Annotated in this window: 48 protein-coding genes, 21 tRNA genes, 1 rRNA gene and 1 riboswitch; of the genes, 60 read left to right on the forward strand and 10 right to left on the reverse strand. The window is 33.6% G+C overall.

The features are described 5' to 3' along the window. The first annotated feature begins 93 nt into the window (after positions 1-93). From rrf to ABEY15_RS02545, 22 genes are all read left to right on the forward strand, one after another. A 5S ribosomal RNA gene (rrf, locus tag ABEY15_RS02440) occupies positions 94-209 on the forward strand. An 11-nt stretch (positions 210-220) separates the two neighbouring features. Next, positions 221-295, forward strand: a tRNA-Asn gene (locus ABEY15_RS02445). 13 nt (positions 296-308) lie between these two features. Next, positions 309-381: transfer RNA gene (locus ABEY15_RS02450), tRNA-Thr, on the forward strand. 16 nt (positions 382-397) lie between these two features. Then, positions 398-472: transfer RNA gene (locus tag ABEY15_RS02455), tRNA-Glu, on the forward strand. 9 nt (positions 473-481) lie between these two features. Then, a tRNA-Val gene (locus tag ABEY15_RS02460) sits at positions 482-557 on the forward strand. Between the two features lie 18 nt (positions 558-575). Then, positions 576-660 (forward strand) — tRNA-Tyr (locus ABEY15_RS02465). An 8-nt stretch (positions 661-668) separates the two neighbouring features. Continuing rightward, positions 669-743: transfer RNA gene (locus ABEY15_RS02470), tRNA-Gln, on the forward strand. 29 nt (positions 744-772) lie between these two features. Beyond that, a tRNA-Lys gene (locus ABEY15_RS02475) sits at positions 773-845 on the forward strand. Between the two features lie 16 nt (positions 846-861). Then, a tRNA-Gly gene (locus tag ABEY15_RS02480) sits at positions 862-936 on the forward strand. Positions 937-956: 20 nt separating this feature from the next. After that, positions 957-1,032, forward strand: a tRNA-Ala gene (locus ABEY15_RS02485). Positions 1,033-1,272: 240 nt separating this feature from the next. After that, the gene (rocF, locus tag ABEY15_RS02490) at positions 1,273-2,172 is read left to right on the forward strand and encodes an arginase (protein ID WP_088014518.1); all 900 of its coding nucleotides are present in this window, start codon (positions 1,273-1,275) and stop codon (positions 2,170-2,172) included. 443 nt (positions 2,173-2,615) lie between these two features. Further along, positions 2,616-3,434, forward strand: a complete 819-nt coding sequence (cdaA, locus tag ABEY15_RS02495) for a diadenylate cyclase CdaA (protein WP_429888262.1) — start codon at positions 2,616-2,618, stop codon at positions 3,432-3,434. Beyond that, positions 3,427-4,716 carry a CdaR family protein gene (locus tag ABEY15_RS02500; protein ID WP_429888263.1) on the forward strand — a complete coding sequence of 430 codons (1,290 nt, stop codon included), beginning with the start codon at positions 3,427-3,429 and terminating at the stop codon, positions 4,714-4,716. Before cdaA ends, ABEY15_RS02500 begins: the two co-directional genes overlap by 8 nt. A 13-nt stretch (positions 4,717-4,729) precedes the next feature. Next, entirely contained in the window at positions 4,730-6,073 is a 1,344-nt protein-coding gene (gene glmM, locus ABEY15_RS02505) for a phosphoglucosamine mutase (protein ID WP_025671688.1), read from the forward strand. Between the two features lie 533 nt (positions 6,074-6,606). Then, on the forward strand, positions 6,607-8,409 hold the full coding sequence (gene glmS, locus ABEY15_RS02510; protein WP_429888264.1) for a glutamine--fructose-6-phosphate transaminase (isomerizing): 1,803 nt from the start codon (positions 6,607-6,609) through the stop codon (positions 8,407-8,409). A 645-nt stretch (positions 8,410-9,054) separates the two neighbouring features. After that, positions 9,055-9,693 (forward strand): Ger(x)C family spore germination C-terminal domain-containing protein, encoded by a 639-nt coding sequence (locus ABEY15_RS02515; protein WP_429888265.1) that lies wholly within the window; start codon positions 9,055-9,057, stop codon positions 9,691-9,693. Positions 9,694-9,855: 162 nt separating this feature from the next. Further along, a complete protein-coding gene (locus ABEY15_RS02520; protein ID WP_429888267.1) occupies positions 9,856-10,266 on the forward strand; it encodes a hypothetical protein in 411 nt (136 codons plus the stop codon). Position 10,267: 1 nt separating this feature from the next. Continuing rightward, positions 10,268-10,936 (forward strand): PspA/IM30 family protein, encoded by a 669-nt coding sequence (locus ABEY15_RS02525; RefSeq protein ID WP_429888268.1) that lies wholly within the window; start codon positions 10,268-10,270, stop codon positions 10,934-10,936. A 149-nt stretch (positions 10,937-11,085) separates the two neighbouring features. Next, complete coding sequence (locus ABEY15_RS02530) at positions 11,086-11,760, forward strand: response regulator transcription factor (protein WP_429888307.1); 675 nt, start codon at positions 11,086-11,088, stop codon at positions 11,758-11,760. Next, the gene (locus tag ABEY15_RS02535) at positions 11,750-13,177 is read left to right on the forward strand and encodes a sensor histidine kinase (RefSeq protein WP_429888269.1); all 1,428 of its coding nucleotides are present in this window, start codon (positions 11,750-11,752) and stop codon (positions 13,175-13,177) included. Before ABEY15_RS02530 ends, ABEY15_RS02535 begins: the two co-directional genes overlap by 11 nt. Positions 13,178-13,316: 139 nt before the next feature. Next, positions 13,317-13,733, forward strand: a complete 417-nt coding sequence (gene mgsA / locus ABEY15_RS02540; RefSeq protein WP_097978524.1) for a methylglyoxal synthase — start codon at positions 13,317-13,319, stop codon at positions 13,731-13,733. Positions 13,734-13,823: 90 nt separating this feature from the next. Then, positions 13,824-13,988 (forward strand): hypothetical protein, encoded by a 165-nt coding sequence (locus tag ABEY15_RS02545; protein ID WP_165347205.1) that lies wholly within the window; start codon positions 13,824-13,826, stop codon positions 13,986-13,988. Between the two features lie 377 nt (positions 13,989-14,365). Here the strand turns inward: ABEY15_RS02545 and ABEY15_RS02550 are convergent, their stop codons facing one another. Next, entirely contained in the window at positions 14,366-15,448 is a 1,083-nt protein-coding gene (locus tag ABEY15_RS02550; protein ID WP_429888270.1) for a copper resistance D family protein, read from the reverse strand. Further along, on the reverse strand, positions 15,445-15,987 hold the full coding sequence (locus ABEY15_RS02555; RefSeq protein ID WP_429888272.1) for a copper resistance protein CopC: 543 nt from the start codon (positions 15,985-15,987) through the stop codon (positions 15,445-15,447). The genes ABEY15_RS02550 and ABEY15_RS02555 overlap by 4 nt, the downstream gene beginning before the upstream one ends. A 333-nt stretch (positions 15,988-16,320) precedes the next feature. On the opposite strand from ABEY15_RS02555, the gene ABEY15_RS02560 reads away from it, so the two are divergent. Both ABEY15_RS02560 and ABEY15_RS02565 read left to right on the forward strand, forming a co-directional pair. After that, the gene (locus ABEY15_RS02560) at positions 16,321-17,685 is read left to right on the forward strand and encodes an alkaline phosphatase (RefSeq protein ID WP_429888274.1); all 1,365 of its coding nucleotides are present in this window, start codon (positions 16,321-16,323) and stop codon (positions 17,683-17,685) included. A 64-nt stretch (positions 17,686-17,749) separates the two neighbouring features. Continuing rightward, positions 17,750-18,421, forward strand: coding sequence for a DUF4352 domain-containing protein (locus tag ABEY15_RS02565; RefSeq protein ID WP_429888275.1), 672 nt, complete (start codon positions 17,750-17,752; stop codon positions 18,419-18,421). Between the two features lie 46 nt (positions 18,422-18,467). Here ABEY15_RS02565 and ABEY15_RS02570 read toward each other — a convergent pair whose 3' ends face one another. Continuing rightward, a complete protein-coding gene (locus ABEY15_RS02570) occupies positions 18,468-18,833 on the reverse strand; it encodes a winged helix-turn-helix transcriptional regulator (protein ID WP_429888276.1) in 366 nt (121 codons plus the stop codon). Positions 18,834-19,244: 411 nt separating this feature from the next. Between ABEY15_RS02570 and ABEY15_RS02575 the strand changes: the two genes are divergently transcribed. From ABEY15_RS02575 to ABEY15_RS02585, 3 genes are all read left to right on the forward strand, one after another. Next, entirely contained in the window at positions 19,245-20,447 is a 1,203-nt protein-coding gene (locus ABEY15_RS02575) for an MFS transporter (protein WP_429888277.1), read from the forward strand. 40 nt (positions 20,448-20,487) lie between these two features. Next, a complete protein-coding gene (locus ABEY15_RS02580) occupies positions 20,488-21,318 on the forward strand; it encodes an aldo/keto reductase (protein ID WP_429888279.1) in 831 nt (276 codons plus the stop codon). A 693-nt stretch (positions 21,319-22,011) separates the two neighbouring features. Further along, positions 22,012-22,896: a TVP38/TMEM64 family protein gene (locus tag ABEY15_RS02585; protein ID WP_429888281.1), complete on the forward strand. Its 885-nt coding sequence runs from the start codon at positions 22,012-22,014 to the stop codon at positions 22,894-22,896. Between the two features lie 119 nt (positions 22,897-23,015). Here the strand turns inward: ABEY15_RS02585 and ABEY15_RS02590 are convergent, their stop codons facing one another. Both ABEY15_RS02590 and ABEY15_RS02595 read right to left on the reverse strand, forming a co-directional pair. Continuing rightward, positions 23,016-23,324, reverse strand: a complete 309-nt coding sequence (locus tag ABEY15_RS02590) for a DUF4870 domain-containing protein (protein ID WP_429888283.1) — start codon at positions 23,322-23,324, stop codon at positions 23,016-23,018. Between the two features lie 111 nt (positions 23,325-23,435). Next, positions 23,436-24,080 (reverse strand): TVP38/TMEM64 family protein, encoded by a 645-nt coding sequence (locus tag ABEY15_RS02595; protein ID WP_429888285.1) that lies wholly within the window; start codon positions 24,078-24,080, stop codon positions 23,436-23,438. A 175-nt stretch (positions 24,081-24,255) separates the two neighbouring features. On the opposite strand from ABEY15_RS02595, the gene ABEY15_RS02600 reads away from it, so the two are divergent. The 3 genes from ABEY15_RS02600 (at position 24,256) to ABEY15_RS02610 (ending at position 26,115) form a co-directional block, all read left to right on the forward strand. Then, on the forward strand, positions 24,256-24,642 hold the full coding sequence (locus ABEY15_RS02600; protein ID WP_098429672.1) for a DoxX family protein: 387 nt from the start codon (positions 24,256-24,258) through the stop codon (positions 24,640-24,642). Positions 24,643-24,761: 119 nt separating this feature from the next. Beyond that, a complete protein-coding gene (locus tag ABEY15_RS02605; protein WP_429888286.1) occupies positions 24,762-25,229 on the forward strand; it encodes a DinB family protein in 468 nt (155 codons plus the stop codon). Positions 25,230-25,458: 229 nt separating this feature from the next. Continuing rightward, complete coding sequence (locus tag ABEY15_RS02610) at positions 25,459-26,115, forward strand: VC0807 family protein (RefSeq protein ID WP_429888287.1); 657 nt, start codon at positions 25,459-25,461, stop codon at positions 26,113-26,115. 74 nt (positions 26,116-26,189) lie between these two features. Here ABEY15_RS02610 and ABEY15_RS02615 read toward each other — a convergent pair whose 3' ends face one another. Beyond that, positions 26,190-27,128: a cation diffusion facilitator family transporter gene (locus ABEY15_RS02615; RefSeq protein ID WP_429888289.1), complete on the reverse strand. Its 939-nt coding sequence runs from the start codon at positions 27,126-27,128 to the stop codon at positions 26,190-26,192. A gap of 307 nt (positions 27,129-27,435) precedes the next feature. Continuing rightward, a riboswitch (Lysine riboswitch) is annotated at positions 27,436-27,609 on the forward strand. A 133-nt stretch (positions 27,610-27,742) separates the two neighbouring features. On the opposite strand from ABEY15_RS02615, the gene lysA reads away from it, so the two are divergent. Together lysA and ABEY15_RS02625 are read left to right on the forward strand one after the other, a co-directional pair. After that, positions 27,743-29,062: a diaminopimelate decarboxylase gene (gene lysA / locus ABEY15_RS02620; RefSeq protein ID WP_429888290.1), complete on the forward strand. Its 1,320-nt coding sequence runs from the start codon at positions 27,743-27,745 to the stop codon at positions 29,060-29,062. Between the two features lie 212 nt (positions 29,063-29,274). Continuing rightward, positions 29,275-30,471: an NlpC/P60 family protein gene (locus tag ABEY15_RS02625; RefSeq protein ID WP_429888291.1), complete on the forward strand. Its 1,197-nt coding sequence runs from the start codon at positions 29,275-29,277 to the stop codon at positions 30,469-30,471. 269 nt (positions 30,472-30,740) lie between these two features. On the opposite strand, the gene mscL is transcribed toward ABEY15_RS02625, so the two are convergent. Further along, positions 30,741-31,142 carry a large conductance mechanosensitive channel protein MscL gene (gene mscL, locus ABEY15_RS02630; protein WP_429888292.1) on the reverse strand — a complete coding sequence of 134 codons (402 nt, stop codon included), beginning with the start codon at positions 31,140-31,142 and terminating at the stop codon, positions 30,741-30,743. Positions 31,143-31,293: 151 nt separating this feature from the next. Between mscL and msrA the strand changes: the two genes are divergently transcribed. The 13 genes from msrA to ABEY15_RS02695 all read left to right on the forward strand — a co-directional run bounded on the left by msrA (position 31,294) and on the right by ABEY15_RS02695 (position 46,185). Further along, positions 31,294-32,241, forward strand: coding sequence for a peptide-methionine (S)-S-oxide reductase MsrA (msrA, locus tag ABEY15_RS02635; RefSeq protein ID WP_429888294.1), 948 nt, complete (start codon positions 31,294-31,296; stop codon positions 32,239-32,241). A 277-nt stretch (positions 32,242-32,518) separates the two neighbouring features. After that, positions 32,519-32,746 (forward strand): hypothetical protein, encoded by a 228-nt coding sequence (locus tag ABEY15_RS02640; protein WP_098232559.1) that lies wholly within the window; start codon positions 32,519-32,521, stop codon positions 32,744-32,746. A gap of 169 nt (positions 32,747-32,915) precedes the next feature. Next, on the forward strand, positions 32,916-34,187 hold the full coding sequence (locus tag ABEY15_RS02645) for an MDR family MFS transporter (RefSeq protein WP_429888295.1): 1,272 nt from the start codon (positions 32,916-32,918) through the stop codon (positions 34,185-34,187). A gap of 231 nt (positions 34,188-34,418) precedes the next feature. After that, positions 34,419-35,519, forward strand: coding sequence for a D-alanine--D-alanine ligase (locus tag ABEY15_RS02650; RefSeq protein WP_429888308.1), 1,101 nt, complete (start codon positions 34,419-34,421; stop codon positions 35,517-35,519). A gap of 80 nt (positions 35,520-35,599) precedes the next feature. Further along, on the forward strand, positions 35,600-36,985 hold the full coding sequence (locus tag ABEY15_RS02655; protein ID WP_429888297.1) for a UDP-N-acetylmuramoyl-tripeptide--D-alanyl-D-alanine ligase: 1,386 nt from the start codon (positions 35,600-35,602) through the stop codon (positions 36,983-36,985). A 383-nt stretch (positions 36,986-37,368) separates the two neighbouring features. Beyond that, positions 37,369-38,919, forward strand: coding sequence for a DEAD/DEAH box helicase (locus ABEY15_RS02660; protein ID WP_335407850.1), 1,551 nt, complete (start codon positions 37,369-37,371; stop codon positions 38,917-38,919). 125 nt (positions 38,920-39,044) lie between these two features. Further along, a complete protein-coding gene (gene uvsE, locus ABEY15_RS02665) occupies positions 39,045-40,010 on the forward strand; it encodes a UV DNA damage repair endonuclease UvsE (protein WP_429888310.1) in 966 nt (321 codons plus the stop codon). 25 nt (positions 40,011-40,035) lie between these two features. Continuing rightward, on the forward strand, positions 40,036-40,389 hold the full coding sequence (gene acpS / locus ABEY15_RS02670; protein ID WP_429888298.1) for a holo-ACP synthase: 354 nt from the start codon (positions 40,036-40,038) through the stop codon (positions 40,387-40,389). A 344-nt stretch (positions 40,390-40,733) separates the two neighbouring features. Then, positions 40,734-41,753 (forward strand): LolA family protein, encoded by a 1,020-nt coding sequence (locus ABEY15_RS02675; protein ID WP_429888299.1) that lies wholly within the window; start codon positions 40,734-40,736, stop codon positions 41,751-41,753. A 168-nt stretch (positions 41,754-41,921) separates the two neighbouring features. Beyond that, positions 41,922-43,088: an alanine racemase gene (gene alr, locus ABEY15_RS02680; protein WP_429888301.1), complete on the forward strand. Its 1,167-nt coding sequence runs from the start codon at positions 41,922-41,924 to the stop codon at positions 43,086-43,088. 144 nt (positions 43,089-43,232) lie between these two features. Then, positions 43,233-43,514, forward strand: coding sequence for a CopG family ribbon-helix-helix protein (locus tag ABEY15_RS02685; RefSeq protein ID WP_069033898.1), 282 nt, complete (start codon positions 43,233-43,235; stop codon positions 43,512-43,514). A 4-nt stretch (positions 43,515-43,518) separates the two neighbouring features. Then, a complete protein-coding gene (gene ndoA / locus ABEY15_RS02690) occupies positions 43,519-43,869 on the forward strand; it encodes a type II toxin-antitoxin system endoribonuclease NdoA (RefSeq protein WP_056476047.1) in 351 nt (116 codons plus the stop codon). A gap of 117 nt (positions 43,870-43,986) precedes the next feature. Then, a complete protein-coding gene (locus ABEY15_RS02695) occupies positions 43,987-46,185 on the forward strand; it encodes a Tex family protein (RefSeq protein ID WP_429888302.1) in 2,199 nt (732 codons plus the stop codon). Here ABEY15_RS02695 and cmpA read toward each other — a convergent pair. Next, on the reverse strand, positions 46,175-46,285 hold the full coding sequence (gene cmpA / locus ABEY15_RS02700; RefSeq protein ID WP_088014579.1) for a cortex morphogenetic protein CmpA: 111 nt from the start codon (positions 46,283-46,285) through the stop codon (positions 46,175-46,177). The genes ABEY15_RS02695 and cmpA overlap by 11 nt on opposite strands. A gap of 303 nt (positions 46,286-46,588) precedes the next feature. On the opposite strand from cmpA, the gene ABEY15_RS02705 reads away from it, so the two are divergent. From ABEY15_RS02705 to ABEY15_RS02760, 12 genes are all read left to right on the forward strand, one after another. Further along, on the forward strand, positions 46,589-47,041 hold the full coding sequence (locus tag ABEY15_RS02705) for a SprT family protein (protein ID WP_429888303.1): 453 nt from the start codon (positions 46,589-46,591) through the stop codon (positions 47,039-47,041). A gap of 83 nt (positions 47,042-47,124) precedes the next feature. Continuing rightward, a tRNA-Asn gene (locus tag ABEY15_RS02710) sits at positions 47,125-47,199 on the forward strand. 7 nt (positions 47,200-47,206) lie between these two features. Continuing rightward, positions 47,207-47,297, forward strand: a tRNA-Ser gene (locus ABEY15_RS02715). Between the two features lie 7 nt (positions 47,298-47,304). Beyond that, positions 47,305-47,379, forward strand: a tRNA-Glu gene (locus ABEY15_RS02720). 9 nt (positions 47,380-47,388) lie between these two features. Next, positions 47,389-47,464 (forward strand) — tRNA-Val (locus ABEY15_RS02725). Between the two features lie 12 nt (positions 47,465-47,476). After that, positions 47,477-47,552: transfer RNA gene (locus ABEY15_RS02730), tRNA-Asp, on the forward strand. A 212-nt stretch (positions 47,553-47,764) separates the two neighbouring features. After that, positions 47,765-47,839: transfer RNA gene (locus ABEY15_RS02735), tRNA-Gln, on the forward strand. A 161-nt stretch (positions 47,840-48,000) separates the two neighbouring features. Beyond that, positions 48,001-48,075, forward strand: a tRNA-Gln gene (locus ABEY15_RS02740). Positions 48,076-48,215: 140 nt separating this feature from the next. Beyond that, positions 48,216-48,288: transfer RNA gene (locus ABEY15_RS02745), tRNA-Lys, on the forward strand. 13 nt (positions 48,289-48,301) lie between these two features. Beyond that, positions 48,302-48,384: transfer RNA gene (locus ABEY15_RS02750), tRNA-Leu, on the forward strand. A gap of 213 nt (positions 48,385-48,597) precedes the next feature. After that, positions 48,598-48,846: a UTRA domain-containing protein gene (locus tag ABEY15_RS02755; RefSeq protein ID WP_429888304.1), complete on the forward strand. Its 249-nt coding sequence runs from the start codon at positions 48,598-48,600 to the stop codon at positions 48,844-48,846. Beyond that, entirely contained in the window at positions 48,774-49,034 is a 261-nt protein-coding gene (locus tag ABEY15_RS02760; RefSeq protein ID WP_429888305.1) for a UTRA domain-containing protein, read from the forward strand. The genes ABEY15_RS02755 and ABEY15_RS02760 overlap by 73 nt, the downstream gene beginning before the upstream one ends. Before the next feature lie 38 nt (positions 49,035-49,072). Here ABEY15_RS02760 and ABEY15_RS02765 read toward each other — a convergent pair whose 3' ends face one another. Together ABEY15_RS02765 and cls are read right to left on the reverse strand one after the other, a co-directional pair. After that, positions 49,073-49,891 (reverse strand): M15 family metallopeptidase, encoded by an 819-nt coding sequence (locus ABEY15_RS02765; RefSeq protein ID WP_429888312.1) that lies wholly within the window; start codon positions 49,889-49,891, stop codon positions 49,073-49,075. Positions 49,892-50,021: 130 nt separating this feature from the next. Then, positions 50,022-51,467: a cardiolipin synthase gene (cls, locus tag ABEY15_RS02770; protein WP_429888306.1), complete on the reverse strand. Its 1,446-nt coding sequence runs from the start codon at positions 51,465-51,467 to the stop codon at positions 50,022-50,024. A 576-nt stretch (positions 51,468-52,043) separates the two neighbouring features. Between cls and ABEY15_RS02775 the strand changes: the two genes are divergently transcribed. The 3 genes from ABEY15_RS02775 to ABEY15_RS02785 all read left to right on the forward strand — a co-directional run bounded on the left by ABEY15_RS02775 (position 52,044) and on the right by ABEY15_RS02785 (position 52,280). Next, positions 52,044-52,120 (forward strand) — tRNA-Arg (locus ABEY15_RS02775). Between the two features lie 5 nt (positions 52,121-52,125). Next, a tRNA-Pro gene (locus ABEY15_RS02780) sits at positions 52,126-52,202 on the forward strand. A gap of 4 nt (positions 52,203-52,206) precedes the next feature. Then, positions 52,207-52,280: transfer RNA gene (locus tag ABEY15_RS02785), tRNA-Gly, on the forward strand. Positions 52,281-52,303: the final 23 nt, after the last annotated feature.

Genomic DNA, 52,303 nt, shown 5'->3' on the forward strand with positions numbered 1-52,303 from the left:
TGAAGGTACAAAAATTATTATAAAAAAATTCAAAAAAGTTATTGACTTTTAAATGAAATTTGATATAATAATTAATGTCCTAAAGAAAATGAATCAAGTGATTATTGCGAAGAGGTCACACCCGTTCCCATACCGAACACGGCAGTTAAGCTCTTCAGCGTCGATGGTAGTTGGGGGTTTCCCCCTGTGAGAGTAGAACGTCGCTTGGTTTTAAGTTTATTCCGCAGTAGCTCAGTGGTAGAGCACTCGGCTGTTAACCGAGTGGTCGTAGGTTCGAACCCTACCTGCGGAGCCATTTTTAACTTAATGCTTCCATAGCTCAGCAGGCAGAGTACTTCCATGGTAAGGAAGAGGTCACCGGTTCGAGCCCGGTTGGAAGCTTAGGAAAAGTTGTACTGGCCCGTTGGTCAAGCGGTTAAGACACCGCCCTTTCACGGCGGTAACACGGGTTCGAGTCCCGTACGGGTCACCATTATATTACGGAGGATTAGCTCAGCTGGGAGAGCACCTGCCTTACAAGCAGGGGGTCGGCGGTTCGAGCCCGTCATCCTCCACCATCTAATTAAATAAATACCGGAGGGGTAGCGAAGTGGCTAAACGCGGCGGACTGTAAATCCGCTCCCTGTGGGTTCGGCGGTTCGAATCCGTCCCCCTCCACCATTTATTGTTGGGCTATAGCCAAGCGGTAAGGCAACGGATTTTGATTCCGTCATGCCCTGGTTCGAATCCAGGTAGCCCAGCCATTTTTTTTATTTTATCGTAATTTTATTACGAGCCATTAGCTCAGTAGGTAGAGCATCTGACTTTTAATCAGAGGGTCGAAGGTTCGAATCCTTCATGGCTCACTCTTTTTTTTTATGTGCGGAAGTAGTTCAGTGGTAGAATACAACCTTGCCAAGGTTGGGGTCGCGGGTTCGAGCCCCGTCTTCCGCTCCATTCGCATATACTCAAATAGTGGGGCCTTAGCTCAGCTGGGAGAGCGCCTGCCTTGCACGCAGGAGGTCAGCGGTTCGATCCCGCTAGGCTCCACCAATATACATAAAGTTAAACCTTAGTCATTTGACTAAGGTTTTTTGTTGTATATAATCATATGATATAGTAATTCAATAGTTAAAAATGCATATGTATACAAAAAAATGTCGAGTTGACCCATTTGTTTCAAAAGATTTAAACTATTAATATAATTAATAACTTTAACAGTCAAAAAATTATATTTTTTCAAAAACAAGTAAGCGTTTTCTTTTATGAATTCAATAGATGGGGGAAATAAAAATGTTAAAAGATATTTCAATTATTGGAGTACCACTAGATTTAGGACAAACTAGACGTGGAGTAGATATGGGGCCAAGTGCAATTAGATATGCACAATTACACGAACGTATTGAAAGAATGTCTTACCAAGTAGAAGACTTAGGCGATATTTTAGTAGAACGTACACCAGTTAAAGAAGATAATTCAGAACATAATTTAAAGAACTTAAAATCTGTAAAAGAAACGTGTGAAAAGCTTGCTGCTGAAGTAGATGAAGTTATTAAAAGAAACAGAATGCCACTAGTACTTGGCGGTGATCATAGTATTGCAATTGGTACATTAGCAGGTGTATCAAAACATTATAATAATCTAGGATTAATTTGGTTTGATGCACATGGAGATTTAAATACTGCTGAAACATCTCCTTCTGGTAATATTCATGGTATGTCATTAGCTGTTTCTTTAGGTCATGGTCACGATTTATTAACGAAAATAGGTGGTTACTTCCCTAAAGTAAAACCAGAGAACGTGATCATTATTGGCGCACGTGATCTTGATGAAGGCGAAAGAGCAATTATTAAAGAATTAGGAATTAAAGTTTATACAATGCATGAAATTGATAAATTAGGAATGACAAAAGTAATGGAAGAAAGCATTGACCACTTAAAAGGGTGTGACGGTGTACACTTATCATTAGATCTTGATGGTCTAGATCCAATTCACGTTCCTGGAGTGGGTACACCTGTTCCTGGAGGAATCACTTATAGAGAAGGTCACTTAGCAATGGAAATGTTATCTGATGCTGATATTATTACTTCAATTGAATTCGTAGAAGTTAATCCAATCTTAGACGAAAGAAATAGAACTGCAATCGTAGCCGTTGCATTAATAGGCTCATTATTAGGTGAGAAGTTACTTTAATTATTAAATAAAATTCAGTCGGTCAATATGGATAATATACACCCCACAGGAGCGCCGAGGAGGCTCAAGAATCTCGCCCAATGGAAAGCGAGCATTCTGTAATGGAAATCAACATCACTCTACTCCTTTTACGAAAATTTGTTATTTAATTAACAAGGTTGTTTTTCAACAGCGTGAAGCTAGCATTCGCTAGCTTTTTTTTTTATCAAAAAAATCTGGAAAACTGTCTTTCAAAAAACTTCAAAATCAAATATGAATGGTTGGTCATTCTCCTATTAATATAAAGAGCCGACATATATAATTCTGTAATTATGTTTAATATAACTAAAACAGTCGTTAAAGTATTGTTAATATAATTAATAACTCACAAATTTTGTGTATTGCAAAAATATGGTATAATACTCAAGATACAGTTTTATTCTATAGAATTTGGAGGGTAAAAGATGCCTTCTTTACATATAAATTTTTTACAGTATTTACAGAATGGATTAGATATCCTAATCGTTTGGTTTGTTATTTATAGATTAATTATCATTATTCAAGGGACGAAGGCTGTCCAACTCTTAAAAGGTGTAACAATCATTATTGTCGTAAAAGTATTAAGCAGCCTATTCGGCTTGCATACTTTACAATTTTTAATGGATCAAGCATTAACATGGGGATTCTTGGCGGTTATTATTATCTTTCAACCAGAATTAAGGAGAGCACTGGAACAGCTTGGACGTGGCCGTTTCTTCTCTAGAACGACAGGTAGTGGGATTAACGACCGAAATGATATTGTTGAGAACATTGCAAAAGCCACTGAATACATGGCTAAACGAAGAATAGGTGCACTTATTTCATTTGAGAGACAAACAGGTATGGGTGACTATATAGAGTCTGGTATTCGAATGAATGCTAACTTATCATCAGAATTATTGATTAATATCTTTATACCAAATACACCACTTCATGACGGAGCGATAATTATACAAGGTGAAAAGATTACAGCAGCAGCCTGTTATTTACCTTTGTCTGAGAGTGCATTTATTTCAAAGGAATTAGGAACGAGACATCGAGCTGCAGTTGGTATCAGTGAAGTTACTGACAGTATTACGATTGTAGTTTCTGAGGAAACAGGTGCAGTTTCAGTAGCAAGGAATGGAAATCTATACAGAGAATTATCAAAAGACGAGCTTATAAATTTATTAAATACTGAACTAAAATCACCAGAAGAGTCCACTACATCTAAATGGAATTGGAAGGTGAAACGTAATGGATAATTTTATGGATAATCGTTGGATATTAAGAGGAATCGCTTTATTAGTAACATTATTACTTTTTATGTCTGTCAATCTAGTTCCACAATCAAGCACATCGGGATTAGGGGACATACCGTTTGTTAATAATAAAGAATTAGTGCGAGATATACCGGTAACTCCTATTTACGATCAGCGCAATCTAATTGTAACTGGAATTCCAAAGAATGTTTCAGTGCAATTAGATGGACCTAATAGTATTGTAAAAACTGCTGAAATGAAGAAGGATTTTGAAGTGTATTTGGATCTAACTTCTTATGCTTTAGGTACATATGAGGTTCCTTTAAAGATTAGAAATATTTCAGATAAAATAAAAGCAACTATTAAACCAAGAACAGTTAGAGTAACAATTAATGAAAAAATTGAAAAAGCGGTTTCAGTTAAAGTTGTTTATCTAAATGAAAAAAAGATTAAACATGGCTATAAGGCAGAAAATGCAATTGTAAAACCGGGTTTAGTGACAATAGTAGGATCTAGAGATGAAGTGTCACAAGTGGCATATGCAAGTGTTGGTGTGGATGTTACTGATGCGAATCAGACATTTAGTCAGGTGTTACCTGTTAGATTATACAATAAAAAAGGTGTACAACTTCCGTTCACTACAAGTCCAAGAAAAGTTGAAGTAACTGTTCCTATTGTTTCTGAAAGTGCTAGCTTCCCAATTAAGTTAGTGCAAACAGGAACACTTAAGGAAGGTTTAAAACTAAGTAGTCTTGCTAGTAAAGTTGATGCATTAAGAATTTATGCGTCTAAAGACTGGTTGGACAAGTTTAACGGACCTATAGAAGTGCCAGTTGACATATCTTCATTTGATCAAAGTGGTACATATGAAGTTAATGTACCTACTCCAAATGGAGCATTTAGAGTAGACTCAAGCACGATTAATGTAGACGTTAATTTTGATGAAGAAACGGAAAAGAAATTTAGTAATATCCCTATTAATTTAGTGGGTGAAAATAATCAATTTGAATATAAGTTTACTAAGCCTCCGTTAGGAAAAGTAGTAGTTACTGCTAAGGGATTTAAGGAAGACTTGGATGCGATTAATCCAAGCGATTTAAATATTACAGCAAAAGTTAATGGACTAGATCCAGGAACTAAAGATGTAGCGCTTACTATTACCGGCCCAAAAGGAGTTATATATAGTTTAGAGTTTGATACAATAACGATTGAAATTACTGATAAAAAATCTGCTCAAACTGATGAAAATGAGAATTCAGGCGATGTAGGACAGTCATCGAATTAGAAGGAGAGTTAAAATGGGTAAATATTTTGGTACTGATGGTGTACGAGGAGTTGCAAATAAAGAGTTAACTCCTGAATTAGCATATAAAATTGGACGCTGTGGCGGTTATGTATTAACTAAAAACAATGTCAAACCTAAAATTATTGTTGGGCGTGACACACGTGTATCAGGACATATGCTTGAAGGAGCACTAGTTGCAGGTTTATTATCAATTGGTGCAGAAGTTATGAGATTAGGTGTTATTTCTACTCCAGGTGTTGCCTATTTAACAAAAGCGCTAGGAGCACAAGCGGGTGTTATGATTTCAGCTTCGCATAATCCTGTTGCAGATAATGGAATTAAGTTTTTTGGTCCAGACGGTTTTAAATTGTTGGATGAACAAGAAGATGAAATTGAAGAACTAATGGATGCAGAAGTTGATCGTTTACCAAGACCAACAGGAAATGATTTATGTCAAGTTAGTGATTATTTTGAAGGTGGTCAAAAATACCTACAATTCCTTAAAAACACAATTGACGAAGATTTCTCAGGCCTATTAGTTGCTCTAGATTGTGCACACGGTGCCACTTCTTCATTAGCGCCATATTTATTCGCAGATTTAGAAGCAGATATTGTTACAATGGGAACAAATCCTAATGGATTTAATATAAATGATGGTGTAGGTTCTACACATCCTGAAGCTTTAGCAGCTCTTGTAAAGGAAAAAGGTGCTGACATCGGTTTATCATTCGATGGAGATGGAGATCGTCTAATTGCAATCGATGAAAATGGTGAAATCGTTGATGGTGACCAAATAATGTATATTTGTGCAAAATATTTAAATGAAAAAGGTCGTTTAAAACAAAACACAATTGTATCAACTGTTATGAGTAACCTAGGCTTCTACAAAGCAGTAGAAACGAATGGGATGAAAAGTGCAGTTACAGGTGTTGGAGACCGTTATGTAATGGAAGAGATGAGAAAGAATGGCTTCAATCTTGGCGGTGAGCAATCTGGACACATCATCTTTTTAGATCATATTACGACTGGTGATGGTATGTTAAGTGCGATTCAGCTCGTAAGTATTGTTAAAGAAACAGGTAAAACTTTATCACAATTAGCTGGAGAAATGAAAAAGTATCCACAATTATTAATTAATGTGCGTGTTACAGATAAAAATGAAGCACTTAATAACGAACGCATTAAAGCAATCATTTCAGAGGTAGAAGAAGAAATGAACGGCAATGGTCGTATTTTAGTTCGTCCTTCTGGTACTGAGCCACTTATTCGTGTAATGGCTGAGGCTCCTTCTGAGGCAGAATGTAAACAATATGTAGAACGTATTGTTGCTGTTGTAAAAGAAGAGGTTGGAGAATAATATAAATTAAAAAAATATGCATTGATGAGCACTTTTGTGTAAGTCTATGCATATTTTTGTTATATACAGCTATTCTATAACTTTTTTCAACATATTTTTGTTGACCATTTTTAATACAGTATAGTATAGTTGTTTTATTGTTTTCCTAACAGGGAAGGAGTATAGAAATAATAAAGTATTAAAAAAGCGCCAGAACTACACTAGACGTGAATGTGTAGTTGACGAGGTGGAGTTTTATCGAAGTTTCGGCGGATGACTCCCGGTTGCTGTATCACAACCGAAATTATTTATGTAAAACACATGGGTGACTGTGTGCACAATCATAAATAATCTGATACACCGTTTAAAACAAAAAAATGAACTCGCTAATGAGCGGAATATGAAAGGTAGGTGGATATTGCTTGTAAGTCCTCTACCATTATTAAACATGACGAGGGAATAGAAAATTAAATAGTTAAACGGTTAGGAAAACAGCGTTCCATTCCTATACATTTTGTATGTCTTGTTTTAGGACTTACTAAGCAATAGTAACTATGTGTGGAATCGTTGGATATATTGGAAATGATAATGCGAAAGAAATTTTATTAAAAGGTTTAGAGAAATTAGAGTATCGAGGTTACGATTCTGCTGGGATTTCTCTTTTAACTGACAAAGGTGTAGAAGTTTATAAAGAAAAAGGTAGAATTGCAGTACTACGTAAATCAATCCCTACAAAGGCGGACGGAAACGTTGGAATTGGTCACACAAGATGGGCAACACATGGTGCTCCAAGTAAACGTAATGCGCATCCTCACCAAAGCTCTACTGAACGTTTTACACTGGTTCATAACGGCGTTATCGAGAACGATGTACAATTAAAAAACGATTATTTAAATGATATTGAATTTACAAGTGATACAGATACTGAAGTAATTGTTCAGTTAGTTGAACTTCATATTAAAAAAGGTTTATCTGTACTTGATGCTTTCAGAGAAACACTTAAGCTTCTTAAAGGTTCTTATGCAATTGCATTATTAGATAAACAAAACGATGATGTAATTTATGTAGCAAAAAACAAAAGTCCATTACTAGTTGGTGTTGGTGAAGAGTTTAATGTTATTGCATCTGATGCGATGGCAATGTTACAAATTACTGATCAATTTATTGAATTAATGGATAAAGAGGTTATTTTAGTTACTAAAGATCGTGTTCAATTAATGGACCTTAACGGAAATATTAAAGAACGTTCTCCATATACTGCAGAAATTGATGCTAGCGATATCGAAAAAGGAACTTATCCTCATTTCATGTTAAAAGAAACAGATGAGCAACCTTTAGTAATCCGTAATATAATCCAAAAGTACCAAGGTGAAAACGGCGAGCTTGTAATCGACTCAGAAATTAAAGCAGCTTTAGCAGAAGCTGATAGATTATATATTGTTGCTTGTGGAACTAGTTATCATGCTGGTCTTGTTGGAAAACAGTTTATTGAAAAAATGGCGGGAGTACCTGTAGAAGTACATGTTGCAAGTGAATTCTCTTACAATATGCCACTGCTTTCAGAAAAACCATTATTCATTTATATTTCACAAAGCGGTGAAACTGCTGATAGTAGAGCATGTCTAGTACAAACAAATAAATTAGGTCATAAAGCAATTACACTTACAAACGTTCCAGGATCAACATTATCACGTGAGGCTGATTTCACTCTTCCTTTACACGCAGGTCCTGAAATCGCTGTTGCATCAACGAAAGCTTACACTGCACAATTAGCAGTACTTGCAATTGTTGCAAATGCTCTTGCAAAAGAAAAAGGAAAAACAGTTAACTTTAACCTAGTTAAAGAACTTGGAATTGTAGCAAATGCAATGGAATCAATTACAAACCAAAAAGAAGAGTTTGAAAAAATTGCTACAGAATATTTAGCTACAACTCGTAATGCATTCTTCATTGGTCGTAACGTAGATTACTTCGTTTGCTTAGAAGGCGCATTAAAACTAAAAGAAATTTCTTACATCCAAGCAGAAGGATTTGCTGGTGGAGAGTTAAAACACGGTACAATTGCTCTAATCGAAGAAGGGACTCCAATCTTCGCATTAGCAACACAAGAATCAGTAAACTTAAATATTCGTGGAAATGTAAAAGAGGTTGTTGCTCGTGGTGCTAACCCTTGTATCATTTCAATGGAAGGATTAAATATGGAAGGCGATCGCTTCATTTTACCAAGAGTACAAGAAGAATTATCTCCAATCCTTTCAGTCGTACCATTACAATTAATTTCTTACTATGCTGCTTTACATCGTGGTTGTGATGTTGATAAACCACGTAATCTTGCAAAATCAGTTACTGTTGAATAATCAAATTAGTAATCTTAAAGTTTATTAAAAAACAGATTTGAAAATAAAAACTGAGCAGGGAGTGTAAAAAGATGACCAAATTTAACGATGAAAATATCATCCCTACAAAAGACGATTTTCACGTTAGTGAAGTTGATGAGCGTGTCGTAATAAGAAAACCAATTAAATAACTTTAAATTTAAAATACAGGGGACTAATGGTGATGGCCATTAGTCCTTTTTTTATTTTGAACATGATAACACATAAAAGTTAAATTTCTGAAGTTTTATAAAAGAAATGCAAAAATTCAACAAAACTAAGAATAAAACTAAGAATAAAACTAGGTCAATGAATCCATCTTAAGAATATGGGAAAATTCGTATTTAAATACTAAGCAGGAGTGAAAAATGATGATAAAAATTTACGATGAAAACTTCATTACAACAAAAGATGACTTTCATGTTAGTGAAGTTGATGAGCGTGTTGTAATAAGAAAACCAAATCAGGTTGATCTTTAATAGAAGAGAGGCTAAGTTGAAATCTAAATTTTCAGCAGCCTCTTTTTTGTTGTTTCCGAAATCGCACCATCTCTCAGCTAAAATCTAACTTTCAGCTGAAAATCATAGTTCAATTATCACACCAACTGAACAAGTATCAGGCGGTGGTTTGAAATCATATTTTGATTTTAGTAGAACTGAATCGCCATACATAGATTCAGTTTGTCTTTTCGACGCATATAGGAGAGAAACAGAAGACGGAATAGATATCGTCATGCCTATAATTGAATCAAATAAAAAAGATTTATTAGTAGATCGAATAGCATTATTTGATAAGAGTAAAATGATTATGGAGTTAAGTCCAAGTGAATCAGAAACCTATCGACTTTTAACGACAGGAATTTACGATGAAAGCTTAAAGGTCAAAAATAAGAAAGTTATGTTTGTAATGAATTTAGAAAAAGGAAAGGCAAATTACAAATTAAAACATCAAAATAAAAATATTGTTGCCAATTATACGATTAAGGTGAGAGCGGTTATAGAAGAAAAGATTGATGGCATTGATTCGATCAAAGAAAGTGACATAACAAAATTAAATAAGCAATTGGAAGATAAAATAAATGCAGAGACTAAAGCTTTACTAAGTAAAATAAAAGAAAAAGACATCGATCCAATCGGTTTTGGTTTAAGATACTTATCTAGGAATAGTGAAAATAGAAATTTATCATTATGGAATAAAAAGTACGCTAACCTAAACTTTAAGATTAAGTCTGAAGTGAAAATTAAAGGGACCGGATTAATTAATTGAGTCCTATAAATAGATTTACGTAAAAAGAAAAAGAGATAGGTAAGTAGATAAAAATCTGTTACCTATCTTTTTTATGAACAAAATTAATTTTTCGTTTTCACCATAATTTCACCATACTCCATTAGAATTCAATTTATTAAGAAATGAGAGGAGGGAAATAACATGAAGAAAAGAGTAAGGAGAATATTTACATGGGTCTCTATAACAGCAGTTTTTGTTTTAGGGGTACATTTTTTTCTTAGATTACTAGGTGGTTTTCATGAAAGACGTTATGCTGATCAACATTCAATGTTCATGGATAGAGGCGATCGAAACGAATTTAGATCACATCAGATGATGCATGGTCCACACCATTTTCATGATTTTTCTTGGATTGGTTTAGTATTATTCCTTTTAATCGCATTTGCGGTAGTGACTTTTATCTTTAAAAAGTTAGTTAAAAAGGGACAAGCTAGCCAGGTTAATCAAATTTCATTAGATACAACTAGTTTTAACACACCTATAAACAGAACAAACGCAGATTTATTGGATAAATGGGAAAAAAATCTATTATCAAAAAAGGAGAATAAATAAAATGGGCATTTTTAAAAGAATGAAATCAATATCGTTGGCTAAAGTGAATGGAGCATTGGATGGTTTAGAAGATCCAATCTCAATGTTAAATCAATATATTAGAGAAATGGAAGAAGATCTTTTGAAAGGTCAGGAAGCACTCTCTCGTCAAATCTATCTAGAAAATAAGCAAAAAGCATTGATTTTAGAGACAGAAGGGCTGGTAAACAAAAGAAGTGGACAAGCTAAGCTAGCAGTTGAAAATGGTGAAGATTCCATTGCAAAACTGGCAATACAGGAAAAACTTGTTCATGAAAAACAGTTAAGCCTATATTCAGAGCAACTAAATACAATTCAAAATCAAACTCAGTCACTTTATGAAAAATTAGATGAACTGAAAGGTAAATATGATGAATATCTGCATAAGAGACTTTTACTAGTTTCTAGAGCAAATATTGCAAAATCAATTAAACAAATTCAACAAACATCTGTTTCATTTAATTCAGAAACAATCGCAAATGGAATCTCACGTGCAGAAGATCGAATACTTATGATGGAGGCAGAAGTACAAGCTCAAAATAAATTTGCATATCATACTAACCTATCTAATGGATATAAAGATAACGTAATGAGTGAAGAAATAGAAGAAGAGCTACAAAAGCTAAAACAGCATGCTGTGGAAACTGCGTAAGGTCATGATCTAAAAGAAATATAGGGGAGCACCGTATTAATTAACGGGTGCTTCCTTTTATTTTATAATTGATTTGAAAATGGAAAAGATGAAGAAGACAACCGAAAAAAATAGAGATACTTATATAAACGAGGGAGTATTTTTTGATGATGAATATACTAGTAGCGGAAGATGATTTGAAACTTGGTGAGCTAATCAGTTATATGTTAAAGAAAAAAGCAGGTTATAAAGTGGAATGGGTTACAGAGGGAGAAGAAGCTTATTATTACGCTACGAACAGTCATTATGATGTATTAATATTAGATTGGATGATGCCAGGTGGAACAGGAATAGAAGTGTGTCGTAGGTTACGCAAAGAAGGATATTCAGGAGCGATTCTAATCCTTACAGCTAAAGATGCCCTAGAGGACCGCATTGTAGGACTGGACTCAGGAGCTGATGATTATTTAGTTAAACCTTTTGAAATTGATGAGTTACTAGCTCGATTAAGAGCACTTTCTAGGCGTAATTATGCCCCTATATTAGAGGAAGAAATTCTTATTAGTGATATGATTCTAAATCGTACAAGCCAATCAATCAGATGTGGAGACACTGAAATACAACTAAGCCCACGCGAATTTCAATTAGTTGATTTTTTAATACAAAATAAAGGGCAAGTATTACCTCGTGAAATTATTTTGGAGCGGGTATGGGGTTTTGATTCAGATGTTGCAATGAAAACGATTGATGCCACTGTTAAACTTCTTCGAAAGAAACTAGATTTGCTTGGTAAACATGATTTGTTACAAAGCATTAGAGGGGTAGGATATAAATTTGATAACTAATCTTATTTCTTCTTTACGTGATTTTCGAAATCGCGGAGGAAGAGATGTTTTTAAGCGTACGCAAAATCGCCTAACAGTACTATATAGCGGACTTGTAATGCTTTTTCTAATTATATTCATTATCATAGTCTTTGCAGTGTTATATGTAGTCATAATGAATGATCAAAGACGTACAGTGGAATCATTGGCTAGTCAAGAAGCAAAAATTATCGAAAACTATATGATTCAAAATCAACAAGGAAGTCTCCAGGGCGATAACCAAGAAGTAGTTTTAGCAGGTGTCGATCAATTTTTTTATTATGTAGTTAATCCAAATGGCGAAATAATAATAGGACAAGAGGATATCCCGCAAATAAGGTCTAGGCTGTTTGGACAAATAAAAGATTGGATTCCTAAAGGAAATGAAACTCGAAAGGTAAAAATTAAATTAGAACATGAAGAGTTTGAAAAGGACATGAGAAAATTCCATGATCATGAAATACATGTTCCTTCAAATCGAAAAGAAATTAGTTTGATGGTATCAGGTAAACCACTATTTTATAAAGGAAATTTCATCGGTACAATCTATGTTGGAAAAGATATTTCGGATATTTATCATTTATTCAAATTTGTTGTCATTATACTGGTTGGCTTAACAATCGTATTTTCTGGAGTTGCACTATATATCAGTTTTTTTATGTCAAAGAAAGCAATGATCCCTATCTTTAAATCATTTAACCGACAGCGCGAATTTGTTGCAGATGCTTCTCATGAATTAAGAACACCATTAAGCGTTTTGTTATCGTCGATCGATGCAATGGAAATGACGATCGATACAGAGAAAGATGATTTTTCTCGAAAGATTTTATTTAATATGAAAGACGAAGTAAAAAGAATGACAAACTTAGTCAGCGGATTATTAACTTTAGCTCGTTCAGACTCGGATCAAGTTGAAATTAAATTAGAAAAGTTTGAGTTTCGATCCATTGCAGAAAAGGCGATTGTATCTCTACAACCGTTAGCTGCATCCAAACAAATCAATTTAAACTTAACTGCTCCAGAGAATGTAATCGCCAGGGGAGACTCTGAAAAGTTATCACAGCTCTTATATATATTAATAGATAATGGGATTAAGTATACGCCTATTGGAGGAGAGGTTCAGCTAGTACTTTCGGATAAAGAAAACGAACTTTGTATCCAATTAACAGATACTGGAATTGGGATTAAACCGGAAGACCATGCCCGAATATTTGACCGTTTTTATCGATCTGATAAATCAAGATCTAGACAAATTGGTAGCCATGGTTTAGGCTTGGCGATTGCAAAATGGATTGTGGAAATTCATAATGGAACTATTCAAGTAAATAGTGAAGTTGGAAAAGGAAGTACCTTTACTATTCGGATTCCAATTTCTAATATGAATAGTAAAAAGGCATAAGCCACAAGAGTAGAATAACCGTTACAAAGAAGTAAAAAATATAAATGGTTAAATTTAAATGAATTCGTTTCCTATTGTTTAAAAAGAACAATTGCCGAAATTAGAAATCCATTTTTCCTAAAAGAGAGGAATGTTGACGTTGAAAATTGCTTTTATTGCACACGATCAAAAGAAAAAAGAATTAGTAAATTTTGCAATGGCATATGAATCTATTTTATCTAAACATGAATTATATTCAACAGGAACAACTGGAACAAAAATAATGGAAAATACAAATTTAAAAATACATCGATTTAATTCTGGACCACTTGGGGGAGATCAGGAAATCGGTGCCTTAATAGCGAAAAATTTGATGGATATTGTTATCTTCTTTCGCGATCCACTTACAGCGCAACCACATGAACCAGATATTTTGGCTTTAATTCGTTTATGTGATGTTTACTCAATTCCTTTAGCAACAAACATGGGTACAGCAGAAATTTTAATTCATGGTCTAGAGCGAGGGGACTTAAAGTGGAGAAACATCGTACATGATAAACAAATTCGAGAAAGATAAGCAAAAAATCCTAAAAAAGATGTAGTAATCGAATAATTAACTTTGATGAAGGAAATAGTAATTCTAGTTCAGTTGAAAAGGAGGATTACGATGGATAATCAAGGATTTGGACATACACATGATACAGGTGAAACAGTAATGATTTCGGGTTATTATACTGATAAAGACGGGGAGCATATTGAATTACAAGCAGGACAAAAATTCCCTAATTGCCCTTCATCAGGAAAGCCAACTAAATGGAGACATGGACGTTAAGGTAGAAATTCAGTAAAAAAAGATTGTACATTGTACAATCTTTTTTCAGAGTGCTGAAATATAAAAATGAACATTTATTAATGATAAATTATTATTTTTGGATGTTCTATTAATGGTTTTAAATGTTAATATGTTTGAGCAATTTTATGATTCTAATCACACTAGTAATGTTTTTTTAGAAGTTAAAAATATTATGAGCTAATTTGTTAGGTTACTTTAAGTAAAGGCTATTTGATTAGGATTTAATGTGAACTTTTTTTTGTTGAATAAGTTGATTGGAACGNNTACTCCTTTTACGAAAATTTAGTAATTTAATTGATAAGGTTATTTTTCAACAGCGTGAAAAAAGATTGTACTATATTAAGTACAATCTTTTTTTACTGAACTGATATGCTATACATTAGTCCAAGATACATTGTAAACAAAAAGCAAAGACTAAATGCAATTGGTAGCATGATTTTTGTCTTTTTCATAAAGCTGATGACTAGTAACACTAGGAAGATGATCGACATACTCATTAACATCATTCCTTCAAATGTGAAAGTAAAAGCTATTCTAATAGGTAAAGTAATATCAATCCCCATAATCCATTCAATCCATTTAGACGGACCTTCATTTTGCAATGTTAAATTAATATTATGCGGTGGAGATTTAGTACCCATTATAGCTGTGAAAAAGAACACAATTATGATGGTAATATACTCTGCTTTTAACCAACTACGAATATTACTCGAAGGGCCTTCAGCGGACTTTCTCATTAGTACACCATTGAAAAAAGCAAAAAACAATACTGGAATGATGCTGATGTGCTTCAAGACTAACATCTGTCCATAAGGAAGTAACCAAGCATTCGTATAATCTTTTAATTTTACGACTTCTAGCATTAAGACTAAACCACTAATAAAAATAATAACGACACATATGATGGCTAAAGGTGTAAACCATTTCAAGAATCTACCGTAGTTATTAGTATCCTTAGCTAGCCAAGTGACATTAAATAGAATTCCACTCCAAATAGAAACCATTAGAAAATGACTACTTTGAAAGATAAAACCCGTCCAAAAATTCATAGAAGTTATATGACCTGCATAACCGATACTTAAAATCATCATGAATAGCCAAAATAAATTAAAAAACTTTTTACCATCGCTATAAATATTAATGACAAGCATAATGGCAAACATACTCGAGTAAATCCATGCATTACCTACAGCTGTTTTTATGAAAACAGAATAAAGGGCTGTTTTAAGATGAACATCATCTAGGAAAAAAGTAATAATCCGTAGAGCAGGAAATAATGAAAAGAATAATATGCCGACAATAACCAAATAAACAGTACCTTTCGAAATTGTGATTGTTGGTTTTTTATCTGACGGTACAAAATCTAAGACAAACTTTCCTGCTAATATCGAATAAAGGATATACGTTATGAACTCCGTGATTGGAACGATATAACTCATTTTCTATTCCAAAGAAAAACTCCACCAACCATTAACGCGATACCAAATAGCCCGATTGCAATTAATGGAATAAGATATTTAGATCTTTCTTTTTTAGGAGTAGCCTCTTTTTGTTTTTCTTTAGCTGGCGTTTGATCCTTAACTGCTTTATCAGTTGTTTTAGTTTCAGTTGTCGTTTTAGTTTCAACTTGCTTCAATTGCACTTTGAATGGAATTTGACCTGTTACTGGATGACCATCTTCACTTACAACTTTCCACTCAATCTTATAATCACCATTTTCTAAATCATTTGGTAAATCAGCTATTAATTTATTATCTTTAACTTGCACATTTGTAACAGCTGTAGCAGTTCCAGCTTTATACAATTTGATGGTACCTAATTGCTCAAGTGCCTCTTCAAATTCAAGCGTAATTTGTTTAATTGGTTCGGTGATAATTTGACCATTTGATGGATTAGAAGAAACAAGCTTAGTATGGGCACTCGCCATAGTTGGGAATAAAAATAGCAGTAAAATAATGATTGATAAACCTTTTTTCATATAAATCTCCTTCTTATGTAAAATATTTGTGCTTAATTTAATATAATGTAAAAACTTGTAATTATGAAATATTATTGTTTTAGTTAAATTAATCACTCTATTCAATTAGATAGTTTAGTTCAAAAATGTGATGTATTTGTGAAGAAAATGTAACTAGTCAGTTTATATTTGTAATTCTAAGAAAAGTAGTGGTTGGTTTTAATTAAGATAATTAATATATTAAAAACAATTCTTAATACTCTATTTACAGAACCTCCAAAGTAAATTAATAAAATTTCATTAAAATTAAGAGGTAAAATCTAATGAAATTTTAATTTTTTAGGAGGTTTTTTTATGTTCAGAAACAAACTTAAGAAAAAGTTAATTCCAGTGGCAGTGCTTTCAACAATGGCATTTGGTTCGTTTATTGGCTCTTTTGCTAATCATACAGTACAAGCTAAGGAAACAAACAAGAATGAAATTAGAAATGTAATCTTTTTAATTGGTGATGGAATGGGTGTATCATACACGACTGCTTATCGTTATTTAAATGATAATCCAAAAACAAATGTAGTAGAACAAACAGAATTCGATCATTACTTAGTAGGGCAACAAATGACATATCCTGAGGATCCAATGCAAAATATTACTGACTCTGCTGCAGCGGCAACTGCTATGTCTGCGGGAGTTAAAACATATAATGCAGCAATTGGTGTAGATAATGATGGGTCAAGAGTAAAAACAGTACTAGAGGCTGCAAAGGAAAAAGGAAAAGCAACAGGGCTTGTAGCTACTTCGGAAATTACACATGCTACACCTGCATCTTATGGAGCTCATGATGTAAGTCGTAAAAATATGAATGCAATTGCGGATGATTATTATGATGAACTAATTAAAGGTGGACATAAAATAGATGTCATGCTTGGTGGCGGTTTAAGTAATTTTGTACGAGAAGATCGTGATTTAACAAAACAATTTAAAAAAGATGGATACTCTTATGTAACGAATAAAAACCAAATGTTAAATGATAAAAATAATAAAATGTTAGGCTTATTCGCTCCAGGTGGAATGCCGAAAATGATTGATCGTGATGATTCAATGCCATCATTAAGTGATATGACAAATACAGCTATTAATAAATTAAGTAGAGATAAAGATGGCTTCTTTTTAATGGTAGAAGGTAGTCAAATTGATTGGGCTGGACATGATAACGATATCGTTGCAGCAATGAGTGAAATGGAAGATTTTGAAAAAGCATTTAAAGCTGCAATTGCATTTGCCAAAAAGGACAAGCATACATTAGTTGTTGCAACAGCAGACCACTCAACAGGTGGATATTCTATTGGGGCAAAAGGTAATTACAATTGGTACGGCGCACCGATTGCTGCAGCTAAACGTACTCCTGATTTCATGGCTGAACAAATTAGTAAAGGCGCAGATGTAGAAAAAACATTAAAATCGAATATTAACTTAGAATTGAAGCCTGAAGAAATTCAATCTGTTAAAAAAGCGGCAGAGTCAAAAAATATGTTAGAGATTGATAATGCAATCGAAGCAATTTTTGATAACCGTTCAGTAACAGGTTGGACTACTGGTGGTCACACAGGTGAAGACGTAAATGTTTATGCGTATGGCCCTGGCAGCCAATTATTTGCAGGGAAAATTGATAATACTGACCAAGCAAAAAACATCTTTAGAATCTTAAAGAATGGTAAATAAGTAAAAAAACAGATCCCGTTAAATAACCTTATTTAACGGGATTTAAGGATGAAAGGGGATTTTTATGAAAAAATTGATTCCATTTATTTTACTTTCTTTAATGCTTTCAGGATGTAGCTTAGTTCAGAAGGAGAAAACGACTGCTTCAGCAGAGAATATAAAAAATGTCTCTACAATCTCCAAAAGTCGAGCAAAGTCTTTAAACGATTTATATGTTCCAAATCCACAGGTTTCAGATGATACGAGTTTACTTCTTAAAGGTCAAACATTTAAAGATGATAAAGGAGAAGTTACTTTAGAGGGCATTGCTTCATTAAATAAGTCCTATGCAATTGGTCCAATCGAAATGAAAATTAAACAGATTAAGCTGATTAAAAACTTACCGACCTATTCTTTAATGGATTATTTTCATTATTATACAGAAAGCTATGAAAGTTTTCGATTCATTAAGGTAGAGGTAGAAATCATTAATCACTCGAATAAACAATTACACTTCGGTCCAGTTGCCCATTTGATGACAAGTAATAATGAAATAAAGGAATTTAAAGATGACTTCTATATTGAATATTTAGGTGGGGAATTGAATCCTAATAGTTCAAAGCAAGGAGCAATGGGATTTATAGTTGATCATACCGATCCTAGCTTGAAATGGATTGAGCTAACAACTAGTGATGTATTGGATGATCAGCATAAAGTAATTGCGAAAGCACAAAAAATAAAAGTTAATTTTAATTAGATTGCAGAAAAAAACTCCTTTCATAGTAGAAAAAGGAGTTTTTTATTTATAAAGTTACTTCATCCTCAACTGGTGGAAGAAGTACGTCATTTTTATCAGGATACATTGTTTCAATATGGTTTTCTCCCCAAGAGCACAGTAAATCTAAAACTTCTTTTAAAGACCATCCGTAATCCGTTAAGGAATATTCCACTTTTGGCGGAACCTGATTAAATACTTTTCGGTGAACGATATTGTCTTCCTGTAATTCCTTTAGCTGCTGAGTTAACATTTTTTGGGTAATGTTCGGCATTAATTTTTTTAACTGAGAAGTTCTTTTCGTCCCTTTTGTCAAATGACAAAGAATCACTACCTTCCATTTACCACCAATTACATCTAATGAAGCTTCAACCGGAATATTGTATTTTTTCATTTTCTCCTCTCCCTCATTCATATTTAAACAAAACTACCTACCAACATATTTTTTATGATTAAAATATCATAACATTCTCGTCGCAAACTGTGTAGTTTCAAGTCTGATAAAAAACTTTTTGTAATTTTTTCTCTGTTTTAAGCCTTTATTCGCTTAAATGTTACTAAAAAGTAACTATATCACTTCAAAGTACATACTTCTCTAACTTATTCTTATCGCTCATAATGACAAATAGTTAATTGATTAACAAACATTTACTAAAAAGTATTTTTAAATGTATAAAGGAAAACGTTAATCTTTTTACTATTCCATTTCATTTATGTTTTGAATGACAATGAGACTTTATTCAGGCGCCATGTCTCTTGTATTCAAACTAATCATAAAAAATAACAATAACAAGGAGGATTCTCTATGAGTTCAACCGCTGCTTCAATTAAGATGCAAGAGAAAAAAAGTGGTACTCCTGCGTTAATGGCTCTTGCCATTAGTGCATTCGGTATCGGAACAACCGAATTTGTTCCTGTTGGTTTATTATCAACTCTAGCTGGTGATTTGAAAATTTCAATTACTTTAGCGGGATTATTAATTTCTGGATATGCGATGGGTGTTGCATTTGGAGCACCAATTTTAACCGCATCAACAAACAAAATTGGTCGGAAATCGTTACTAATGCTATTAATGGTTATTTTTATCATTGGAAATAGTGTTGCCGCCTTTTCAACTAGTTTTGGTTTATTGTTAGTTGCACGAATCATTACTTCATTTTCACATGGTGTATTCTTCTCAATCGGTTCAACAATTGCGGCCGATGTAGTACCTGAAAACAAACGTGCAAGTGCGATCGCATTTATGTTTACAGGTTTGACTGTTGCGACTGTAACGGGTGTTCCATTAGGCACATTTATTGGTCAGCATTTTGGATGGAGATCAACTTTTGGAGCTGTAGCATTACTAGGTGTGATTGCAATCATTGCAATTGCAATATTAGTTCCAAAAACAATTAAACAGCCACCGGCATCAAAATTTAGTGATAACCTGAAAGTTTTAAAAAATGGGCCATTACTTTTGGCCTTTGCTATTACAGCATTAGGATATGGAGGTACTTTTGTAGCATTCACATACTTGTCATCAATCCTAGAAAAAATTACAGGATTTGCTCCAAACTCTGTCAGTATTATCTTACTTGTTTATGGAATTGCAGTAGCACTTGGTAATACGATCGGTGGAAAAGCGGCTAATAAAAATCCTTTAAAAGCACTTACGTGGATGTTTGCCGTTCAAGCGATTGTTCTTATCATTCTATCGTTTACGGCTCCATTTAAACTAGTAGGAATTGTAACGATTTTCTTCCTAGGCTTGCTTGCTTTTATGAATGTACCTGGTCTACAAATTTATGTTGTGAAATTAGCTGAGAAGTATGTCCCATCTGCTGTAGATATTGCATCAGCGTTAAATATAGCAGCATTCAACGTAGGCATTGCAATTGGTGCATTTATTGGTGGTTTAGTCGTAGATACAATCGGCTTGATTCATACACCGTGGATAGGTGGGATCATGGTATTAGGAGCAGTTCTGCTAAGTATCTGGAGCGCTTCTTTAGAAAAGAAAAAGTAAATTTTAAAAAAATACTAAATAGATAAAAGGAGAAATTAAAATGAATAATTTAGTTAAGTTAAATAATGGTTTAGAAATGCCAGTTATAGGGTTAGGAGTTTTCCAAGTAGAAGACGGACAAGTCGTAATTGATTCTGTAAAAGCTGCAATACGAAATGGCTACCGTAGTATCGATACTGCAGCGATCTATCAAAACGAAGAAGGTGTAGGGCAAGGGATTAGAGAAGCCCTTGAAGAAAATAATCTTAAACGTGAAGACTTATTTATTACATCAAAGGTATGGAATGCTGATCTAGGCTACCAATCAACTATCGATGCTTTCGAATTAAGTTTAAAAAAACTAGGTCTTGATTATTTAGATCTATATTTAATCCACTGGCCAGTAGAAGGTAAGTATGTTGAATCATGGAAAGCACTTGAAACACTATACAAAAACGGTAAAGTAAAAGCAATTGGAATGAGTAACTTCCAAATTCATCACTTGAAAGAAGTAATGGCGAATGCTGAAATAATGCCTATGATCAATCAAGTTGAGTTACATCCAATGTTAAGTCAAGTTGAACTAAGAGAATTTTTAAAAGCAAATTCAATTCAAGTAGAAGCATGGGCTCCATTAATGCAAGGACAATTATTTGAGAATGAAACATTATTACAAATAGCAAACAAACATAATAAATCAATTGCTCAAGTTGTATTACGTTGGCATTTACAAAACGGTGTAGTGATTATACCAAAATCAATCAAAGAACATCGCATTCAAGAAAACGCAAATATTTTCGATTTTGAACTAACAGAAGAAGATATGAACCAAATCGACTCTCTGAACCAAAACCACCGTGTAGGTCCAGATCCTGACAATTTTGATTTTTAATCAAATAATAGAAGTAGACGACTGTCAAATCTTTGACAGTCGTTTTTAGAGTGTTGGAATATAAAATGGTCAAACATATATTATGTGAATCTTATTTAATTATATAATCAATTTTTGATGAACTATTAATGATTTTAAATGTTAAATATGTTTGAGCAGCTTTATAATATCAACAATCTTTATTAATTGTTTATTCTTGTGAAGTTAAAAATATTTAAGAGCTAATTTTTGGGTAAACAAGTACAAATGATTATTATAATTAAGTTATGTTCGATCTTAGTTGACCTACAAACCGATTAACAAGCTGTTAGTCTACTCTAAGTAAAGGATATTAGATTAGGATTTTAATGTAACCATTTTTTTGATGAATTAGTTGATTGGAACGAAAGGGGTGCTCGACTCCTATAGGATAAGCGGGAAGGCTAAAGAATCTCGCCCCATGGAAAGCGAGCATCCTGTCAAAACTTATAAAAAAATTAATAAATTCGATCTAAATCATAGAGGCATTTTGTAGTAAGAGTCGAATATTCGAATATAACAATTTCATTTATAAAAACTTCCTCACCGTAAGACTTAAGACTTAGTAAGTTTAATACTTAAGTTCGTTTCAAATTATATACTGTTTCGTTACGATAAACATAGTAGCGAAGAACATTGGAAAACGGTCAAGCTGTAGTAGAGGAGTTGATTACTTTGAAGAAAGAGAATAAACAGTTTAATACGATGAAAGAACTTACGTTACACATAGTATTAGCTACAATATCAATCTTAATATTAGTCACTAGTTTACCTACTGTCTTAACGATCTATAAAATATCATTTATTTTTGCAATCATGGGAATTCTGCTACTAGATTTCTATCTAGTTGTATCGAATCATAAAAAGTTTTTAAAGGTTACAAAAATAGCACTAATTAGTTTACTACTTTGTATATCAGTAGTTGGAATTGTATTTTATGTTAGTCAATTTCTAGTATTTGTAGATAAGTACGGAGTTGAGCGATTATTAACCAATCATATCGCAACTGCAAAATTATTATTTTTCTTAATCTGTTTGTTTCAACCGATTTTTTTACCTTTACCAGAAGCACTTACTATTCCTGCGGGTAGTGCTGTGATTGGATCGTTTTCAGGAGCGTTAATTGGATTTTTAGGTTCAACTTTAGGTATTGTCATTATGTATTTCTTAGCAAGAATAGGTGGACTTAAATTAGTTTCAAAGTTTGTTAAAGAAAGACAGTTAAAAAAATATCAGGAATATGTCAAAAAAAATGAAACAATTATTTTAACCTTAATGTTTATCATTCCGATTTTACCAGATGAAATTATTTGTGTCGGGGCAGGAATTAGTAAAGTATCTTTCAAGAAGTTTCTATTAATTGCTTCGATTTCAAAATTAATAACATCATCTTTACTATCATACTCTGTCTATTTGGCTAAATTTTTCTCTTTAACAACATCGCAAATAGCTTTAACTAGCTCCATTTTAATTGCCTGCATCTTATCTTTATCATTTATGATTAAGAAATCAATTAAACGGACTAATTCAAAAGATGCTTATGTAACTCAAAGTGAATAATAAAAAAGGCAATGTAATGGTTTAACCTTACATTGCCTTTTTACTTATTAAGAAAGTTTAATATTGCGTTTGTCGAAATTGAAAATTTCCTGAGAAATAATGTAGAAAACATGACGAATTTACAGCAGTACTTTAATACCTTGAACAATATTCCATATAAAGACAATTAAATTAACAATGAATGCTAATATAAATCCACCGATAAGAGCAAAACCTGCACCGTCACCAAAAGTATTAAAAGTGAAAAGGGAAATAATCGCTAAAATAATAATTGTTAGGAATGGGAGTATATGTGAAAAAAATGCTCGTTTAGAATGCGATTTTAGTTGTTGATCCTTTGCAACGAAATAAACAATTATAGGGAATAAAAAAGGTGCGAAGAATACGCTAAAATAACATAATGCGGACAAAATCTTATTTGTTTCCATCTTTTTACCTCGGTTTCTTAAAAAGTTTTAATTAATCTTAGTATAGTTTAATTTATATATAAAAATCGATTTATTTATTAACAATTTTTTAAAATACATAATTTGAATAGTTTAGGCTGAGAAATGTGTATCCTTTTTTTGTCTCTTTTTTAAAGAAATGTAAATGAAAAATCCGACTAAGATTGTAGCAGTAATACAAATTGTAATCCATGGTGAGCCAAGCAAGAAATTTCCGTATAAAGTATAAAGAACTGCAATTGGAACATTACCAGCAAATACAATTGCTATATAGGACAAGTATTTCATATTAGTGGAGGCTGCGATAAAGCATGCGCCATCTGTCGGAGCTAGTGGAGTTGCAACTGTTAAGAATAAGTATCTCTTTCGATTCGAAATAATCTCTTCAAATAGAGATGGATATTTATTCTCCATGAATTGCTGGATCGAATCACTTAAAATACTTCTACTTAATAAGTAAATAATTGTTTCTGTGATGGCCATTCCGATTAATGATAAGAGAATGGTTTCAAACGGGTGAAAAAACAAGCTACCTACTACTATTAATACAGAGCTAGGAATGAATAGAAAGATTCTTGCGCAGAAAATAGCGACAAATAATAGCATCGGATTGATGGAAGAATTAGCAATAAAATGTTTTATATCTTGCAATGATAAATGAAATAAATGATATCGAATTGCGAGTAGTAGCATTAAAATCCAAAAGCCGATTACAGTTAGTGGAACGACTTTTTTCATGATTTATGCTCTCCTTTTAAGTTAGAAAATCTTTTGTTATAGTATTCTATTCCTCGAAGACAAGAAAACTGATTCATTTTTAAAAATTAATAATAAAGGTCATAAATATGTCAAAAAAAGAATAAAAATAATTATGCACTAAATATCTCAAATTAAAGAGAATTGAGGTGGAGATATGCTTGATGAAGGCCTATTAGTTATTAGACTTGTTTTAGGTATTATTTTATTAGGTCACGGGGTGCAGAAAGTATTTGGTTGGTTTGGTGGTTACGGTATTAAAGGAACTGGACAATGGTTAGAGTCGATTGGGATCAAACCTGGTGCATTTTTTGCTTTTATAACAGGAGCAGCAGAAATCGTAGGTGGATTCTTTGTAGCGGCTGGTGTATATACAGAAATAGGCGCATGGTTGATAATAGTAGTGATGGCAGTAGCAGTAATAAAGGTTCATATAAAGAACGGATTCTGGAATAGTTCGAACGGATTTGAGTTTAATCTATTAATTATTGCAGCCGCAGTAGGGTTGTTGCTCACTGGTCCAGGATCAATGGTTTTATTTTAAGAGAATGATAGTTAATAAGACTGGAGGGAGTCTCACTATTGAGGCTCTTTTTTTCATGAAAAATATCCCTCATTCGTGATACGATAATATTAGTAATGACATTATATGGAGGGATCAAGATGGCAGATGCTATTTTTGAACAACTTAGGTTTACAAGGGTTTATACATTGAAGGTTCTTGGTTCTGTTTCAAAAGAAGCTGTAGATGTAATACCAGCAGGATTCAATAATCATATTCTTTGGAATGCAGGTCATGTGCTAGGGGCATATGAGCAATTACTTTATGCTAACACTGGAGATACTGGACAACTTTCAAAGGAATTCATTGATTTTTTTAAAGGTGGGACTAAACCAGGTGACTGGCAAGCAAAGCCACCATCATATGAGGAAATTGTTACTTTATTAGAACAGCAAGTTGAACAAGTTATTTCTACATATGAAGGACGTTTAGATGAAATCATTTCAAAAGAGATGAAATTAGGTAGTTTTGAAATAAAGACAGTCCGAGACATGATTAGCTTTAACATTTTCCATGAAGGGCTACATGCCGGATTAATAAACGGTTTAAAAAGATCACTTGGCCAATAGCGTTATTTTTTGACATTTGTCCGCACATTAAATCTAGGAGTTTATGCTCCTAGATTTTTTTGTTATAATCATGTTTAACTATTTGTTATTTAGGTAGTTTTAAAATTGTGGTAATTCAAAATAAAATATGGCTCTTTCTAATTTATTTTTGTTTTTTAGTAACATTAATAATAATATTAAATAGCAATGATTATGACGAAAAAGGCCAAAAAAAAACGAGGTTATATAAATGAAGAAAGAAAGTAATTTAATTATTTACGATCTAATTTTGTATTTAGTATTTCCGCTTGTTTTATATAAATTTTTACAGCACTATTTTAGTGACTATTGGGCGATGCTTTTACCGACAGTTCCAGGGATTTTATATACTTTATTTCGTTTTTGGTATACTAAACAGTTCAATGTAACTGGTATTTTTATTATCTCAACATTAACTGTTAGTACTGCCGTTGATTTAATGGCATTAGGTTCTGCGAAAAACTTAATTTTGTACAATGTGTATTATCACTTTGGAGTTGTAGCGGTATTTTTAATTTTAATGGCTTTAAAAAAGCCATTACCATATTATTTTATGATTGATATTGCTGCAATACAGGGGCAAGATCGTGAAGAAAGTAAAAAATTATATAAACATCCTTCACTATTTAAAGTGTTTCAGTATTTGTTTGTCGCATGGATTATTAAAGATATCGTATTTGCTGTTGCACAATGGTGGATGGTTGATACGTATGGATTAAAAGCATATTACTCACGTACAATAATCTTTACAGTTGGTGGATATGTTTTTGGCATAATTATGGCGATCGGCTATGCAATGGTTACGATGAGAGCTCAAAAATTAAAAGGAGACGACTCAGAGCAACCCTCCGATGAAATTATTATTTAGTAAAAGTCCTTTCTATAGAATGAACCCCACAGGTTATAAATTCCTGTGGGGCTTTTTAAATTATTGATGTCCATCTATCCCTTGAATGAATTTCCTACTCCTTGCAATACCTGCTCTTCTTTAGTTGCTGCGTTTATGAAATCAAGTTTTTGTATTCTTTCATTTTCTGGTTCGACATGAATTAATATTTTAGGATCAACTAAAACCTTTTTTATTTCTTCTTCTATTTTGTCACATAGTAGATGGGCTTCTTCAATGCTCATGTTTGATGGTAATACTAAATGGAAATCTATATGCTCCTCAGCACCCGAGCGTCTTGTGCGTAAGTCATGGTATTCGATATATTGGGATTTAAAAGAATTTAATACATTTTCGATTTGTTTTAACTCATCTGTAGAAAGTCCAGTATCAAGTAGGGGAGTAAACGACTTACGTCCAAGTTCGATTGATTCCTTCATTATATAAATTGCGATTCCAATTCCGATCAATGCATCGAGAAATTCCCAACCAGTAAGACTTACTAAAATTAAACTTACTGCAACTCCGAGTGATGAATACACGTCAGTTAATAAATGCAAAGCGTTTGATTGCATTGCAACAGAATGAGTTTCATTTCCTACTTTTTGAACGATTTTTCCTACTCTCCAATTGATTAACGCTCCAATTAACATGACGACTACCCCGATAATTGGCATTTTTATTGGAGTAGGATGAAGTAGCTTTTCAACAGATTCAATGATAATCCAAATACCAGCTACAAATATTAAGATTGTCTCGACTGTACCTGAAATATTTTCAAACTTACCATGACCATAAGGATGTTCCTTATCGGGCGGTCTATTTGATATCCTTACAGAGAAAAAGGCAATGACCGAAGCAACTAAGTCCAATAAAGAATGAATTGCTTCCGAGATAATTGCTACGGAACCTGTAAAAATCCCGAATATTAATTTTAATAAAACGATGAATGTGTTACTACATATTGAAAGTACTGCTATTTTGCTTGAACGCAATCTATTCACCCCTGTCCAATTTTTTCTACTTCAGTTAAGAGTTTTGTAATAAGGCAACAAAAAAGAAAAACCACTAACAGTTTGTTAGTGGTTTGTTTTTTTTAGATTTAATTTATATTTATTTAAATGATTTTTCATTTTTGAATCACCTTTTCTCTCGCATAAAACATATTCTATATTATAGATATTATTTTGAAAAGGAAAAGCTGTGTGTATGAAGTGAATATAAATCGACAATATTATTCAAAAATGGTTTGACATCTATTTTTAGACTGTGTTATACATAGACTAATATAAAAAATAACAGTCTATTCGTAGAGGTTGCATTGTATATGAGTATCATTTTAGAGAACTGTGGGTTCTATGACGAAATGAGAAAGGATCCTATGCCGAAGAAATAAATTGCCACACATTTTATTTCTGGGACTACATTTAATAAATGTAGTACTGTCACATGTGTTTGTGAAGAGCTATTGAAGAGAGGTGATTGGCTAAGTCCTTTTTAAAAGCGATAGGCACATGAACATATCCTTCATGTGTCTTTTTTAATACACTAATACATTGAAGCTAGCTTCTTAGAATGATCTTACATTTGATTTGAAGGGAGAATACGAATGTATTTACATGGTAATAGTCGAATTAATAATGAAGGACATTTAGAAATCGGAGGTTGTGATACTGTAGATTTAGTAAAAAATTACGGTACACCTCTATACATTTATGACGAAGCATTAATTGAATCAAAATGTAGGGAATTCCATGAAGCTTTAAGAGAAACAGGAATGAAATATCAAGTTGCTTACGCGAGTAAGGCGTTTCTATGTGTTGAACAAGCCCGAATAATAGAAAAAGAAGGTCTTTGTCTAGACGTTGTTTCTGGTGGAGAGTTATATACAGCTTTGCAAGCAGGTTATCCAGCTGAGAAAATTCACTTTCACGGAAACAATAAAACAATTGAAGAAATTGAAGAAGCTTTAAATGCAAAAATCGGTTGTTTTGTAGTCGATAATTTCTTTGAGCTAGAAGTATTACAGGCCTTAGCTGAACAACGTAATGAAGAAGTATCAATCTTATTACGTGTTACGCCAGGTGTTGAAGCACATACACATGAATACGTAATGACGGGTCAAGAAGACTCTAAATTCGGATTCGATATTATGTCTGGTCAGGCTAATGAAGCAGTGGAAGTTTCTTTAAATTCAACTAACCTAAAATTATTAGGAGTACATTCACATATAGGATCTCAAATTTTCGAACCAGACGGATTTGTTCATGCAATCAATGTATTAATGAGCTTTTTAAATGGACTTAAAAACGATTTAGGTTTTACAGCTGAAATATTAAATGTAGGTGGAGGCTTTGGTATTCGCTATACTTCAGAAGATGAGCCTTTAGCTGTTGCTATTCATATAGAAAAAATTACTACTATTATTAAACAGCAATGTGAAGAGCTAGACTACAAATTACCAGAATTATGGTTAGAGCCTGGACGTAGTATTGTAGGTGAAGCTGGAACAACGCTTTATACGATTGGTTCAACAAAAACTCTTCCTTCAATTCGTAAATATGTATCTGTTGATGGGGGAATGACGGATAATATTCGTCCTGCACTATACGGATCAAAATATGAAGCGATGCTTGCAAATCGAGCAAATGATGAGAATAAAGAAGTTGTATCGATTGCTGGTAAATGCTGTGAAAGTGGCGATATGCTAATTTGGGATTGTAACTTACCTGTTGTACAAAACAATGATCTATTAGCTGTATCTTGCACTGGTGCTTATGGCTATTCAATGGCTAATAATTATAACCGTATCCGTCGCCCAGCAGTAGTATTTGTTAAAGATGGTGTTTCAAGAGAAGTAGTCCGTCGTGAAACATATGAAGATTTAGTTAGAAATGACAGAGTATACATCGAAAACTCTAGTAGATAGATAATTAACGTTTTTGTGTTATTTGTATCAATACTGACACTTCTATATAATATAGAAGTGTTTTATTTCGTATCCTTTAATAAAAGATGTTAATTTATCGACATATAAAGACATATTTATCATTTATATTACAATATTGTAACAATTGCGACTCTCTTCGGGAATCTATGGTATAAATATTTACGTAGATTAGCGAGAGGAGAAACGCTGAAATGTTAAGAAAAAAACTAGCAGTGCTGGCGATGGCAAGTACAATAGTATTATCATTAGCGCCAAATGCTTCAGTATTAGCTGATAGCAAAGTTGAAAAAAAGCAAGCTGAAGTAGATAAGTTCCAATCACAATTTAAAGAATTAAGCAACGAGATAGAGAAAATAGATCAACAAATTAAAACAACTAAGCAAAACATAGAAGCAAAAAAAGCAGAAATTTCTGAAACAGAAGAAATCATTAAAGATAAAAAAGCAAGAATTACATATTTAGTAGACAGAATTCAAAAACGTAACGATTTATTAGAGGATCGTTTAGTTGCAATGCAAAAGCAACCAAAAGTTAATCTAGTAACAGACGTTTTATTTAATTCTGATTCAATCGTAGATTTCTTTAATCGAGTAAACTCAATTTCAACACTTTTTGAAGCTGATGAAAATATCATTAAAGAACAAAAGTCTGAGCAAGCAGAAGTAGTAAAAGAAAAACAACTTGTTGATCAGAAGAAAGAATCTTTAGTAACTGCAAAAGAAGATTTAGTTGCGCAACAAAGTGACCTTTCTAAATCACAAGCTGATAAACAAAAATCATTAAATACTGCTGAAGCTAACTTAAAGTTAGCAGTTAAAGAACTAGAGAATGCAAAAGAAGATGAAAGAGTTCAACGTCTTGAGCAACAATCTCTTGAACTAGCTGCTTTATCTAGCGATGATGAAGAAGATGACAGCGTTAGCACTCCAGCTGCTAAATCTAGTTCAAATTCTGATTCGAAATCAAGTTCAAATTCTAGTTCAAATTCAGATTCAAAACCTAAATCAGATTCAAATAATGATGGTCCAGTAGCAACTGGCTCACTTGTAGATTATGCTTTACAATTCCAAGGTGTACCTTATGTATTTGGCGGAACGTCTCCAAGCGGTTTCGATTGCAGTGGTTTCATCTGGTATGTATATTCACATAATGGATATGGCATCTCTCGTGGAAATGTAAAAACATATTGGAGCAATGCTACAAAAATCAGTTCTCCACAACCTGGTGACCTAGTATTCTTACAAAATACTTATATTAATGGTCCTTCACATATGGGTATTTACATTGGTGGAAATAAAATGGTTCATGCTGGAAGTAAAGGGATCAGCGTAATCAGCTTAAGTAATAGCTGGGTTCGTTCTCACTTCTTAGGCTATGGAAAATTCTAATAGTTTATTAACCTCGTATTATAATTAGTATAGTACGAGGTTTTTTATATTGTCTTAAGGGAACAAAAAGGTATAAGCTTTTAGCTTATACCTTTTTAGTGTGTAGAGAAAGTACTAAAATTTGATTTTCAGACTGATTGCAAGCGCTTGTCTTTCGAGGCGCGAAGCCTGGTGAGGAGCGGAGTTACCCTAGACGGTAATGAGCACCGCAGACAGGCGAAGCAACGAAGAAAGCGAGCGTTTGTCAACAGTCTGAAAGGTATAAGCTTTTAGCTTATACCTTTTTGATTTGAAACCTGTTCTTTTAGTAAATCACGTATTTCAATAAGTAGAGCTTCTTCTTTAGTAGGAACAACAGGTTTTGCTTCTTCTACTTCTTTCTTTCTAAATGAAAGTTTATTAATTAATCGAATAAAGAAAAATACGGAAATTGAGATGATAAGGAAGTCGACTACTGTTTGGATGAATGAGCCATATTTTATTTGAGTATCATTGTATGTGTACATTAATTTCGAGAAATCTACACCACCTGAGATCAATCCGATTAGAGGCATCATAATATCTCCAACTAAAGAAGATACGATCTTACCAAAAGCACCCCCAATAATTACCCCAACTGCTAAATCAAGTACATTTCCTTTTAAAGCAAACTTCTTAAATTCTTCTAACATCTTATATCCTCCTGTGTAATTATCGTATAAGTTTACATACAAATCTTAATTCTTTCAAGTTAACAATTGGTCTTTTTTAAGCAAAAATATTTATATCGGCTATTAGATATGGTAAATATAATTAATGACAATTTTTAGGAGGAGTAAAGGTATGGGCACAGAATTAGCTACATTTGCTGGTGGATGTTTTTGGTGTATGGTAAAACCGTTTGATCAACAGGACGGAATTATAAAAGTTGTTTCAGGCTATACAGGTGGGGAAAAAGAAAACCCAACATATGAAGAAGTATGCACTCATTTAACAGGTCATTATGAAGCTGTTCAAATTACATTTGATCCAGAAGTCTATCCGTATGAAAAATTATTGGACTTATTTTGGCAACAAATTGACCCAACAGATGTAGGTGGGCAATTTAATGATCGAGGTAGTTCATACAAAACTGCAATTTTTTACCATAATGAAAATCAAAAAGAGCAAGCTCTAGCTTCGAAAGATAAACTAGAGAAAAGTGGCGTTTTCAAGAAACCAATTGTGACTGAAATTTTATCTGCAAAACCATTTTATGAAGCAGAAGAATATCATCAGCATTATTATAAAAAGCATCCGGTTCGTTACCAACTTTACTTTAAAGGATCTGGTCGTCAAAAATTTTTAAAGGAACACTGGAAAACGGGCCAAGAGGAGCTAAAGGAAAGACTAACACCAATTCAGTATGCTGTTACTCAGGAAGATGCAACTGAACCACCATTTAGAAATGAGTTTTGGAATCATAAAGAAAAAGGAATTTATGTTGATATCGTATCAGGACTTCCTTTATTTAGTTCATTAGATAAATTTGATTCAGGCTGTGGATGGCCAAGTTTTACAAAGCCGATTCTAAAAGGTGAAATAGAAGAGAAGAAGGACTATAGCCACGGGATGTTGCGTATTGAAGTCAGAAGTTCTGAAGCTGACTCGCATCTAGGGCATGTATTTGATGATGGACCTGGACCTGAGGGCCTTCGCTACTGCATAAACTCTGCAGCATTAAGATTTGTTCCATATGAAAAAATGGATGAAGAGGGCTATGGTAATTATAAGAGTATCTTTCTTAAATAGACTCTAAGGATATTTAACTAAGTTCGATCTAATTGAAATAATTAAAATTTGAACCGAGATGTCTATTCGTCTCGGTTTTTTTTGTTTATTTAGAAGGGAGATGGTATTGGTCTTACCAAATCATTAGTTTCTTAATTTTGTCCTAAATATTTTCTAAAAAGTTTTCTGAAAATATTTACAATTGCGAAACAAGTGTGTTAATATAAAAGTGTCACAAAGTTGTCACAAATTAGGTATTGCAATTCACAAAAAAGACGAAAACAGGAGGTTAATCATTATGAAGCGAACTGATTATGAAATCGTTGAAACATATACTCAATATTCTGGTATTGCCTTTTTTATTGGTCTTATTCTTTTTTTACTATATTTCACTGGAAGCGGTTTCTTACATACGGGCGTAAGCTTAACGGTGAGCATAGTATTGATGGGCTCTTGTTCAACCTTATTTCTATTAGGTACTTTTTTGGGATTGATGTTCTCAATTTCTTCAAAAGAACAAGCTTAAAAGTTAAAAAAAGAGTGGGTGTTCAAATGGCGATAAGTCAATTTGAACGCCCTTTTGTTTTGTATAACATATTTTATCGGATACGTGTATAAAGTAATTTGAAGCTTAAAATTCTTCCGATACGATTAAAATATGGAAGTTATGATGCACTAGGAGGTGCCGCTTAAGGATGAATTTTTTTAAAAAGTTAAAAGGTATGGATCGTAATGTGTGGATTCGAGTGATTGGTGAAACGATTACGAGTAGTGCAATGATGATGCTTATGCCATTTTTTGCACTCTACCTAGAAGGAAAAGTTGATTCAATGCTAAAGGTAGGATTTATTATGTCAATCTCACCTATAGCATCATTATTTGGTTCGATGGCTGGAGGTAGACTGGCAGATTTATATGGTCGAAAACGTATGATGGTTTTTTCGACGCTTGGAACATCTCTTATTTTAGTATCCTTTGCTTTAGTAGAAGGCTATACAGCATTTTTAATTTTATCAATATTACTAGGTATTAGTAACTCGTTCTTTAGTCCAGCAGCTTCAGCAATGGTAGCTGATGTAACTGAACCAGAGGAAAGAACTGAAGCATATGGTTTATTAAGGGTTGGAAGTAATGTAGGTACTGTGATCGGTCCATTATTAGGAAGTTCAGTTGTTTACTTTTCGAAAGACAGTTTATTTTATATTGCAGCTATCACCTTAGGGCTTTATAGTATGGCACAATTAATTCTGCTAAAAGAAACACTTCCTGCAGAAAAGAATGATAAAGAAAAGAATGAAGTAACGAAAATACCTTTTAAAAAGGTTATGAAAATCATTAGATCTGATAAATTATTAATTTTTTACGTAGCAACGGGTGTAATTATTTCAATGGGTTTCTCACAAATTGAGGGTATGCTACCACTTTATTTTAAACAAACCTTTCAATCCCAATTTGGTATGTGGAATCCCTATCCATTTCTAATGTCGCTTAATGGATTGTTAGTTGTTCTTTTGCAATTTCCAATTTCAAGTTATTTATCGAATCGTTCAATTGGAAAAACGATGTTTTATGGAACGATATTATTTGGATTAGGCATTTTATCAATTGGTTTTGCACCTCCATTATTCCTTTCAGTTGGATTAGGTAAATGGATGATTCTATTTTTCTTAGCAATTATCTTCATATACTACACATTTGGGGAAATGGTCATGTCGCCAGTCCAAATGACATTTGTGGCGAATATTGCACCTGAAGATTTAAGAGCGACCTATATGGCGGTTGGTAGTATGAAATGGACGATTGGTGGATTTCTTGGACCTTTACTTGGGGGCTTTTTATTTGATTTAAAATTAGGAATATGGCTTTTTATTATTCTTGGATCTGGAGTTGTATTGTCTGGGATAATGTATCGCTCACTTGATGAAAAAGTAGCGATTAGAGATAATCAGCAGGGTATAGCGCAATAGGTCGCAGGATGCTTGTTTCTTTGTTGCTTCGTCAATGAAATTCAAGTTTTTGCTTCTTGTCTACAAACTAAGTATAGCTTAAGTAGAGCTATGCTTTTTTTAGTTGTAAAGAAATCACAAAACAGATATCATTGCATATGTTGTAAAGAAAAATAGGTTTCTACCCATAAAAGCTTATACACATTTGTATAAAGTGGTACAATAGGGAGAGCAAAAAATAGTAGGGGGAACATCATGAAGATTAAGTTAGGATTATTATATGGCGGTAAATCTGCTGAACACAAAGTATCATTACAAACAGCTTTTGCCGTTATTTCTGCTTTAGATCACACAAAATTTGATGTGTATCCAATTTATATAACAGAACAAGGCGAATGGTTACAAGGGAAACAAATTGAGGGGAAAGTAGAAAGTGTTGCAGCTTTAAAATTCTCAAATGAAGATCAACATGTAAATGAAATCGCTCCTGTCGCGTTAACTTCATCAATTATTCCTGCAGCTTCAAATCAAGATTCAACTGGCCCAGTTGACGTTATTTTCCCATTATTACATGGACCAAATGGTGAAGATGGAACAGTTCAAGGTTTACTTGAGCTATTAAATATTCCTTATGTAGGAAATGGTGTATTAGCTTCAGCGGCTGGTATGGATAAAGTGATTATGAAAAACTTATTTGCTCAGGCTGGTATTCCTCAAGCTAAATATGTACACTTCTTAAAAACAGAGTGGAAATCAAATGCAGAGTCTTGCTATGAATTAGTCGAGAAAGAATTAGGCTATCCTGTATTTGTTAAACCTGCAAACTTAGGTTCAAGTGTTGGTATTACGAAAGCTAAGAATCGTGAAGCATTAATGGCTTCATTTGAAGAAGCATTCCAATTTGACCGTAAAATAATTATTGAAGAAAATATTGTTGGACGTGAAATTGAAATTGCTGTATTAGGTAACGATCAAGTTGAATGTTCTGTTGTTGGTGAAATCAAACCATCAGTAGAATTTTATGATTATACTGCAAAATATGAGAGTGGCGATACTGGTCTAATTATCCCAGCTCCTGTAGAAACTGAAACATATGAAAAAATTAAGCATTATGCAGAAGTTGCGTTCAAAGCAATCGATGGATCAGGCTTAACTCGTGCTGATTTCTTTGTAACAGAAGATGGTGGCGTATTAATGAATGAAGTTAATACAATGCCTGGATTTACTCCGTTCAGTATGTATCCTCAATTATGGCAGGCTACTGGATTAACATATCCAAAATTAATTGAAAAATTAATAGATCTAGCAATTGAACGTTACGAACAAAAACAACAAATTAAATATAATATTTAACAATTGAAAACACTATTCATGGTTGAATAGTGTTTTCATGTGAATAGAAGAAAAATGCTATAGAAGAGGAGTCGGTGACAATGTCAATCGTACGTACTTTATCTCAAATCATTAACATGATCCCTGGTAGCGAATTAAAGGGTGAAGATTTAACCATCAACGGAGTTTCAACAGACTCTCGTGTAGATTTAAATGGAAAATTATTTATACCGCTGATTGGTGAAAAATTCGATGCACATCAATTTTTACCTCAAGCAATTGAAAATGGTGCTAGTGCAGTACTTTGTGCTAGAAAGTTCTCAAATGTACCAACAAACGCATCTGTCATCTTAGTTGATGATACATTAGAAGCATTACAAAATCTGTCTAAATCATATTTAAGTGAGTGGAATGGTAAAATTGTTGGTATTACAGGAAGTAATGGGAAAACATCGACAAAAGATATTTTAACTAGCATTCTTTCAGCAAAATATAAAGTACATAAAACACAAGGGAACTTTAATAATCATATCGGACTTCCGTTAACAGTATTAGCGATGGCAGAAGATACAGAGGTTGCTGTCTTAGAAATGGGTATGAGCAATTTTGGCGAAATAGAATTTTTATCAAATTTAGCTGAACCTGACGCGGCAATAATTACAAACATCGGTGAGTCTCATATGCAGGAACTAGGCTCAAGAGCTGGGATCGCAAAGGCGAAGCTTGAGATTGCTAGCGGACTATCAAGAAATGGATTACTTGTCATTAATGGCGATGAACCATTATTAATCGAAGGTACAAAAGATAAAAACTTAATCTATACAATCGAAACTTTTGGTTTAAGCGAAAGTAATGATGTATATCCAACGTTTATTGAAATGAATGAATCTGGTAGTGAATTTGAAATAAATAAAGCTAAGGATGTCCGTTTCAAATTGGGCGTACTAGGCAAACATAATATTAGTAATACATTAGCAGCTATTTCAGTTGCGAGAAAGTTTTCATTAACTTGGGATGAAATTAGTTCTGGAATGCAGAATTTAGAAATGACAAAAATGCGTATGGAACTATTAAAGAATGAAAATGGAATAACAGTTATTAATGATGCCTATAATGCAAGTGTTACATCTATGAAAGCGGCTCTTTTATTTGCTTCAGAACTAAAAGGTTATAATCGAAAATTTGTAGTATTTGGCGACATGTTAGAATTAGGTGATCAAGAAATTGCTTTTCATGAAGAAATTGGAGAAGAAGTTGTAAATCTTCATTTCGATTTTCTTTATACTTTTGGACCGTTAAGTAAATTTGCAGCAACGTCAGCTTTTGAACAAATGGACTCTTCAAGAGTAAAAAGCTTCGCAGATAAAAATAAGTTAATTGAAGATTTATTACAACAGGTAGGACCAAATGACCTAGTATTAGTTAAAGCTTCTAGGGGAATGAAATTAGAAGAAGTTGTAAATGCATTAGTAAATCAGGAGAAATAGGAATAAAAGTTTTCCTTATTCCATTGGTTCTGCTCTTCGCTTCTTGCGTGTAAAAATATACGAAGTGAAAACTTTATATACGTAATTTAACAAAAGAAAACTGTTCGTAATATAAGGGATGAAGAAGGCCATAAAACATGATTTTATGGCGAATTTAACTATGATTTAAGGGTAAAATATAGTTTGGAAATCAAATTGTTAGAATATAACTTCATTTGCTTTTTAGATAGAATGTCCGTATAATGGGTAGATATTGTTTCCTTTTCATGATACTTCGGACTATTGTTTTCCACTAAAAACGAACCTTCCATATGAACAGTCACGAAACATATAATTTTTTAAATTTTTATAGATCAATTGAGATACAAAGGAGATTAACCAAATTGACAACATTTCAAGAATTAGGATTAAGTAGTAAAATCCTGTTTGCGATTGAAAAATTAGGCTTCGAGGAAGCTACACCAATTCAAGCGCAGACTATTCCATTAGCAAAACAAGGCCATGATGTAATTGGTCAAGCGCAAACTGGTACTGGTAAAACAGCCGCTTTTGGTATTCCATTACTAGAAAAAATTGATGTAGATAGTAACAATGTCCAAGGACTTGTTATCGCTCCTACACGAGAACTAGCTATTCAAGTTGGCGAAGAGTTACACAAAATCGGTATGAATAAAGGTGTAAAAATCCTTCCGATCTACGGTGGACAAGATATTAATCGTCAAATGCGTTCATTAAAAAAATTCCCACATATTATTGTAGGAACTCCTGGTCGTATTCAAGACCATATTAACCGTCGTACAATTCGCCTAAACAATGTAAATACAGTTGTATTAGATGAAGCGGATGAAATGTTAAACATGGGATTCATTGAAGATATTGAAGCGATCTTAAAAGAAGTTCCAGAAAACAAACAAACACTTCTTTTCTCTGCAACTATGCCTGACCCAATTCGTCGCATTGCAGAAACTTTCATGACAAATCCACAAATCGTAAAAGTAAAAGCAAAAGAAGTTACAATGCCTAACATTGAACAACATTTTATTGAAGTTCAAGAAAAGAAAAAATTTGACGTTCTTACACGTTTATTAGATATTCAAACACCAGAATTAGCGATTATTTTCGGTCGTACAAAACGTCGTGTTGATGAATTATCAGAAGCATTAAACTTACGTGGATATGCGGCAGAAGGTATTCATGGTGATTTATCACAAGCGAAACGTGAGCAAGTACTTCGTAAATTTAAAGCTGGTTCAATTGATGTTCTAGTTGCAACTGATGTAGCAGCTCGTGGATTAGATATTTCTGGAGTTACACATGTATACAACTTTGATATTCCACAAGATCCTGAAAGCTATGTTCATCGTATTGGACGTACAGGACGTGCTGGAAAATCAGGTATAGCGATGTTATTTATTACTCCTCGTGAGTTTAATCAATTAAAAAATATCGAACGTACAACTAAACGTCGTATGGAACGTATGACTGCACCTACATTAGACGAAGCAATTGAAAGTCAACAACGTATCATTGCTGAAAAATTAACTTCGACTATGGAAAGTGATAATTTAGCATTCTACAAACGTATTGCAGAAGAATTACTTGAAGAGCATGATTCTGTAAGTGTTGTAGCTGCAGCTTTAAAAATGTTAACAAAAGAGCCAAATGAAACACCAATTCGTTTAACTGATGAGCCACCAATGGTCAAACGTGACCGTGGCGGACGCGGAGGAAACGGTGGCGGTGGCGGCGGATACCGTCGTGGCGAAAATAGACGTGGCGGTGGAGATGGACGTCGTAGCGATAATCGTCGTGGAGATGGACGTCGTGGAGACCGTGATAACCGCGGCGGAGGAAACTTCCGTGGCAAACGTAACGAAGGTTCTCGTGATAACAACCGTGGTGGACAACGCAAACCACAAGACAGCAGTAAATAAGTAACTAGTTAAGGTACATGGTAAAATCCATGTACCTTTTTTGTTTATAATTTTATTTTCTCGTAATGTGTGAATTTGGACAGATTCCATACACTAACTAAAAACAGATGAGAGTTGGAATGATAATGTTAGTAAGACTTGGATATGTCGCAATGAGTATGAATTTACAAAACGCCTCGCCATCAAAGACAATGACGGTTGCTCAGTTTTTAAAACAAAAGGATAAAGATGCGGCTATTCGTAAGCTAGAGCATATTGCTAAAACTAATATTAATAACTGTCTAAGACTACTAAAGCACAACAAAGCACATGATATATCTTTTTTTCGCCTGAGCAGTAAATTAATCCCTTTAGCAAACCATGCAGAAGTAGCAGACTGGAATTACATAAAGCCATTAAAGGAAAGTTTACTTGAGTTAGGTAAATTTGCGATTACGAATGAAATGAGGATTGATTTTCATCCGGATCATTTCGTAATCTTAAACTCAACCGATGAAGAACTATTAAAAACATCGGTAAAAACCTTAAAAATTCATTATCAGCTTTTAAAAGCGATGAAAATTAATACAGAACAACGATGTGTACTCCATATTGGTGGAGGGTATGATGATAAGGAAAAATCACTGGAACAATTAATAGAGAATTTTAGCCTTGTTCCTGCGCAAATTCAAAAAATGCTAATGTTTGAAAATGATGATACTACCTTTACGTTTGATGAAACTTTATTTGCTTGTGAAAAATTAGGAGTACCACTTGTATTTGACTATCATCATCATCTAGTTAATCATACAAATGAAGACTGGGTAAAAAATTGGAGTTATGCAGTCGATACATGGAAAGCTTCGAGCTTGCCTATGAAAATGCATATATCAAGTCCTAGAGATGAGAAAGACATACGTGCTCATGCTGATTTTGTGGACCCTAACATGTTTATTACATTTTTAAATGAAATTTCTGGCTCGGTTAAGCAAATTGATTGTATGATTGAAGCAAAACAAAAAGATAATGCACTATTTCAATTAATGGATGATCTAAAAGCTCATCCGTCTATTGAAATTATTAATGATTCAAGCTTTTATTTTAAAACGTAGTACTCGAAAGTTAGGGTGAGGAAATATGATCGTAGGTATTGGATTAGATTTAGTAGAAATTGAACGAATGAAAGAAATTATAAGCTCGCAGCCAAGGTTTGCGAAAAGGATTTTAACTGAAGCTGAATATGAAATATACGACAACTTATCAGAACGAAGAAAACTTGAATTTTTATCAGGAAGATTCGCCGCAAAAGAAGCTTGTTCAAAAGCTTTTGGCACAGGAATTGGGAAAGAATTAGGGTTTCATGATATTGAAATCTTAAATGACGAAAAAGGTAAGCCTGTATTAACCGTTGATTTGCCATTTATATCGTTTTTATCAATTACGCATACTGAACATTATGCTGCTGCTCAAGTGGTCTTACAGCAAATATAATACCTTTTAAACAGTCACTCTCTTGGGTGGCTTTTATTTTTTTTGTTTCTACGTAGTTGCTAAATTTTAAGAATTAATTAATATGTGTAACTACAACATTGTCTTCACTTACAGCCTTCGCTAATCAGAGCGTTTTCTTTAAATTTTTTAAATTAGCTTGTCATGCTAGTCTGCATATTTTAGAGCTTGACCTCATATAGTTTCATGAGGATATGAGAAGCAAGGTTGCAACGTGCATGAATAAATCAAGATTTTACTTCTAAGCTACTCGCGCACATTTATTCATAAGCCTTTGCATAAAATTCTCTTTTTTACAATTTAAGAGGAATAAAGGAGCTGGGGAGATGAAGAAAAAGCTTGTAGCGATGCTTTTGACAATCATGTTAGTACTATCATTGGCTGCATGTGGCAAGAAATCGAAAGATGATGTTGTAGGTTCACTTAGCAATCAGATGGAAAAAATGAATGGTTATAAGGCGGATGCAACATTAACGATTAATAATGGTAATGATCCTCAAAAGTATGAAGTAGTCATTTGGCATAAAAAGCCTTCTTACTACCGCGTACAATTAAAAAATGCTAAGAGTGATCAAAACCAAATTATTTTAAGAAACAAAGAGGGTGTGTTTGTTTTAACGCCAGCATTAAATAAAAGCTATCGCTTCCAAAGTGATTGGCCATCAAACAGCAGTCAGCCATATTTACCGGAATCATTAGTTAATGACTTAGTACAAGATAAGAATGCAACGTTTAAAACAACTAAGCTAGGGTATGTGTTTGAAACAAAAACAAATTACACAAATAGACAATTGCTCCCAACACAAGAAATTACTTTTAATAAAAAAGGTCTTACACCAGAATCAGTAAAACTATTAGATACAGATAAAAATGTTGTGTTGGATGTTAAATTCGATAAAGTACAATACAATGCGAAGTTTGATAATGATGCTTTTGATGTGAAGAAAAATATGACAAGCGCTCGTTTAAGTGTACCTACATCTACAAATCCAAATAATGATCCTAATTTATTAGTTACACTTTACCCTAATTATTTAATGAAGGGTGTTGTGTTAGATGACCAACAAGAAGTAAAAACAGACAATGGTGTTCAGGTTATACTTTCATATAAAGGGGATAAAAAATCGTTTACTTTAATAGAGGAAAAAGCACGAATTTCAGAGTCTGGAACAACGATGGAAATCACTGGTGAACCAGTAGATTTAGGTAAAACTGTAGGAGCATTATCAGATAAGATGATCACATGGTCATACGGTGGAACAGATTTCACGATTGTTTCTAAAAACTTAACTCAAGGTGAATTAATTCAAGTTGCCCAATCAGTCGGAGATACAGGCACAAAATAATATTTTTTTTCAAACTTAAAAGGGCGTGATGATGCTTTATCACGCCTTTTTAAATTTTAAATAAACTATAAATGAGTAGTATATTGGTTGACATTTATAGTAAAATAAGCAAATAATTTTACACATATAAAAAAGAGTAATGGGTAAATCGATAAGGAAGTGTAGATCATGACAGAAACATCATTTTATCGCGACACTTGGGTAGAAGTAGATTTAGATGCAATTGAGGAAAATATCAAAAATATTGTATCGCTTTACCCTAATCATCAAGAAATATATGTAGCTTTAAAAGCGAATGCATATGGACATGGTTACGTTGAAGTAGCTAAACAAGCATTGAAGTCTGGAGCAACAAGATTATTAGTTGCTTTTATTGATGAAGGGATTTTTCTGCGTAACGCGGGTATAGAGGCGCCGATATTAGTGTTAGGAGCAACTAGACCAGAGGATATTACCGTGGCAATCAAGAATAATTTAACTTTAACGGCATATAATGTTGATTGGTTAGAAGGTATTTCTAAAAATCTAAAAAGCACAGATCGTACAATGATTCATATTAAATTTGATACTGGGATGGGTAGATTAGGCCTAAAAACAAAATCTGAATGGGAGCAAGCTGCATCGATCTTACGAAAAAATCCATCAATTATACTGGAAGGTTTGTTTACACATTTCGCTACTGCAGATGAGCTAAATAGATCCTATTTTAATGAGCAAGTAGATAAATTTTATGAATGTATAGAATGGGTTAAGAGCAGTGGATTCTCTCTAGAGCTAATTCATTGTGCAAATAGTGCAGCGGCTGCATTAGAAACAAATTTATTTAATACTGTACGTGTTGGTATTATCATGTATGGTTTAACTCCATCTTTAGAAATAAAACCAATGTTACCATTTACATTAAAGCCAGCACTATCGCTTTATACGAAAATCTCTCATATTAAGCAATTACCAGCTAATAGTGGTGTAAGCTATGGTGCAACGTATTTTACTTCTGATTCTGAGTGGATTGCGACGTTACCAATTGGGTATGCAGATGGCTGGCTTAGAGATATGCAAGGATTTTCTGTGTTGGTTGAAGGTGAAAAGGCAGAAATCGTTGGTAGAGTTTGTATGGATCAGTGTATGATCAAGCTTTCTAACCATTATCCTGTTGGTACAAAAGTAACTTTAATAGGAGAAAGTAAGGATGGAGCAGTAACGGCTGAGGAAGTTGCTACACATATGAATACAATCAATTATGAAGTAACTTGCCTTATAAATCATAGAGTACCAAGGGTATATAAAAAGAATGGAAATATTAAGTCCATAAGTAATTATCTAGTATCAGATTAATTGTAATTTGATGTATTAAAGTATGAAACACTGTTATTTGGTTAAGATAAACGAAGATATGTGTCTTTCCAATCACTGAAAATAATGGTATGATGTAGTATAGGGAGATATATGGGTAATAGTTGATTCTGGAGGTGCTGAAACTTGTCCGAACTAAATGCGACAACTGAAATAACAGTACGTTTACCAAAACATGTAGTAAGCGAACTAGATGGATTAGTAAAGCAAGAAAACGGTAATCGAAATGAGTATATTTATCAAGCGACTAAGATGTTTTTAAAAGATCGTAAAAGACGCCAAAGTCGCGAACAAATGCGACGTGGATACATGGAAATGGCTAAAATCAACTTATTAATATCTTCTGAGTCATTCTATGCTGAGTCTGAAGCGGATTCTAAAGTGGAGCGCTTAGTTAGCGGGGGGTAATCACTTGATAGTAAAACGTGGCGACGTATATTTTGCAGACCTTTCCCCTGTAGTTGGCTCAGAACAAGGTGGAGTTCGTCCGGTTCTCATAATACAAAATGATATCGGTAATCGTTTTAGTCCTACCGTTATAGTCGCTGCGATTACAGCACAAATCCAAAAAGCAAAGCTTCCAACACATGTTGAAATCGATGCTAAAAAATATGGATTTGAACGTGATTCGGTTATACTACTAGAACAAATTCGAACGATTGACAAACAACGATTAACCGATAAGATAACACATCTTGATGATGAGATGATGGATCAGGTTGACGAAGCGTTGCAAATCAGTTTAGGACTTGTTGATTTTTAAAGTTGCTTTTATAGCAGCTTTACCTACATAGATTATAATAAATTGTTTTGTAACCCTTTCGTCTTGAAAGGGTTATTTTAGGTCCTTTGAAATTACCAAAAATTGGAGGCGTTATTTTTGTCACAACAATTGATTAATAAAATTGCATCTGATTTATCGATTACTACAAAACAAGTAGCTACCGTAATTGAATTAAAGGAAGAAGGAAATACGATTCCCTTTATTGCCAGGTATCGAAAAGAAAAAACGGGTTCTCTTGATGAGGTACAAATTCATTCCATTTTAGAAAAATATGAGTATGCTGTAAATCTTCAAACGAGAAAAGATGAAGTAATCCGTTTAATTGAGGAAAAAGGGAAACTGACTGATGACTTACGTAAAAGTATTACATTAGCTAAAAAGCTACAAGAAGTTGAAGATTTATACCGACCATATAAAGAAAAAAGAAGAACTCGCGCTACAGTTGCAAAAGATAAAGGGCTAGAACCTTTTGCAGAATGGTTATTTTCAATGCCAAATGAAGGTTCACTTGCTGATGAAGCGTTAAAATACATAAATGTTGAACTAGAAGTTAATACAGTCGATGAAGTTATTCAAGGTGGAAAAGATATTATTGCGGAATGGATTGCGGATGATGCTACTTATCGTAAGTGGATTCGTGAAGCTACCTTCAAAAAGGGAACGATTGATAGTACGGTAAAAAACTCCGAAAAAGACGAGAAAAAAGTATACGAAATGTATTACGAGTACTCTGAACCAATTTCGAAGATTGTTCCACATAGAATACTAGCAATGAATCGTGCTGAAAAAGAAGATATTTTAAAGGTTGCGATTCAATCTCCTTATGATGAGATTATTTTATATTTAGAAAAAAGGGTTATTACAAAGGACACTTTTGTACGACCAATCTTAATGGAAGTCGTTGAAGATGCATATAAAAGATTAATTCAACCTTCAATCGAAAGAGAAATTCGTAAAGAATTATCCGAAAAAGCTGATTCACACGCGATTAATATTTTCTCAGAAAACTTGCGTTCATTATTACTGCAACCACCATTAAAAGGGAAAATCGTACTAGGAGTAGACCCGGCATTTCGTACAGGTTGTAAATTAGCAGTAGTAGATGAGACGGGTAAAGTGCTCAAAATAGACGTGATTTACCCTCATCCTTTCAAAGGAGAAAGAGAAGAGGTTCAAAGAAATAAAAGAGAACAAGCAGTTGCAAAAATTAAAGATATTCTTGTCAAATATAAAATAGAAATGATCGCAATTGGAAATGGTACGGCTTCGAGAGAAACAGAGTTGTTTATATCTGGAATTTTAAAAGAAATGAAAAATAATACTTACTATGTAATCGTAAATGAAGCCGGCGCAAGTGTTTATTCAGCATCTGAGTTAGCAAGAGAAGAGTTCCCCGATTTCCAAGTTGAGGAACGAAGCGCAGTATCAATTGCAAGACGACTACAAGATCCGTTAGCAGAACTAGTAAAAATTGATCCGAAATCTGTTGGGGTAGGATTATATCAACACGATGTATCTCAAAAGAGCTTAAATGAATCCTTATCATTTGTCGTTGAAACTTCTGTTAACCAAGTTGGTGTAAATGTAAATACAGCATCAGTTTCATTACTTCAATACGTATCGGGCTTGTCCAAAACAGTAGCGAAAAATATTGTTAATTACCGTGACGAAAAAGGGAAAATTACAAATCGAAAAGAGCTTAAAACAATACCGAGATTAGGCGCTAAAACATATGAGCAATGTATTGGATTTTTACGTGTTCTTGAAGGAGATGAGCCTTTAGACCGTACAAGTATTCACCCGGAGAGCTACGTACAAGTAAAAAAATTATTAAAGCAATTAAATTTCTCAACAAGTCAAATTGGTTCAAATGAATTGAAAGAACAGTTAAAGACGATTAATTTAAAAGAAGTATCAGAGCAACTGGATATTGGTGAAATTACGCTAAAAGATATTTTAGCATCATTAATGCAACCTGAAAGAGACTTACGAGATGAATTAGCAGCACCAATCCTTCGCCAAGATGTTCTTCAAATAGAAGACCTAAAAATAGGGATGGAACTTGAAGGAACAGTAAGAAACGTAGTCGATTTTGGTGCGTTTGTTGATATCGGGCTAAAGAACGATGGCCTTGTTCATATTTCTAGAATGAGTAGCAAATTTATTAAGCATCCACTTGATGTTGTATCAGTTGGTCAAGTAGTAAAAGTATGGATTGCTGAAGTAGACCAAAAGAAACAAAGAGTAGGTTTATCTATGCTACCAATTGAAGCGAAAGAAATCGTCAAAGCTTAATTTTTTGATAATAAAACCAACATTGATTCAATAATTTAATTTGATAACGGTTTTTTTCATAAAATGCTTTTTGAATTTGAGATTTCAGCCAACTAGGCATTACCATGATGAAAACCTCCAACTTAAAAATCTTCGCCCATCTTTTTTTGAGGATGGGCGATGAAATAAATGAGTGAGGGGTAACCTTCCGATACATTGTATAAAAAGGATAACTGTATTGTTCATTTTGATAGTAAAAATTACGCCGTTGTAGAGAGATTTACTAAGAGCAGCCCATTTAGCATAAATCGTACTAATAAGATCTTTTGAAATTCTCATTTGTAAGTTTAATGTATGCGCATACCCAAGAATTTGTGAGTTGTTCAGTTATAATAAAGAAGAAAAAAAGGATGGCGATTCATAAATGGATAATGAGGAGATACAAAAACTGGTTGAAGAACTATCAATCAATTATTTCGATCGACCATTTCTCCACCAAGCTTCTTTCAATACTAGGTTGAGGACAACTGGTGGTAGGTATTTATTAAAAACAAGTAATATCGAATTAAATAAGTTTTATTATGAAGAACACGGAATTGAAGAGTTAAAGGGGATCATATTACACGAGCTATGTCATTATCATCTTCATATTATGAAGAAAGGATATAAGCACGAAGATAGAGATTTTAAAGAGCTATTAAAAAAAGTAGGTGCTCCTAGGTATTGTAAACCACTAAATTCAATAAAAAAAAGAACGCATTCTTATAAGTATAAATATAGATGTTCAGGATGTGGGCAAGCTTTCTTAAGAAAAAGAAAAGTGGACATAAGTCGCTATGTATGTGGATTATGCAAAAGTCCATTAAAACTATTATAAATAGTGTTGACATCTAATAGGCATTTAGTTTATATTAATACTTGTCATCACATTTTAGCACTTGATGAAAAGATTAGTATTTTTCCGCAGTAGCTCAGTGGTAGAGCACTCGGCTGTTAACCGAGTGGTCGTAGGTTCGAACCCTACCTGCGGAGCCATTATTATAGAGAAGTACCCAAGTGGCTCAAGGGGCGCCCCTGCTAAGGGTGTAGATCGTTTACGCGGTGCGAGGGTTCGAATCCCTTCTTCTCTGCCATATATAAGGCCCGTTGGTCAAGCGGTTAAGACACCGCCCTTTCACGGCGGTAACACGGGTTCGAGTCCCGTACGGGTCACCATTTTAACCTGGAGGATTAGCTCAGCTGGGAGAGCACCTGCCTTACAAGCAGGGGGTCGGCGGTTCGAGCCCGTCATCCTCCACCATTAATTACATATGGTCCCGTGGTGTAGCGGTTAACATGCCTGCCTGTCACGCAGGAGATCGCCGGTTCGATCCCGGTCGGGACCGCCATTAATTACTACAAATTGTAGTATTTTTTTCTTTATTTGGAGAAAATTAGTAACAGTGGATGGTTGGAGTTAGATTTTAAATATTTTAAATGTCGGATTGTTTTTTATCTTGAGGAGTTAATTCAAGGGGTAAAGCAATACAACATAAAAAAAAATCCTGCGGTGGAACTTCATGAAGCATATTCGGAGAAGTAGAGCACGCAGCTTATTCATTGGGCTATAGCCAAGCGGTAAGGCAACGGATTTTGATTCCGTCATGCCCTGGTTCGAATCCAGGTAGCCCAGCCATTTGTTTTTTTGTAAGGTAGTGTTTTTTGTTTTATTAGGATGTCGGATTGTTTTTATCTTGAGGAGTAGATTCGAGGGGTTAAACAATACAACATAAAAAAAATCCTGCGGTGGAACTTCATGAGGCATATTCGGGGAAGTAGAGCATGCAGCTTATTCATTGGGCTATAGCCAAGCGGTAAGGCAACGGATTTTGATTCCGTCATGCCCTGGTTCGAATCCAGGTAGCCCAGCCACTTTAATTTTGTAATATGAAATGTTTGGGATAAGGGGATTTACTTTTATCTTGAATGCGATCGTGTAAACAGCAAGTAAGTTTAAAAATGGATTGTTTTTAGTTATACTTGTAATATCATTGTATATTCTGTGTTATTATGAGCCATTAGCTCAGTAGGTAGAGCATCTGACTTTTAATCAGAGGGTCGAAGGTTCGAATCCTTCATGGCTCACTTTTGTTTATTCGCGGTCGTGGCGGAATGGCAGACGCGCTAGGTTGAGGGCCTAGTGGAGGTTTCTCCGTGGAGGTTCAAGTCCTCTCGGCCGCATCAAATTATATATATAGTAATAAGGCTTCTACGTAATGTAGAGGCCTTTTTTGTGTTTAAAAATTTATGACTTTTATAGAATAGTTGCTCACGGTACTAGCCTTTTTTGGGCTTAAAAATGAGTATTAAAAATTTTTAAAATACATTGTATTTTATGTTATTCTTGAACTGTTATCTGTAAGCGGATTCTCGGAGTTTAGCCACCAACTAGGGATGATTCCAAATTCCCGAATCCTAAGAAGTGAAGTCATCCCGGCACCAAAGGATGTTGCAGAACATCTTAAAGTTGAAGAAGGAAGTCGGGTACTAGAGCTTGAGCGACTTATGTATGTGAACGACCGTCCACTTTTTTATGATATTGCACATTACTCACTAATTCGTTTCCTGATTTGGAAAAGAAAATTGCAACTGATGAATCCACATATAAAGTTCTCTCAAAGGACTACAATACAGAAATCCTAAGCAACGATAAAATCATCGACGTAATCGGAACGACAAAAGTATATGCCAATTACCTTGAATGCGATATAGGAGCCAATCTTTTTAAAATCCTAAAAATTGCCTATGATTCAAAAGAGGAACCAGTCCACCTTTCAACGTTTATGTGTGAAACAAGTAAAGTAACCTTAACCGTTCATCGTACAAAATAGAGATAATTCTATTTTAAATAAATTACATATTTTTATCATTAATAATTTGCAGGATTTACCTGGATAGCTTTAAAGTTTTGATTAATATCTGCGTAATGCCACCATTCTTTAGAATAGCCTACAAAACCTACTTGTCTCATTGCCTTATCCATAATTTGATAACTCTTATCCTGCACACTGCTTCGTTTATAGCTTCGAGATGCTCGTGAAGAAAAATCATCGAATTTAGATTGCATTTGTACTTCTTTTCCATCTAAAGTACATAATGTAATATCCACCGTTGCGCCAAGTTGGTGTCCACGGATATTTTTAGGATCAGGTTTAGCTACATAATTCGAATTAGGATATGCGTTCCAAAGTGTTTGTTGTGCAGATAAAGGACGATAAGCATCCCATACTTTAATGGTATATCCTTGTTTTTTAAATATTGCGTTTGCTTTTGCTAATTTTTTTGCTGTGCTTGTCCTAAGTATTGCTTGACTAAAATTATAAATACGTTTGCCAGTAAAGTTATTGGTTGTGTTATATTTCAAGTCAACAATAATACTTTTATCTAATGAGTTAACGTTAGTGAACTCCGCCGCCACATATTTTCCATTTATAAATCCGGTTGTTTTTTTAAATTTAATTTTATACCATCCACTGGATTGTTTTTTAATAACCGTTAAAAGTTGGCCTTTTTTAACTGAACCGATCAACTTATATGATGTACTAGGCCCACTACGGACATTTAATTTATTTGCAGTTACAGTATAAACTTTATTTGCTGCATAGGTAGAAGTTGGATTTGTAAAGAAACTTATCGATAGAAATGAAAGAGTTAAAAAAACTACAAATATCTTCTTAATAATAATTATATTTCACCTTCTTTAATATTTTAATAATCTATTAACTATAACCATTATTCTACAGAAAAGTGCACATCACCTTTCATTTGAAACTATAAAGATAAAATAAAAAACATTACCGTTAAGTAATGTTTTTTATTTACAATATTGGAGATAAGAGGCGTGAAATTGCTTCTTTTAACTTGACTATGACTGATCGCTCTTGATATTTATCAATTGTAAGCTCACTACTATGATTACTATCAAGTAAAAAAAGACTTTGTAGCTCAGAAGCTTTTTCTTCTGAGTAGGTAATCGCGTTTATTTCAAAATTCAATTTAAAACTACGTGTATCAATATTCGTAGTTCCTACCGAAGCTACTTCATGATCAACAACGATTGTTTTAGCATGTAAAAAACCATTCTCATAAAGTAGTATTTTTGCGCCATATGATAAAAGTTCTCCAGCATACGATAGAGAAGCCCAATACACGAATGGGTGATCTGGTTTACTTGGAATCATTATTCTCACATCGATACCGGATAAAATTGCGATTTTGCACGCATCCATAATGCTTGCATCTGGTATAAAATACGGTGTTTGAATATAAACACTTTTTTTGGCAGACATAATTAACTTAACGTACATGTTTTTTAAATGCTCTGTTTCAGAATTTGGTCCACTTGCAACTATTTGGATAGGGGTATTTCCTATATTTTTTTCATTATTAAATGAGAATTCGTCCATATTATGTATGGGTTGGTTAGTAGCTTGTTGCCAGTCTAAAATAAATCTACCTTGAATTTGGTTAACTGATTCTCCCGTTATACGAAAATGAGTGTCTCTCCAATAACCAAATTTCTGATCAATACCAAGATATTCATTTCCAATATTGAACCCTCCTATATAAGCGATTTTCCCATCAATAATACATAGTTTTCTGTGATTCCTATTATTTAATCTAAAATTGATGAGTCTTAAAAATGAAGGGAAGAAAGCTCTTACCTCACCACCATGTTTAACAAGTTCTTTGAAAAAAGAAGGGGTAATTCTTTTGGAACCAATGTCATCATACAGGACTCGTACTTTTACACCTTCTGCTGCTTTTTTTGAAAGTTCATCTCTAAGTTTCTTTCCTAACGAATCACGCTGGATGATATAGTACTGGATATTAATCTCTTTTTGGGCAAGTTGTATGTCTTTAAATAGAGAATTAAATTTTTCGTGTCCATCTCGAAACGTTTGGATCTCGTTATCTGTCGTTAATAAAGCGTTAGCTGACTTTAAATTCATCATAATTAAATGTGAATGCTTTGATAGTAGTTCATCTTGAAGAAAACCTTGATCATTATGAATTTTATTAGCCTGGTTCGTAACAGCTAATTGTAGATAAGTTCTTTCCTTAGTCGATAGATGGTAGAAATTCTTTTGTTTTAGCTGCCTACCTAAAAATAGGTATAGTAAAAATCCCACTATAGGTATAAAAAGTAAGATCATTAGCCAAGCCCATGTAGCGACAACATCTCTTTTTTCAATAAATACTAGTACTCCTGCTAGAAGTATATTGACGATAAGGAGGATTGTAAGAAAATTATTGATATCCATTTTTCACACTTCCTATTAGTTAAATTACCTTATTTTAGTTTAATATCTTTTTTAATGCTCATTAATAATATTTTTTATTTAAAAGAACAAAGTATTCGAAAACACTTCATAGTAACTCTAACATACAGTTATATTATTTAAATACCAATTCTATTTCGTTAAAATATCAAAAAATGATATATAGCACTCCTTTATAAGAAAAAGGAGTTGAGCTACTTTTATCGGGATCTGTCCTTAAATTGTACTATAGTAAGTCAGTTATTGTTGAGTAGTACTATGTCAGAAACGTTAAATATGTACTGTTTAAAGCTACATTAATAACTTAAAAAGGCTCTTAAGCCCAGTTAAATCAAATAAGTAAATAAACTTTTGATTTTTTTGTTTGAAAAGTGTTGACATTGAATGTTTGATGCTTTAATATAGTTTAAGTCACGTCAGACAAGTTAACGAAGTCAACGAAAGCTTATCGTAGTAAGCTTTTAAAGTTTAAAAAAACTTTTAAAAAAGTGTTGACATAAACAGTTGGATGTTATAAACTGTAAAAGTCGCTAACGAAGACGACACATTTTATAATATGCGCCCGTAGCTCAATTGGATAGAGCGTTTGACTACGGATCAAAAGGTTATGGGTTCGAGTCCTTTCGGGCGCGCCATATTACGGGAAGTGGCTCAGCTTGGTAGAGCACCTGGTTTGGGACCAGGGGGTCGCAGGTTCAAATCCTGTCTTCCCGACCATTTCGCGGGTGTAGTTTAATGGTAAAATAGAAGCCTTCCAAGCTTCGGTCGTGGGTTCGATTCCCATCACCCGCTCCATTATGAACTTTGAAAACTAAACA

Source organism: Gottfriedia acidiceleris (genome assembly GCF_050457485.1).
GTDB lineage: Bacteria > Bacillota > Bacilli > Bacillales > Bacillaceae_G > Gottfriedia > Gottfriedia acidiceleris_D.

What these genes read in the sequence shown, in the direction of transcription:
- rocF (WP_088014518.1), top strand. Translation starts at nt 1,273, where the DNA reads ATGTTAAAAGATATTTCAATTATTGGAGTACCACTAGATTTAGGACAA.
- cdaA (WP_429888262.1), top strand. Translation starts at nt 2,616, where the DNA reads ATGCCTTCTTTACATATAAATTTTTTACAGTATTTACAGAATGGATTA.
- ABEY15_RS02500 (WP_429888263.1), top strand. Translation starts at nt 3,427, where the DNA reads ATGGATAATTTTATGGATAATCGTTGGATATTAAGAGGAATCGCTTTA.
- glmM (WP_025671688.1), top strand. Translation starts at nt 4,730, where the DNA reads ATGGGTAAATATTTTGGTACTGATGGTGTACGAGGAGTTGCAAATAAA.
- glmS (WP_429888264.1), top strand. Translation starts at nt 6,607, where the DNA reads ATGTGTGGAATCGTTGGATATATTGGAAATGATAATGCGAAAGAAATT.
- ABEY15_RS02520 (WP_429888267.1), top strand. Translation starts at nt 9,856, where the DNA reads ATGAAGAAAAGAGTAAGGAGAATATTTACATGGGTCTCTATAACAGCA.
- ABEY15_RS02525 (WP_429888268.1), top strand. Translation starts at nt 10,268, where the DNA reads ATGGGCATTTTTAAAAGAATGAAATCAATATCGTTGGCTAAAGTGAAT.
- ABEY15_RS02530 (WP_429888307.1), top strand. Translation starts at nt 11,086, where the DNA reads ATGAATATACTAGTAGCGGAAGATGATTTGAAACTTGGTGAGCTAATC.
- ABEY15_RS02545 (WP_165347205.1), top strand. Translation starts at nt 13,824, where the DNA reads ATGGATAATCAAGGATTTGGACATACACATGATACAGGTGAAACAGTA.
- ABEY15_RS02550 (WP_429888270.1), bottom strand. Translation starts at nt 15,448, where the DNA reads ATGAGTTATATCGTTCCAATCACGGAGTTCATAACGTATATCCTTTAT.
- ABEY15_RS02555 (WP_429888272.1), bottom strand. Translation starts at nt 15,987, where the DNA reads ATGAAAAAAGGTTTATCAATCATTATTTTACTGCTATTTTTATTCCCA.
- ABEY15_RS02560 (WP_429888274.1), top strand. Translation starts at nt 16,321, where the DNA reads ATGTTCAGAAACAAACTTAAGAAAAAGTTAATTCCAGTGGCAGTGCTT.
- ABEY15_RS02565 (WP_429888275.1), top strand. Translation starts at nt 17,750, where the DNA reads ATGAAAAAATTGATTCCATTTATTTTACTTTCTTTAATGCTTTCAGGA.
- ABEY15_RS02570 (WP_429888276.1), bottom strand. Translation starts at nt 18,833, where the DNA reads ATGAAAAAATACAATATTCCGGTTGAAGCTTCATTAGATGTAATTGGT.
- ABEY15_RS02575 (WP_429888277.1), top strand. Translation starts at nt 19,245, where the DNA reads ATGAGTTCAACCGCTGCTTCAATTAAGATGCAAGAGAAAAAAAGTGGT.
- ABEY15_RS02580 (WP_429888279.1), top strand. Translation starts at nt 20,488, where the DNA reads ATGAATAATTTAGTTAAGTTAAATAATGGTTTAGAAATGCCAGTTATA.
- ABEY15_RS02590 (WP_429888283.1), bottom strand. Translation starts at nt 23,324, where the DNA reads ATGGAAACAAATAAGATTTTGTCCGCATTATGTTATTTTAGCGTATTC.
- ABEY15_RS02595 (WP_429888285.1), bottom strand. Translation starts at nt 24,080, where the DNA reads ATGAAAAAAGTCGTTCCACTAACTGTAATCGGCTTTTGGATTTTAATG.
- ABEY15_RS02600 (WP_098429672.1), top strand. Translation starts at nt 24,256, where the DNA reads ATGCTTGATGAAGGCCTATTAGTTATTAGACTTGTTTTAGGTATTATT.
- ABEY15_RS02605 (WP_429888286.1), top strand. Translation starts at nt 24,762, where the DNA reads ATGGCAGATGCTATTTTTGAACAACTTAGGTTTACAAGGGTTTATACA.
- ABEY15_RS02610 (WP_429888287.1), top strand. Translation starts at nt 25,459, where the DNA reads ATGAAGAAAGAAAGTAATTTAATTATTTACGATCTAATTTTGTATTTA.
- lysA (WP_429888290.1), top strand. Translation starts at nt 27,743, where the DNA reads ATGTATTTACATGGTAATAGTCGAATTAATAATGAAGGACATTTAGAA.
- ABEY15_RS02625 (WP_429888291.1), top strand. Translation starts at nt 29,275, where the DNA reads ATGTTAAGAAAAAAACTAGCAGTGCTGGCGATGGCAAGTACAATAGTA.
- mscL (WP_429888292.1), bottom strand. Translation starts at nt 31,142, where the DNA reads ATGTTAGAAGAATTTAAGAAGTTTGCTTTAAAAGGAAATGTACTTGAT.
- msrA (WP_429888294.1), top strand. Translation starts at nt 31,294, where the DNA reads ATGGGCACAGAATTAGCTACATTTGCTGGTGGATGTTTTTGGTGTATG.
- ABEY15_RS02640 (WP_098232559.1), top strand. Translation starts at nt 32,519, where the DNA reads ATGAAGCGAACTGATTATGAAATCGTTGAAACATATACTCAATATTCT.
- ABEY15_RS02645 (WP_429888295.1), top strand. Translation starts at nt 32,916, where the DNA reads ATGAATTTTTTTAAAAAGTTAAAAGGTATGGATCGTAATGTGTGGATT.
- ABEY15_RS02655 (WP_429888297.1), top strand. Translation starts at nt 35,600, where the DNA reads ATGTCAATCGTACGTACTTTATCTCAAATCATTAACATGATCCCTGGT.
- uvsE (WP_429888310.1), top strand. Translation starts at nt 39,045, where the DNA reads ATGTTAGTAAGACTTGGATATGTCGCAATGAGTATGAATTTACAAAAC.
- acpS (WP_429888298.1), top strand. Translation starts at nt 40,036, where the DNA reads ATGATCGTAGGTATTGGATTAGATTTAGTAGAAATTGAACGAATGAAA.
- ABEY15_RS02675 (WP_429888299.1), top strand. Translation starts at nt 40,734, where the DNA reads ATGAAGAAAAAGCTTGTAGCGATGCTTTTGACAATCATGTTAGTACTA.
- alr (WP_429888301.1), top strand. Translation starts at nt 41,922, where the DNA reads ATGACAGAAACATCATTTTATCGCGACACTTGGGTAGAAGTAGATTTA.
- cmpA (WP_088014579.1), bottom strand. Translation starts at nt 46,285, where the DNA reads ATGCCTAGTTGGCTGAAATCTCAAATTCAAAAAGCATTTTATGAAAAA.
- ABEY15_RS02705 (WP_429888303.1), top strand. Translation starts at nt 46,589, where the DNA reads ATGGATAATGAGGAGATACAAAAACTGGTTGAAGAACTATCAATCAAT.
- ABEY15_RS02755 (WP_429888304.1), top strand. Translation starts at nt 48,598, where the DNA reads ATGATTCCAAATTCCCGAATCCTAAGAAGTGAAGTCATCCCGGCACCA.
- cls (WP_429888306.1), bottom strand. Translation starts at nt 51,467, where the DNA reads ATGGATATCAATAATTTTCTTACAATCCTCCTTATCGTCAATATACTT.